We start from the raw sequence: 54,135 nt of genomic DNA on the forward strand, positions 1-54,135 counted from the left end.
CGATATGGCGGCCAAGGAATCGTCATGCCTGAAGAAATCAAGCTGATCCAACGTGTGGCCGTCGAGCGCGATCAAGACGGCTGGTGGAGTCACCCCGACGAGCCTGACTTTGACGAAGACTATGCCGCCTTCAACGCCTGGCTCGTGCAGCAGGGCTTGGAACTGAAGCAGTGGCACATGGACTCGGATATCAGCGATCACCACCCCTATGACGACGGCGAGTGCCACTGCCTAGGCTGGGAGCCTGAATGCCCCGGGCCTGAATGGTTCCTGCTCGGGATCTTCGATACAGAGGATGGCCCTTGCGTCAGCTGGGCGAGGCGGAAGGCCGAGGAAGCCTGGTCAGTGAATGGCGATGACGGATCGTGGGACTACCCGAACCTTACCGCTCTAATCCGCGACAACTTCGGCAGCGAGGCGGATGGCACAAGCTTCGGCCCAGGCCGGGGTAACGGCCTCAAAGTGGGTGACACCGTACACACTGGCACCGTCTGCAAGGCCGACCCTGCCGGGTTCCTCCCCGATGCTGATGACCTGCTCAACCACATGTTCGAGGCGGCCGCCGGAAGCGACGCGGGGGAATGGGTCGACAACTATCCTGACCTCGACGACGAGGCGACAGCAGCTCTCGGGCAGGCGCTGGAGCCGCTGCAGGCTTGGGCCCGAAAGTTCTGCCAGCCCAACTTCTTCACTATCGAGAAGATGGCCACCCACACCATCACGAAAGAAGACGTGCTCATCGCCGCCATCGCTGGGGCCAAGCCATGACCCGCCTCGCCATCTGCCTCCTGCTGCTGGCTACCCTGGGCGGCTGCATCGAGCAACCAGGCCACCTGGAAGTAAAGGAAGACAAGACGCGCGCCGTCACCTGCTGGCAGTCCGACAGCGGCATGGCCTGCCTGCCCAACTGGATGCTGGCTCCGCCTGAACCGGAGAAGTGCCTGATCAACGATCTCGGCAAGTCCGAGGCCTGCCGCAAGCTGTTCCGCGAGAACGCCGGCAACCAGCGCCAGCTCTCCCCGCACGAGCAAGAAGACAACGGACCTACACCCGCACGCGCCCAGGGGCGCTGGATTGATGAGAGGTATCAGCTGTGAGCGAATGGATCAAGTGCAGCGACAGGCTGCCCGCGACGGACGCAGACACCGACACGACCTTCATTGTCGCGGTCAAGCGAGCGCACAACGGCAAGACCTACGTCTTCGCTGCCGAGTGGCTGAACGAAAAGCTGCTCCACAGGGAAGACCCCGAACCGGACGATCCCGAGGACGGCACGCCATTTAGTGGCTGGCATTCGCTCGAAACCCACGCCGACTTCGAGCAGTACTGGGAGCCTCTTGTTTCGCCAGGCTCCGGTGATGAGGTCACCCATTGGCAGCCCCTGCCTGAGGCTCCTGGAGTTGAGCAATGACCGACCTGATCGAAGTGAGGGTATCCAGCCTGGCCGGGGCGGCGCTCGACTGGGCTGTGGCAAAGGCTGAATCGGTGCCGGTCTTCATCGATCACCAAGGATGGGTGCGAAAGTTGCCAGATGACACCAGCGCCTGGAGGCCAAGCTGGAACTGGAGCCAGGGAGGCCCGCTGCTGGACAAGTATCGTGGTGGCGCCCAGCACAATCCAGCGCTTACCGTTGACGTCTCCTACAGCGGTGGTCCGGCTTGTGCCGGGATCTGGTGCTACGGCCCCACCGCCCTGGTCGCGTTCTGCCGAGGATTCGTGCGCCACAAGCTGGGCGAGTTCGTCCAGGTGCCGACGGAGCTGATGCCATGAGCGAACACCTGCCAAACCTGAAAACCCTGGCCGAGGCGTGCATTGCAGCCGGCGAGTACATTCCCTGCCAAGCGTGGACCGAAGACCGAAGCTACAGCCCTGCAGAAGTGGCCTGGCTGGAGTTCGCCACTCAGGCGACACCGGCGGCGGTGCTGGCTCTCATCGCTGAAACTGCAGCGCTGCGCAAGGAGCTCAATCGTCTGCGAGAGGACCGCGACAGCCTGCTCGAAGCCGGAGGACACCTTCTATGATCGACCTCGCCTACATGGCCTGCCTGATCTATCGGGGGCCGCGATGAGAAAGCTAACCCGCACTGTCGATGACCCCGCTGCCAAGTGGGGATTCCGCGTAGTTCCGCCCACCTACGAGGAGGCCGAAAAGATCACCGGGTTCCGCCTGGATCGTCGCTACAACTACTCCATCAGCAGAGAAGGCGAAGTCGAGGTGATTGGGGTTTTCTCGATGGAGTGCTCAGGCTGCAGCTGCGACTGCTCAAGCTGCAGCTATGGCTACAACGCCCATCAGTCGGCCGGCTGCCGAGAATGCGGATACACCGGCCGCGTCCGGAGGCATTTCGGCTATCCACCGACCCCTCCCAAGCGCAAGCAGGCAGCCTAACCCCTCCCCCAACTACTCAAGCCCGCCGACTGCGGGCATGGAGAGACTCATGTTCAATTTCTTGGCCCGCCTGTTAAAGCGCAAGAAGAAGCCAGCGCAACGCGCCGCGCTCGCCCCGACCGGGTATGCCCGCGGCCACAGCCCCGCATCTGGCCGGCAAGATCCGATGCTCGACCCGCTCAACCCCATGAGCCCAGTCAGCCCTATGCATCCCATACATCTGGCGGACAGCTACGAACCGGCTCGCTCGAGCAGTTCGTGTACCAGCCGGGACTACAGCAGCTACGACAGCGGCAGCAGCTTTTCGTCGAGCGACAGCAGCAGTTCCAGCGACAGCGGATCCAGCTCCAGCAGCTGCGACTGACCACAAACCTGCCGCCACCGGCGGCGTGGAGACCATCCCATGGAACATGCAGGCGAGTTTCTCGACGAGGAAGAGGTGATCCGCATCACCGGCTACCAGATCCCGAGCAAACAAATCGCCTGGCTGGCCAACAACGGCTGGCAGTACACGCTCACCCGAGCCAGGCGGCCCATTGTCGGACGGGTATACGCCAGGCTCAAGATGGCCGGTGTGAAGCCAAACGCGACGAATGCAACAACTGAAACCTGGACATTGGACTTATCGCGCGTGGGGTAAAGGATGCGCAACAGGAAGGCATCGAACAAGGACCTGCCGCCCAGAATGCTGCGGCGGGTCCGCAAGCTGAAAAGCGGCAAGCTGTGGGTTGGCTACTACTACGACGGGAGGGATGCTGAAGGGAAGCGGCAGGAAGTACCGCTGGGGACTGACCTAGCTGAGGCCAAGTTGGAATGGGCCCGCCTGGAGCATAGGGCGAAGCCGAAAGTGATGGCGACGATGGGCGAGCTGTTTGACCGTTACGAGCGGGACATCATCCCGGGCAAGTCCCCACGCACGCAAAAGGACAACAAGTACGAGCTGGAGCGCCTGCGCAAGGCGTTCACTGACGCCCCCATTGAGGCGATCAGCCCGCCTGTCATCGCCCAGTACCGGGACGCCCGCAGCGCGAAGACCCGGGCAAACCGGGAGATCGCCCTTCTATCCCATGTCTTCACCATGGCTATGGAATGGGGATTTGCAGAGCGCAACCCATGCCTGGCAGTTCGCCGCAACAAGGAGAAGGTGCGCGACTTCTACGCGGCCGACGAAATCTGGGATGCGGTGTATGCCGAAGGCGACCAGGGCCTCAAAGATGCCATGGACCTGGCCTACCTGGCAGGGCAGCGCCCAGCAGACACCCTGAAGTTCAGCACCGTCGACTTGGACGAGGACTACCTGTGGGTCGATCAGAACAAGACCGACAAGAAGCTGCGCATCCGGCGGCACGTCAACGGTGAGCTCACCGGCCTTGGCCTGTTCATCGAGGCGCTTCTGGAGCGGCGAAAGCTGCAGGGTGTGCGCAACTCACGCCTCATCACCAACGACTCAGGCCTGCGCATGAGCTGGGAAATGCTGAGGAACCGCTTCAGCGAAGCGCGGGACAGGGCTGCGCGCAAGCTGATTGCCGATGGAAATACAGACCTGGCCATCAAAGTTCGGCAGTTCCAGTTCCGCGATATCCGACCGAAGGCGGCGTCGGAGATTGAGGACATCAGCCACGCCAGTCGGCTGCTTGGGCACTCCAAGGAGGAAATCACCAAGCGCGTTTATCGCCGCGTCGGCGAGGTGGTCAGCCCGACCAAGTAGAGGGGTGATGCGGAAACGACGCCTAAATATGCGGAAACGATCCGGATTTTCTGCGCCCAAAGAAAAACCCCGCAGACGTTAATCTGCGGGGCTTTCGAATGGTGGAGGCCGAGGTCGGAATCGAACCGGCGTAGACGGATTTGCAATCCGGAGCATAACCACTTTGCTACTCGGCCTCAAAGTTCGGAGTCAGCTTTCGCTATCTCCTTGAAACTGCTCGACTTTTTCAAGTGAGCTGCGTTTCGATGGACGCCATTATGTCGGCATTCCCCTCACCTTGCAACCCCCTTGAAGAAAAAAATCTTCAAGGGGTTCAAGGTGTTAGCGCAAGCGGCCAAGCTTGCTCCAGAGCCCTACCAAAGTGTTCTCCACGGCACCGCTGGCGGCCACGCCAATGCGCTCCTGCAGGGATTTACGCTCGGCATAGCGGACGTGGAACAGATTGGCGTCATTGGCGCGATCACTCAGGTACTCGTCACTGGTGCGCAGCTCGTCCACCAGCTTGCGGTTGAGTGCGGCAATGCCCAGCCACACTTCACCGGTGGCGACTTCGTCGATGTGCAGTTGCGGACGGTAGCGGGCGACGAAGTCCTTGAACAGCTGGTGGGTGATATCCAGGTCTTCCTGAAACTTCTCCCGGCCTTTCTCGGTGTTCTCGCCAAATACGGTCACGGTGCGCTTGTATTCGCCGGCCGTGAAGACTTCGAAGTCAACGTCGTGCTTTTTCAGCAGGCGGTTGACGTTGGGCAACTGCGCGACCACGCCGATCGAGCCAAGCACAGCGAACGGCGCACTGACGATCTTCTCGCCGATACAGGCCATCATGTAGCCGCCGCTGGCCGCGACCTTGTCGATGCACACGGTCAGCGGAATGCCGGCCTGGCGGATACGCGCCAACTGCGAGGCGGCCAGGCCGTAGCTGTGCACCAGCCCGCCACCGCTCTCGAGGCGCAGCACCACTTCGTCACGTGGGGTGGCGAGGGTGAGCAGCGCGGTGATTTCGTTGCGCAGGCCCTCGGTGGCGGAGGCTTTGATGTCGCCGTCGAAGTCCAGCACGAAGACCCGGCCCTTTTCCTCGGGCTTGGCCTTGCCTTTCTTCTTCTGTTTTTCCGTCTTGGCCTGCTGCTTGCGCAAGGCCTTGAGTTCGGCCTTGTCGAGCAGGCCAGCTTCCAGGCGCTCGCGCAGCTCCTTGTAGAAGGTGTTGAGGCGGGTGACCTGCAATTGCCCGCCGGGCTTGCGTCGACCCTTGCCACGCAGGTTGGCGATGCCGGAAAGGATGACCAGGATGGCGATCACCACAGTGGCGGTTTTGGCGAGAAAGCTTGCGTATTCGGCAAGAAACTCCACATTGACTCCTTAATAGACCTGCGCCTGCACGACGCGTAACTGATGCAAGCATACCGGTGCGCCTGGGCGGCTGCCAGCATGGGAAAATGCTGGCAACACAGTTCAAACAACCTTTTCAAACGCTTGTATGTTTTTTCATTGACAGCCTCTCTGGCGCATCCTAACCTCGCAGCAACCTCCATCCCGGCCGGACATTCCAGTGGGCAATATCTACCTGATCCGACATGGCCAAGCCTCCTTCGGCGCCGACGACTACGATGTCCTGTCGCCGCTGGGTGTGCGCCAGAGTCAGGCATTGGGGGAGCACCTGGCCCAACTGGACATGCGCCTGGACCGCTGCCTGGCCGGCGACCTGCGGCGCCAGCAGGACACCGCACGACTGACACTCGACGCAATGGCCGCTGCTGGCTACGCGATCCCGGCCATAGAGACCGACGCAGCCTTCAACGAGTTCGATGCCGACGGTGTGATCCGCGCCCTGCTTCCTGCCCTGCTGCCGCACGAGCCCGAGGCGCTGCACGTGCTGCGCAATGCTGCGCAGAATCGCAGCGAGTTCCAGCGCCTGTTCGCGCTGATGGTGCAGCGCTGGCATGACGGCGAGCACGAGGCTCACGATGGCCTGGAGACCTGGGCCGCGTTCACCGCGCGCGTTGGTGCCGGCCTGCAACGCGTGCTGGCGCAAGCGTCAAGCCGCGACAACATTGCCATCTTCACCTCCGGCGGCAGCATCGCCGCCCTGCTCCACCAGGTCACCGGAATCACCCCAGCCCAGGCGTTCGCGCTGAACTGGCAGATCATCAACACGTCGCTCAGCCAACTGAAGTTCCGTGGCCGCGACGTGGCATTGACCTCCTTCAACAGCCAGGCCCACGTGCAGCTGTTGCGGATGCCGGAGCTTCTCACCTATCGATGAGCCCGGCCTGTTGTGCCCCGTGCACGCGACTTTCACCCAACAAGGAATACACCATGAGCGACGTAGCTAAAGCAGTCGAAGCGATGAAAGCCAAGTTCAACCCTGCCGCCGCCGCCGGCCTGGACCTGGTGTTCGGCTTCAACATCACCGACGAAGACAAGCACTACGCCCTGCTCGTCAAGGACGGCACCTGCGAGATCCAGGAAGGCGAGAACCCTGACGCCAACTGCACCCTGGTTCTGGACAGCGAAACCCTCAAAGGCATCGTCAGTGGCGAGACCGATGGCATGCAGGCCTTCATGGGCGGCAAGCTGCGCGTCGAAGGCGACATGATGCTGTCGATGAAGCTGAGCGAGCTGTTCCCGTCCTGAGTGATGCGAACACGCGCATGAAGAAAACCGAGGCCTGACCGGCTTCGGTTTTTTTTTGCCCGCAGCCTGCATCCGCCATTCATCAGGGGCAGTGATCGACCGGCAACACCCGCGTCGATATGACGTCTGGCACGCTTGTCCCAACCCAGGTTGGCCATTAGATTAGCCAATGATCCTTGCGACCGAGAATAAGGAAAACGCATGACGCTCACCGACCAGTCCACCCAGGTCCGCCCCGGCGAAGAACTCGATGCAGCCATCATCGACCCTTACCTCAAGGCGCATATCCCGGGCCTCGCAGGCACTCCGAGCATCAGCCAGTTCCCCGGCGGCGCCTCCAACCTCACGTACCTGGTCGCCTATCCCGAACGCGAGTTCGTGCTGCGTCGCCCGCCCTTCGGGCACAAGGCCAAGTCGGCCCATGACATGGGCCGCGAGTTCCGCATCCTCAACCAGCTCAACGACGGTTTCCCGTTCTGCCCCAAGGCCTATGTGCACTGCACCGACGAATCGCTGATCGGCGGTGAGTTCTACGTGATGGAGCGGGTCGAGGGCATCATCCTGCGCTCGGACCTGCCGCCCGAACTGAACCTCGACGCCGGCCGCACCGAGGCGCTGTGCAAGAGCTTCATCGACCGTCTGGTGGAACTGCACCAGGTCGACTACAACGCCTGCGGCCTGGCTGACCTGGGCAAGCCCGAAGGCTACGTGCAGCGCCAGATCGAAGGTTGGTCGAGCCGCTACGAAAAAGCCCTGACCCCGGATGCGCCGCGCTGGGAACAGGTGATCGCCTGGCTGCGCGAGAAGATGCCCGCCGACCACCCGCGCCCGGGCATCGTGCACAACGACTACCGCTTCGACAACGTCATCCTCGATGCCAGCAACCCCATGCGCATCATCGGCGTACTGGACTGGGAGATGGCGACCATCGGTGACCCGCTGATGGACCTGGGCAACAGCCTGGCCTACTGGATCGAGGCCGACGACCCGGCACCGGTGCAACTGATGCGCCGCCAGCCGAGCAATGCCCCGGGCATGCTGACTCGCCGCCAGTTCGTCGACTACTACGCCGAGCGAGCCGGCATTCGCATCGACAACTTCGACTTCTACTACTGCTACGGCCTGTTCCGCCTGGCCGGGATCGTGCAGCAGATCTACTACCGCTTCTTCCACGGCCAGACGCAGGACAAGCGCTTCGCCCAGTTCATCCACATGAACCGGCTGCTGGAGCAGATGAGCCTGCAACTGATCGGCAAATCCACCCTGTAACCGGCGACAACAAGGAAATCCAGCATGTCCAAGACCCAATTGTTCGACCTTGACGGCAAGATCGCCTTCGTTTCCGGCGCCAGCCGCGGCATCGGCGAAGCCATCGCCCACCTGCTGGCCCAGCAAGGGGCCCATGTGATCGTCTCCAGCCGCAAGCTCGACGGCTGCCAGCAGGTCGCCGACGCCATCATCGCAGCCGGCGGCAAGGCTACGCCGGTGGCCTGCCATATCGGTGAGCTGGAGCAGATCCAGCAGGTGTTCGCCGGCATCCGCGAGCAGTTCGGACGCCTGGATATCCTGGTCAACAATGCCGCCACCAACCCGCAGTTCTGCAACGTGCTGGACACCGACGTCAGTGCCTTCCAGAAGACTGTCGACGTGAACATCCGCGGCTACTTCTTCATGTCGGTGGAAGCCGGCAAGCTGATGCGCGAGCACGGCGGTGGCAGCATCATCAACGTGGCGTCGATCAATGGCGTGACACCAGGCTTGTTCCAGGGCATCTACTCGGTGACCAAGGCTGCGGTGATCAACATGACCAAGGTCTTCGCCAAGGAGTGCGCGCAATTCGGCATCCGCTGCAATGCCCTGCTGCCGGGCCTGACCGACACCAAGTTCGCCTCGGCGCTGGTGAAGAACGACGCCATCCTCAACGCCGCCCTGCAGCAAATCCCGCTCAAGCGCGTGGCCGACCCGAGCGAGATGGCCGGCGCGGTGCTGTACCTGGCCAGCGACGCGTCGAGCTACACCACCGGCACGGCGCTCAATGTCGACGGCGGCTTCCTTTCCTGATCAGCCCTTGCGCGCCTGCAGCGTGTAGCTCAACGGCAGGCGCTCGGGCCGCTCGGCCAGGCGCCACTCGCCGTCTTCGCCCTTGAGCATCTGCCCAGGCAACGCCTCCCACGGGATGCTCCGGTGCTCGACCAGGGCGGTCAGTTGCATGCCCTGCTCAAGCAGCGCCGTGATGATTTCACCGAGGCCGCGGTTCCAGGAATGGGTCTCGGTCTGCGCCAGGCGATGCTCGCTTTCGACGTAGGTCTGGTCGCTGTGGAAGATGACCGGGGCCTCGTGCTCGAAGTACGGAAAGTCGACCTGCAGGCGATCGGCGTGGGTTTCGTCGAGCGTCCACAGCATCGGATGGCCCTCACGCAGGAACAGCCGCCCTCCCGGCTTGAGCAACGCCGCGACGTTTTGCGCCCAGCGCTGGATGTCCGGCAGCCAGCACAGGGCGCCGATCCCGGTGTAGATCAAGTCATAGCTCGCCTTGGGCAGCACCTCGCTGGCGCGGTAGACGTCCGCCTCGACATAGTCGATCTCCACGCCACAACGCTCGGCCAGCAACCGCGCCTGCGCCAGCGATGCCGGCGAAAAATCCAGCCCGCTGACCTGCGCGCCCAGGCGCGCGAGCGACAAGGTGTCGGTGCCGATATGGCATTGCAGGTGCAAGGTCTTGAGGCCTTGGATATTGCCCAGGCGCGGCAGGTCGAAGCGCACGACTTCCGAAAGATGCGTGGCAGACTGCACGAAGCATTCGACTTCATAGCCCGGCGAGGCGGCGTGCAACGGCGCCCGCTCGTCCCAGTTGGCGCGATTGAGTTCCAGTGACGGATTCATGGACACTTCCCTGTGCGGAAAACCGCCACGTTAACCGGCCAGGGTGCAGGCCGACAACCTGCCATTCAAGGAGAGAGCGACAGCATGAAGACCTACAAGGGCGGCTGCCTGTGCGGTGCGATCCGCTTCGAGGCAGATGGGCCGACGGGCAATCCCCACCACTGCTCGTGCCGCTGGTGTCAGCAGCATACCGGGGCACTGGTGGCGAGCTGGGTGGAATTCGATCGTGCGCGGGTGCGCTGGGTGGGTGCTGGTGGAGCACCCGACACCTGGCGCTCTTCGGATTATTCCAGTCGGGCGTTCTGCCGGTGCTGCGGCAGTTCGATCGGGGCAATTGACGATGCGCCAACGGTGGCGTTGCTGCTGGGGTGTTTCGATGAGATCGAGGACGAGCAGCTGGTGCCGACCGGGCATTCGTTCGAGGACCGCTGCCCGGAGTGGATGCGTCAAGGTTGATTAGGTTGGGACCGCTGTGCGGTCCCTCAGGTCACAGCGACAAACTCATGCTCACACTCAGGTTGCGCGGTTCGCCCGGCATGTTCCACGCCACGTTGTAGCCGCGTTCGTAGTACTTGCGGTCGAAGACGTTGTTCAGGTTCACCCCGAAACTCAACTGCTCGCTGGCCTTGTAGTGCGCCAGCAAGTCCAGCGTGCTGTACGCCGGCAAGCGCAGGTCGCCACCCGCCTGCCCGGAACGCTCGCCCACGTAGTTGGCCGAGGCGCCGACATCCGAGCCCCGCAGCCAGCCATTCTGGAACTCGTGCACCACCATCAGGCTGCCGCTGTGCCGGGGAATGCCCAACAGGTCGCTGCCCTTGGGCAGTGCTGCATCGCCCTTGGTGACCTCGGCATCGATGTAGGCATAGGCACCGATCACCCGCACGGCCTCGGTGAGCTGCCCGCTGAACTGCACGTCCAGCCCCTGGCTGCGCGCCTTGCCAGCAGCGATGCTTTCACCGAAGGCATCGGTGGTGACGACGTTTTCCTTGTCGATGCTGAACAACGCGACAGTCGCACCCAGCCGACTGTCGAACAGGTCGAGCTTCAGCCCTGTCTCATATCCCAGCCCTTTCTCAGGCTTGTACACCTGGCCCTGGGTGCCGATGGCGTTGGGTTTGAACGAGGTGGAGGCATTGGCGAACACCCCAACTTCGGGCGTCCATTGATACAACAGCCCCACACGCGGTGTTGCGACTTCCTTGACCTGGCTGTTGCTTACCCCGGTGGCGCGGTTCAGCGCGGTCTGCTCGACCCGCTCCAGGCGCACACCGAGCAGGCCACGCCAACGCTCGTCGAAGATGATCTGATCTTGCAGGTTGAGGGCCTGGCTTTCGGTGCGTTCGAAGAAGTCGTTGGGGTTGATCAGCGGCGGCTTGGGCTGCCCGTAGACCGGCTGGTAGATGTCCAGCCCGTAGCCGAGCGACGTGGCGCTCTGTGGGTATTTCTGGCTGTTGCGGTAGTTCTCGTACTCCAGGCCGATCAGGCTCTGGTGCTGCCAGCCGAGAAAATCGAACTGCCCGTGCAGTTCGGCCTGGGTGATGTTGTCGTTCCACTCGAAATTGCGTTCGCGGTAGAAACGGCTGATCGTCTGGCCGACTACCCGCGACGGCTCCGAACTGTTGCCGCGCAGATGGCCCTGGGTGTAGTGGTTGGCCAGGCGCAGTTTCCAGTTGTCGTTCAGGTGACGTTCCAGGGCCAGGTCAAGGGTCTGGTTGTCGTTGCGAATGTGGCCGTCGTTGGGCTCGCCGAGAAAGGTCGAGCGCTTCACTGAACCCAACTGATTGTTGACCGCAGGAATGCCCCGGTCGAACACCGATTCGGTGCGCGAGAACTCGGCATCCAGCAACAGGCGCGTGTCAGGGTCGAGTTGCCAGATAAGCGAGGGGCTGACGATCTGTCGGCGGCTGTCGACGTGATCACGGAAGCTGCCGTTGTCCTCCACTGCCAGGTTGATGCGCGACAGCAGGCGCCCCTCCTCGTCCAGCGGCGTGTTGACGTCCAGGCTGCCGCGGTAGCGATCCCAGGTCCCGGCGCTGGCCTTCAGGCGCGTGAACGCCTCTTCCTGCGGACGCTTGCTGACGATATTGACCAGGCCGCCCGGATCACCGCGCCCGTAGAGGCTGGCGGCCGGGCCCTTGAGCACTTCGATGCGCTCGATGGTCGAGGTGTCCGGTGCACTGTAGCTGCCGCGGTTGATGGCAAAGCCGTTCTTGTACAACTCACCGGTGGTGAAACCGCGCACGCTGTAGTTGAGGAAGGTCAAGCCACCGAAGTTGTTCTGCCGGGTGACGCCACCGGCAAAGTCCAGGGCTCGGTCGATGCGTGTGCTGTTGAGGTCTTCAAGCACCTGGCTGGGCACCACGGCGATGCTCTGCGGCGTGTCGCGCACATCGGTATCGGTGCGCGTCGCGGTGCTCGAGCGGGTGGCGCGGTAGCCCTGCACCGGGCCGTCCGCGCGCTCCTGCAGATGACTGTCGCTGACGGTCAGGGCCTCGAGTATTACAGGTTCGGCAGCACTGCCGGGCAGGCCGAACACAGACAGGGAAAAACCCAGACAGAGCCGGGCGGGGGAAAGTTTCATCAACGACGCTCCTAAATTTCATGTAATAACATATCAATTTATGAAAGATGCGAGGAGTACCCGGATGAGAAAAAACCGCATTTGCCCGTCAACCTGTAGTTTACGGCTCGGGTATACTCGCGCTTCCGGCCCGCTTCCAGGAACCGCCCCATGGTTGAAAACAGCTTTGCCTTCCGCTTCCAGGCATTGCTCGAACACCACAAGCTGACCCTGCAAGCCGAGGGGCGGTTGGGCTGATTCAGGGAGAGAGCTGCGATGCTACCGGGAACTGCGTCACTCGACAGCCAGCGTCAACAGCGGGTACAGCGCCGCGGCACGGTGGGGTTGTACTTCGTTGCCGCCTTGTCGGTACTCGCCGGCATGACCGATGCCATCGGTTTCATGGCCACCGGCGATTTCGTTTCGTTCATGAGCGGCAACACCACGCGCCTGGCGGCCTCGCTGGGCAGCGCCGATCTGGGGCCGGTGCTGCGCCTGGCGCTGGTGATCGCGGCGTTCGTGCTGGGCAACGCACTGGGGGTGGTCGTTGCCGCCAGAAGCGGTCGGCGCCACTGGCCGTTGCTGGGTGTGATCGCCCTGCTGCTGGCGGTCGCCGGCATGCTGCCAGAGCCCATGCAACTGCTCGCGCTACTGGCGGCGGTGACCGCGATGGGCATGATCAATGCGGTGGTCGAGGAAGTGAACGGCCTGCCGATCGGGCTGACCTACGTCACCGGCGCGCTGTCGCGTTTCGGTCGCGGCTTGGGCCGCACCCTGTTGGGTCAACAACGGCTCGGGTGGCGCGTGCAACTGGTGCCCTGGAGCGGCATGTTCATCGGGGCGGTGTTGGGGGTGTTGCTGGAACAGCGCTTCGAGCGTGCGGCACTGCTGGCCAGCGCGCTGACCGCCCTGCTGCTTGCCGTGGTCTCGTGGAAGATTCCACGGCGTTGGCAGTTGCGCTACATGCCACGCTGACTCACAGGCAGGTCGCCGCCGCAGCCTTGCGCTGCAGTGCAACCATGTCGTTCTTGCGGGCGTAGTAATCGACCCGGGTCCCGCCGGCCTGCGGGTAGACGTCAACGAAGGACTCCGCCTCGCGGGTGTACACCGTCAAGCCACCGCCCTTGCGCGTTTCCAGGTAACCACTGGCGTCAACGCCGAAGCGCGACTCTTCCTGCCAACTGAACTGGATGCACTGGGCCACCAGCTCCGGCGCTTTCTGCGAGTCGAGGCGCGCGCTCGGCTGGCCGTTGCGCGCGGCCTCCATGGTCGACGAAGCGCAGCCAATCAACATCAGGGCTGCAGCCATCGGCAGTAGTGCTCGCATGTTCCATCCTCGGGGCAAAAAAGAAGCGACTGTAGCACTGGCGGTGATCGCGCGTGAATGCTCGGGCAGCGAAGTGCATCATGCCAGGGTTCCGCTGGCCCTCCTGCCGTGCTGCGCCTGAGGCCCGGACGACCATCGCCCTTGCCGGCGTTGACCACAGCTAAGGTGGGGGGGCGCGGCTTACCCGCAATCACACCACGAACCGCTCGACCATCTCCTGCAACTGCTCCCCCAACCGCGCCAGCTCGGCGCTCGAGGCCGCTGTTTCTTCACTGGCCGCTGCCGTCTGTTCACACACCTGGCGCACACCCAGCACATTGCGGCTGATCTCCTCGGCCACCAGGCTCTGCTGTTCGGCGGCAGCAGCAATCTGCTGGTTCATCCCCTGAATGCTCGACACCGCCTGGGTGATGCTGCCCAGCGCCACCCCGGCCTGACGCGTAAGCTCGACACTGCGCTCGGTCAAGCCACGCCCGGCATCCATGATCGTAGCCGCCTGTTCGGCACCACTGCGCAGGTCCTCGACCAGCGCTTCGATTTCCTCGGTGGACTGCTGTGTACGCTGGGCGAGGCTGCGCACCTCGTCGGCCACCACGGCAAAACCACGCCCCGCCTCCCCTGCCCGTGCCGCCTCGATGGCGGCATTCAAGGCCAGCAGGTTGGTCTGTTGCGCGATGTCTTCCAGGTGATCGCTGCTGCCGATCAACTTGCCCAGGCTGGACCCGCTCTGCAGCGCGAGGACCACAGTGAGGGCCAGCACCAGGGCAAAGCCCAGCGCCAGTTTGAGCTTGATGCCCAGGTTGCCGAGCCAGTGGGTCATGGGGAGTCTCGAAGTCGATGATAGGGGTTGACGGTGCCGGCCCCTTGCAGGCAAACCCGCCCTCACAGGCGCGGGCTTGCTGCGATGGGGCCGCGAAGCGGTCGGCTGTGCTTCAGAACAACGGCAAGCTGTAGGTGATGTAGAGACGGTTCTCGTCCAGGTCACGCTGGTTGGCGTAGGTGCTGCGCAAGCTGGCGTTGCGCCAGGAGAACGACAGGCCCTTGAAGGTCTCGCCCTGCACGGCATAGGTCACCCAGAAATCGCGCTCCCATTCATGCTGGTCGCCCTGCGCCGACTTGATGTTGTCGCCGCGCTGGTAGGCCAGCAGCGTCGTCAGGCCCGGAATGCCGACGGCGGCGAAGTTGTAGGTGTGCTGCGCCACCCAGGTCCGCTCCCCGGCTTTCTGGAAACGCGCGCCGGTCTGGCGGTCGGTGATCAGGTAGGTGGCCGAGCCATCGCCCTGGTTGACGAAGGGGAAATCGCTGTCGCCTTCGAGCTGCTGGTAACCCAGGCTGAATCCATGACCGCCGAGGCTGTAGGTGAACAACCCGGCGAACGCCTGATTGTCGACTTTGCCGTTATTGCCGAAACCGGCACTGCGATAGCCCTCGGCGCGCCCGGCCACACTGCCGTTGCGCCCCGACGGGCCACTGTCGAAGTAGCGCAGGTCGGTCTTGAGGCTGCCCACCGGCAATACCAGTTGGTGCACCAGGCCGACAAAGTGCTGGCGGTAGAAGTCCTCAAGCTCGCCGTAGTAGTACTGCAAGGTCAGGTCGCGGCTCACGGCGTAGTCGACGCCGAAGAAGTTGAACGCATTGCTGCGCTTGCCCGACGGCCCGCCCGCCCCGGCGATCGCCATGCCTTCGTTGTTCGACGAGTTGCGGCTCTTGACCCGCTGGATCTGCCCGCCGGTGAAGGTGAAGTTGTCCAGGTCGCGCGAGGTGATCTGCAGGCCTTCGAAGGTTTCCGGCAACAGGCGACCGTCGTTGAGCGTCAGCACCGGCATCTTCGGACGCAACGTGCCGAGCCGCGCCTCGGTCTTGGCAACGCGCAGCTTGCCGGTCACGCCCAGGGTGCTGAACTCATCGACCGCACGACCATCGCTGTCGGTGGGAAACGCCAGGCCACCGCGATTGGTACTCTGCGGGTTGTAGTGGGTGCCCTTGCCCGAATCCAGACGGATGCCAAGCATGCCCAGGGCATCGACACCGACACCGACGGCGCCCTCGGTGTAGCCGGAAGTGAAGTCGAACAGAAAGCCCTGGCCCCACTCCTCCTGCTTGGACGGGTTGGCGCTGCCGCTGCGATTGTCCTGGTTAAAGTAGATGTTGCGCATTTCCAGGCGCGCGCGTGAATCCTCGATCAGGCCGGCGGCCTGGGTGGTCAGGGGGGCCAGCGCCAGGGCGATCAGCCCGGGAACGGAAGAAGACCGTTTGCAAGACATACTGTGTGTTCCTCGTTTCTTGTTGTTATGTGGAGCGCCGAACACCGGGCGCAGGCAAGCCGCGCCCGACGCCGCTTCTGTCAGGAAGCGGGCGCTGGTGTTCGATCAGGGACCAGGAGTGCGCGGGAGGCGCTTCAGCCGGCCAGCTGGCATGGGGGCGCAGCACCAGTTCGATGTTGTTGCCGCTGTGGTCCTTGAAGCGGATCAGCTCGTTGACGTGGCGCACCTCGGCGTCTTCACGCGAGCCATGCACCACCTTGAAGGCATTGCGCTCGAGCAGCACGGCAGCGTGCTCCAGCTCATCGCTGCTGGTGACCTCGAAGGCGGTGGTGGTTTCACGCGGGTCGCCCTCGTGGTAGCACAGTGTGTGGTCGCGGCTGTCGGAGCGAAAATACACCGCACCGTTGGCCTCGCGGGCCACCTGCAAACCGAGAATCTGCGTCGCGTAGCGGCGTGCGTCGTCCAGGTTGGCGGTCCCCAGGCGCACGTAGCGGATATCGTGCAGGTTGATCATGGGTGGAGTCCCTTGGTTTTATTTTTGTCTGGACTCATCCTCGCAACCGGCGCTTAATCGCAGAAGCTAATTCTCTTTATTCGCACTATTTGATTTGATTATAGAGATGCGCACCGACCTCAATCTGCTACGCGTCCTGCTGGCCGTCTACGAAACCGGCAACGTCACCGCTGCGGCGAAACAGCTGGGCATCAGCCAGCCCGCCGCCAGCGCCGCCCTCGCCCGTCTGCGCCATTCGCTGCAGGATCCGCTGTTCATCCGCTCCGGTGCCGGCATGGAGGCCACGCCACGAGCCCAGGGCATCATCGAGCGCACCCGCGAAGTCATCGAAATCATCGACCGTGACATCCTCAGCAGCCCGACCTTCGACCCCGCCATCGCCGAAGACGAGTTCGTGTTCTGCCTGAGCGAGATCGGCGAGGTGGTGTTCCTGCCGCCGTTGTTCCAGAAGCTGCGCCAGCTCGCGCCACGCGTTCGCCTGCGCACGCTCAGCCTGGCGCCCGATGCGCTCACCGACAGCCTGCATGACGGCAAGGTCGATGCCGTGCTCGGTTACTTCCCCGACCTCACGGCCCCCAACATCTACCAGCAACGGCTGTTCTCCCACGACCTCACCTGCATGCTGCGCCGCGGTCACCCACTGGCCCGCGAGCGCCTGGCGCTCGAGGATTTCGCCCGCATGGAGCACCTGCAGGTGCGCGTCGGCTGCCGCCGCCAGGAGATGTTCGAGGCGCACCTGAACGAAGCGGGGATCAAGCGCAACATCGTGCTCGAGACCTCGCACTACATGAGCGTGCCCTCGATCATCGAGCAGTCCGACCTGGTGGTGGTACTGCCGCGCACCGTGGCCAACCTGTACCTGGATACCGTGAACGTGCAGATCGTCGAGCCGCCGGTAGAGATCCCCTGCTACGACCTCAAGCAGTTCTGGCACGCACGCTTCCAGCAGGCGCCACGCAGTGTGTGGTTGCGCCGGGTGATCAGCGAGTTGTTTGCGCAGGGCTAGAAGCAACGGACGCCCGAGCACGCTGGCAAGGGCGCGCCCCGGGGGCTACCATGTGCAGCCTCTGGCGCGACCTTTTGCCGCGCCCTCGCCTGCAGCCTGAAAGCCGTCCCATGCCCTTCGAACTCACCGTAGAACCGCTTATCCTGCTGATCCTCGCCGCAGTGGCCTTCGTCGCCGGTTTCATCGATGCCATTGCCGGTGGTGGTGGCCTGCTCACCACCCCCGCCCTACTCACCGCCGGCATGCCGCCGCACCTGGTGCTGGGCACCAACAAGCTCAGCTCGACCTTCGGCTCGGCCACCGCCGGGTTCACCTACTACCGGCGCAAGTTGTTCCACCCGGCCCAGTGGCGCCTGGCAATCGTCGGCACCCTGAGCGGCGCGCTGATCGGCGCGGTGATCGCCCACTACATGCCCGCCGAATGGCTGAACAAGATGCTGCCGGTGATCGTCTTCGCCTGTGGCCTGTACCTGCTGTTCGGCGGCACCCCCAAGGCGCCGCTGGATGCCGATGCACCGATCAGGAAAAAATGGCAGTTCCCCCAGGGTTTCAGCCTAGGCTTCTACGACGGAGTGGCAGGCCCCGGCACGGGTGCGTTCTGGACGGTAAGCACCCTGCTGCTCTACCCCATCGACCTGGTACGTGCCAGTGGTGTGGCGCGCAGCATGAACTTCGTCAGCAACATCGCGGCGCTGACGGTGTTCGTGATTTCCGGGCAAGTGGACTATATCGTCGGCCTGGTCATGGGCGTGTCGGTGATGATCGGCGCGTTCTTCGGCGCCCGCACCGCGATCAGCGGCGGCAGCAAGTTCATTCGCCCGGTGTTCATCACCGTGGTGCTGGCGCTGACCGTGCGCCTGGCCTGGCAGCATTGGTTCGGCCAGGCCTGAGGGCTGAGTCAGGTCGGCAGCACCGGCTCCGCCAACCCCAGCCGCCGCGCCACGTACAGGTCGATCAGGTAACGGGCGATGGAGCGTCCGGCGGGCAATGGCGGCAGGTCGTGTACGCTGAACCACTGGGCATCCTCGATCTCGTCAGGCTGCATGACGATCTCGCCACCCGCGTACTCGGCGTGGAAGCCCAGCATCATCGAATGCGGGAACGGCCAGCACTGGCTGCCCACGTACTGGATGTTCTTGACCTGCACCGCCACTTCCTCGCGCACTTCGCGCACCAGGCAATCCTCAGCCGACTCGCCCGGTTCGGCAAAGCCGGCCAGGGTGCTGTACACCCCGGTGACGAAGCGCGGTGAACGCGCCAGCAGGATTTCGTCGCCACGGGTCACCAGCACGATCATGCTGGGCGAGATGCGCGGGTAGCTGCGCAGGTCGCAGGCCTGGCAGTACATCGCCCGCTCCCAGCGGATCTGCGTCATCGGCTGGCCGCAACTGCCGCAGAAACGATGCTCGCGCGCCCAGGTGCCGATCTGTGCGGCATAACCCAGCAGCTTGTAGGTGTCGAAGTCGCCTTCGAGCATGAACTGGCGCAGGCCGCGCCAGCTCATGCCCGGCAGTTCGCTGGCAGTGCGCAGCTCCAGGAGGAACACCGGCTCGCCGTCGAAATGACCGATTCCGTGCTCGCAGAGCACGTCCAGCTCCTGGCGCTTGAGCCAGTCACGCGGGAACAACGCACCGTTGTCATCCACCAGGAACCCCGCAGGGCTGCGGGCGACGGCCAGGCCGCCAGCGGTCTGCGGGTCGAGTACTGCGGTAGTCCAGCGTGCTGACATGTTCGGCTCTCTTCAGGCGCGTGCGCCGTCAGGAGGTCAGTCGGCGAACGTCGGTTTCTGTTTGTTCATATGGGCCGCCACCGCGACCCGCAGGTCTTCTGACTGCAGCATGGCAGCGTTCCAGGTGGCGATGTACTGCAGGCCATCGTCGATACGATGGTCGCGCATGTAGCTGATCATTTCCTTGGTGCCGGCCACGGCGATGGGCGATTTTCCTGCAATTTCCCGGGCGATGGCAAAGACTCCGTCGAGCAATGCCGCCTGGTCGTCATACACCCGGTTGACCAGGCCGATGCGCAACGCCTCGTTGGCATCGATCATACGCCCGGTGTAGGCCAGCTCACGCATCATGCCGTCGCCGATGATACGTGGCAAACGTTGCAGGGTGCCGACATCGGCGGCCATGCCCATGTCGATTTCCTTGATCGAGAACTGCGCATCGGCGCTGCAATAGCGCATGTCGCAGGCCGACACCAGGTCGATGGCGCCGCCGATGCAATAGCCCTGGATCGCCGCCAGCACCGGTTTGCGGCACTTGTCGACGGCCGTGAACGAGCTTTGCAGACGCAGGATGGTACGGCGCAGCAGGCGCGCATTGCGGCCGGCGTCCTTGCCCATCTGTCCGGCCAGCGAGGCCAGCATCATCAGGTCGATCCCCGAGGAAAAATGCTTGCCCGCGCCACTGACAACCACCGCACGCACCGCCTCGGTGTCGTCGACCCACTGGAAGATCTCTACGATTTCCTCCCAGAAGGCAGCGTTCATCGCGTTGATTTTTTCCGGGCGATTGATCTGCACATGGGCGATGTTGTCGGTCAGTTCGACCTTGAACGCGGTGTACTCGGTCACGGGCGGCACTCCTGTGGGGAAAGGGTTCACGCGCCGGACTATAACGCACCTGCAAGGCGATGCTTGTGCCAAAGGCGGGACTGATTGCCAGTGGTAAAGAACAGGCTGTCGATTCGCGCCCTGCCCGTTCGACCAATGTTCAGGCACCGCAGTGACCTATTCTTCCACTGCCCCGAACACCCCTCGCGAGGACATACCCATGCGCACACTCATCGTTGCCGCGTTCGTCAGCCTGGACGGCGTCATGCAAGCCCCCGGCGGCCCGCAGGAAGACACCAGCCAAGGCTTCGGTTTCGGCGGCTGGCTCGTACCCTACGCCGACGAAACCTTTGGCCATGTCATGCAAGCGCTGTTCAGCCAGCCTTTCGAGTTGCTGCTGGGGCGGCGGACCTACGACATCTTTGCCGACTACTGGCCCAAGGTCGGTGCGGATTCGGACAACACGCCCATGGCCGAGCTGTTCAACAAGGTGCCCAAGCACGTCGCCACCCATCACCCCGACACCCTCGACTGGCAAAACAGCCGCGCCTTGGGCGCTGACGTGATCCAGGCCGTGCGCGCGCTCAAGCAGCAGGACGGCCCGGCACTGCTCACCCAAGGCAGCGCCGAACTGGTGCAGCAACTGTTGGCAGCCGGATTGGTGGACGAGCTGCGCCTGTTGATCAACCCGGTGATGCTCGGGCACGGCAAACGGCTGTTCGCAGACAACGCGCAACCGGCGGCCTTGAGCCTGGTCGAGTCCTTGAGCTCGCCACGCGGGGTACTGCTCGCCCATTACCGACGCAGTGGCGAGGTGCAGACCGGCAGCTTTGCCTGACACACTGCCTACCGCGAGTTGTGCCCACAGGCGTGTCGCGCCTTAGAATGGGCCAACACTCTCTGGAAGCATTTCACATGGACCTGCTGTTTCTGGGCACCAGCGCCGGGGCGCCTACCAAGGCGCGCAATGTCAGCGCCACGGCCGTCATCGACACCAGCGGCAGCGGCTGGTATCTGGTCGATTGCGGCGAGGCCACCCAGCACCAGCTCCTGCACACGCCGTTGTCGGTCCGCGACCTTCGCGCGATCTTCATCACCCACGTGCATGGCGACCACTGCTTCGGTCTGCCCGGTCTGCTGGCCAGCGCCGGTATGTCCGGGCGCAGCAAGCCACTCGAGCTGATCCTGCCAACTGTCCTGCACGACTGGGTGCGCCAGAGCCTTTCGGTCAGCGACACCTACCTGCCCTTCGAGCTGTGCCTGCACGCTGCCGAAACCTTCGGCAACTGGAGCAACGCCAGCCTGCAGGTCAATGCGGTCGAGCTGTCCCACCGAGTCCCGAGCCGTGGTTATGTGTTCACCGAGATCAATCCCGAGCCGCGCCTGGACATCCCGCGCCTGGAGGCCGACGGCATCCCGCGCGGCCCGCTGTGGGGCGAGCTGGCAAAGGGCATTGCCGTGGTTCACGAGGGCCGCAGGCTCTATCCACGGCACTACCTGCGCCCCTCCCGACCGGCGCGACGGGTCATCGTCTGTGGCGACAACGATCGCCCCGAGCTGTTGGCAGAAGTTGCCAAGGGCGCGGATGTACTGGTGCACGAAGCGACCTTCACCCAGCCACTGATCGAGCGCACCGGCATCAGCTTCGGACACAGCAGTGCCGAGGCGGTGGCGAAATTCGCCCAATCGGCTGGGGTCAAGAACCTGGTGTTGACTCACTTCAGCGCCCGTTACCAGGGCGATCCACGGCGCAGCCCGTGCATCGATGATCTCCACGCCGAAGCCCAGGCCCACTACGACGGCAGCTTGATCCTGGCGCGCGATCTTCAGCGCTATCACCTGGACCGGAACGGGGACTTGCTGCACGAACCAAATACTTGAGCGCGAAATTGCACTGAACCAACCGACCTGCGGCGTGATCCTTCCCTAGGCGCAGCCAGCGTAAACGCGCTGGCTTTCATCGCCAACGACAAGGAGCCGCCATGACCACGACCGTCCACGACCCCTACCGGTGCACGCCCGGGCCGCTGCATGCGACCCTGCTGGCCGGCACCGTGCCGCTGTTTCTCGGGGCATTGATCAGTGACATCGCCTACTACCAGACCTTCCAGATCCAGTGGAGCAACTTCGCCGCCTGGCTGATCGCCGGAGGGCTGCTGTTCTGCGGCCTGGCCGTGCTGTTCGCACTGGCCAACCTGGTGCGCGCCGAGCGCAAGGCCGGTCGCCCGGTGCTGTACGTGCTGCTGTTGGTGGTGACCTGGCTGCTGGGGCTGGTCAACGCCTTCGAACATGCCAAGGACGCCTGGGCGGTCATGCCCTCGGGGCTGGTGCTGTCGGTGATCGTCAGCGTGCTGGCCTGCATCGCCACCTGGGTCGGCCTGACCAACCTGCGCTCGGGAGGTGCCGCATGAAGACGCCTCTTGCCCTGTCGATCCTGAGCATGAGCCTGCTGCTGGCCGCCTGCGGTGGTGACGGCGATGCCACCCAGGCCCGCGGCCCCGACCCGAAACTTCCGGCCCCCGAACGTGGCCTGCTGCCGAGCATGAAGATCGCCGAACCGGCACTGTGGGGCGAGCAGAAACCCAAGGTGCCGGACGGCTACAGCATCACGGCCATCGCCACCGACCTGAAGATCCCGCGCCAGACCCTGATCCTGCCCAACGGCGACATCATCGTGGCAGAAGGCCGTGGCGGCAATGCCGCCAAGCTCAAGCCCAAGGATGTGATCGCCAGCCAGATCAAGGCCAAGGGCAACACCCAGGTCAAAAGCGGCAACCGCCTCACGCTGCTGCGCGATGCCGATGGCGACGGCCGCTACGAAGTGCAGACAGTGTTCGCCGACAACCTCAACGCCCCTTACGGCCTGGCGTTTGCCGATGGCAAGCTGTACGTGGCCAACCAGGATGCCCTGGTGCGCTTCGATTACCAGGACGGCCAGACCAAGGCCGATGGCCCGCCGACCACGCTCACCGAGCTGCCCTCGGCGATCAACCACCATTGGACCAAGGCGCTGACCATCAGCCCGGACGGTCGCTACCTGTATGTGGGCATCGGCTCGAACAGCAACATCACCGAGCGCGGCATGGAAGTGGAGATCGACCGCGCGATGGTCTGGCAGATCGACGCCCAGACCGGCGCGCACAAGCCCTACGCCACCGGCCTGCGCAACCCGACGGCGCTGACCATCCAGCCTGATTCGGGGCAACTGTGGGCGGTGGTCAACGAACGTGACGAGTTGGGGCCGGACCTGGTGCCCGACTACCTGACCTCGGTGCGCGAAGGCGCCTTCTACGGATGGCCCTGGAGCTACTGGGGGCAGAACGTCGATACCCGCGCGCAACCGCAGAATCCGGAGAAAGTCGCCGCCGCGATCAAGCCGGACTACAGCCTCGGTTCACATGTCGCCGCCCTGGGAGTCGATTTTTCCCTGCCGGCGATGGGCGAGAAATTTGCCGATGGCGTGTTCGTGGGCGAGCACGGCAGCTGGAACCGGCCCAATCCTGTCGGCTACAAGGTGATCTTCGTGCCGTTCAGCAATGGCAAGCCAGCGGGTGAGCCAATCGACTTCGCCACCGGTTTTCGGGGTGAGGATGGCAAGACCCGCGGCCGCCCGGTGGGGGTGACAGTGGATCCGAAAGGCGCGCTGATCATCGCCGACGACCTGGCCAATACCGTGTGGCGGGTGACGCGTAATCAGTGATGCGCTAAATCAAGGCCAGCCCGCCCCCACAGGGGATGGCTGGCCTTGAGGTTTTGAACCGCACCCGCCATGGCCCGAAACCGCCAAGCCTACCCCGCCCAGCACCACCACCGATGCCTCCAGCAAAGGCAGCGACATCGCCACCCCAACAGCCAGACCCCGTCCCTGATCACGATCTGACGGAACGTTCGCAAAGCAACACTCCAGCCTGTGAAAGCGATATTTTTTTCTGTAACGAAAATGTAATATTCGCTTTCGCAGATAAAACAATAACGTTGGAGTACCCCGATGTTTGCCTTCTTCCGCCCCGCCGTGCACCGGGCGCCGCTGCCCGCTGAACAGGTCGACAGTACCTATCGCCGCCTGCGCTGGCAGATCTTCGCCGGCATCTTCTTCGGTTATGCAGGCTACTACCTGCTGCGCAAGAACTTCTCCCTGGCCATGCCCTACCTGATCGACGAGGAAGGCTACACCCGCGGTCAGCTCGGCCTGGCCATCTCGGCCATCGCCATTGCCTACGGCCTGTCCAAGTTCCTCATGGGCCTGGTGTCCGACCGCTCCAACCCCCGTTACTTCCTGCCTTTCGGCCTGCTGGTGTCGGCAGCGGTGATGTTCGTGTTCGGATTCGCACACTGGGCCACCTCCAGCGTCACCATCATGTTCATCCTGCTGTTCATCAACGGCTGGGCCCAGGGCATGGGCTGGCCGCCGAGCGGGCGGACCATGGTGCACTGGTGGTCGCAGAAAGAGCGCGGCGGCGTGGTGTCGGTGTGGAACGTGGCACATAACGTGGGTGGCGGCCTGATTGGCCCGCTGTTCATCCTGGGGCTGGGCTGGACCAACGACTGGCATGCCGCCTTCTATGTACCGGCCGCCGTGGCCGTGCTGGTGGCCGTATTCGCCTTCATTACCATGCGCGACACCCCGCAATCGGTGGGCCTGCCGCCGATCGAGGAATACAAGAACGACTACCCCGAAGGCTACGACGCCAGCCACGAACAGGAATTCAGCGCCAAGCAGATCTTCGTCAAGTACGTGCTGCGCAACAAGATGCTCTGGTACATCGCCCTGGCCAACGTCTTCGTCTACCTGCTGCGCTACGGCGTGCTCGACTGGGCGCCGACCTACCTCAAGGAAGCCAAGCACTTCACCGTCGACAAGACCTCCTGGGCCTACTTCTTCTACGAGTGGGCAGGCATCCCCGGCACCCTGCTGTGCGGCTGGATGTCGGACAAGATCTTCCGTGGCAACCGCGGCCTGACCGGCATCGTGTTCATGGCCCTGGTCACCGTCGCCACCCTGGTGTACTGGCTCAACCCACCGGGCAACCCCACTGTCGACATGATCGCGCTGTTCTCCATCGGCTTCCTGATCTACGGCCCGGTGATGCTGATCGGCCTGCAGGCGCTGGAACTGGCGCCGAAGAAAGCCGCCGGCACCGCTGCCGGGTTCACCGGTTTGTTCGGCTACCTGGGCGGCTCGGTCGCAGCCAGTGCCGCGATGGGCTTCACCGTCGACCACTTCGGCTGGGACGGCGGCTTCGTGCTGCTGGTCGGTGCCTGCCTGCTGTCGATCGCCTTCCTGCTGCCGACACTGCGCCACACCCAGGTTGCCAGCAGCCGGCGCGAAGCGGTGGCGTGATCAACTGATATAACGCCTGCGGCAAACAACAAGGCCGGTGACATTTTTTGTCACCGGCCTTGTTGTTTCAGCGCCAGGAAAGTTGCCCCCTGCCCTTCCAGGCGCACTGAAATCAATGCGCGAAAAGATGGCTCTTCGCCACAGATCATTAAATACCAGGCATAAAAAAGCCGCCTGAGATCAGGCGGCAAACAACCAAAGGGCGATAAAGTGGAGCCCACCCAGGAGGTGCTCTAGCACGGGGGATGTCCTGAGTGCACGAATACTTTATCGGGGCCGACTTTAACCCCTTGGCCACTCGATACTGCAATCAAAAACCGTGATTTCGATTATCAACGAAACGAAATGGCATGCGCGGCGCGGCATTTGTTACTAGTAGCCCGGCATCAATACCGGCTGCACCCTTACAACAATTACATTCCTTTATTCAGACACCTGCCTCAACAATTCCAACCAAGGGGTATGACATGTCGCCATTGCGACTCTCCATGCTGAGCGCGGCGCTACTGTGCGCGCCGTTGCAAGCCGCATTCGCCGAAGCCGTTTCGAGCCAGTCCGAAGCCAAGGGATTCTGCGAAGGCAGCGAGCTGAACGCACGCCTGCGCAACTACTACTTCAACCGTGATGGCAAGTCGCAAGGCCCGGATCGCAGCGACTGGACCCAAGGCTTCATCCTCAACTACAGCTCCGGCTTCACCCAGGGCACCGTGGGCTTTGGCGTCGAAGCGTTCGGCCACCTGGCAGTCAAGCTCGACGGCGGCAAGGGCACCTCCGGCACCGGCAACCTGCCCGTCAGGGACAACGGCGCCCCCGAAGACGACTATGGCCGCGCCGGGGGCGCATTGAAGCTGCGTATCTCCAAGACCGAACTGCGCTGGGGCGACCTGCAACCCACCGCGCCGGTGTTCGCTGCCGGCGGTACACGGCTGCTGCCGCAAACGGCCACTGGCTTCAACCTGCTCAGCAGCGAGATCAAGGGGCTGGACCTGGAGGCGGGCCACTTCACTGGTGGCAACGGCCCGGTCACCACCAATGGCGACCATGGCCTGTGGGCCTCCTACGCCAACATCCAGGCCGACAGCATCGACTACATAGGCGGCAAATACGCGGTCAACGACGCCCTGTCGGTGTCGCTGTATGGCTCCAAGCTGCAGGACATCTGGCGCCAGTACTACGGCAACGCCAACTACATCCTGGCGCTGGCCGACGACCAGTCGCTGAACTTCGACTTCAACCTCTACCGCACCAACGACGATGGCCGCGCCGACGCCGGCTCGATCAACAACACCACTTGGTCGTTCTCCACCGCGTACAACTTCCTCTCGGCGCACACCATCACCCTGGCCTACCAGAAAGTGCACGGCGACACCCCGTTCGACTACGTCGCCTTCGGCATCAACGGCCCGGGAGACACCGGTGACGGAATCTTCCTGGCCAACTCCATCCAGTACTCGGACTTCAACGGCCCGGAGGAAAAGTCATGGCAGGTGCGCTACGACCTGGACATGAACACCTTCGGCGTGCCGGGGTTGAGCTTCATGGCCCGCTACGTCAACGGCCATGGCATCGACGGCAGCAAGATGGCCTCTGACAGCAAGTACCTGGGCTATGGCTATGGCGAGGATGGCAAGCATCATGAGACCAACCTCGAAGCCAAGTACGTGGTGCAGTCCGGCCCGGCCAAGGACCTGTCGGTGCGCCTGCGCGAGGCGATCCACCGGGGCAATGCCGACCAGGCCGAAGGGGATGTCAACGAGTTCCGGGTGATCGTCGACTACCCGCTGTCGATTCTCTGATCGCGACGTCAGTGCCGGCCCTATCGCGGGACAAGCCCGCTCCCACAGGAACTCCGCTGATCTTGAAACCAGCGGAGTTCCTGTGGGAGCGGGCTTGTCCCGCGATAGGGCCAGCAAGGCCAACGAATAACCCGCGCGCCCATGACGAAAACACCCGCCGCCGCCGTTTTATTCCATGATTTCATTCAATTCATCCCCTTGAAATACATAGAAAAAATTGACGTTCATCGCACCCCGTGAATCGGTAGCCTGCGCTCATCCCGGGGTTACCCCTTCCGTACACACGATGACCAAACCGTGAACAGACCCGCGCTCCCCCCCCTCCTGGCTGGCCTGCTCCACCTCTCGCCTCTGCTCGCCGCCCCGGCAGAGATCGGAGTGATAAGCGCAGCGGAAAAGCCCGTGCAACTGTTGCGTGCCACGAGCGTCTACCAAGCCAACGCCGGCACCCGCCTGCAGAGTGCCGACTACCTCGAAGCCGGCAGCACAGGCGTGCTCATCGACCAACTGGCCGGCACACGCATTGCCCTTGGCCCGCACACCCGTCTGTATCTGGAACACACGGGCAACACCACCCATCTCAACCTGCTGCAAGGCTGGCTCAAGCTGCAACCGTTGACTGGCGTACCCCAAGGCAGTGCACCGCGACGTGAAGCCCGCCAACGCCAGGTCCGCCCGCAGCTCGAATCTTTGCTGTCGCAGCAGATCGGCCCGCTGGCGCGCCTGCTGGTCAAGCGCAGTCTGGCCAGCGCCGACGACTTCGCCAGCCTGCGCAGCGCCCTGCTGCCGCACATTCCCTCCGAGCGTGGCCGCGAACAGTTCGTCGCCGCCACCGAAGCGCTGCTGGCCACGACCGAAACCCCGCCGCAAGACGACAGCCTGCCCCACCAGACAGATACGACAGACACCCAGCCCCCGAGCTGGACCCCGCTTTCGTGCAGGCCAGCGAAACGCGCCTGACCTACCTGATCGGCCCGATTGCCCGCATCGTCATGCGCCGCGCCCTGCCCCACGCCAGCACCCGCCAGGCGCTGTTGCAGGCCCTGGCCGAACACATCCCCGACCCCGCCCAACGCAGCGCCTTTCTCGAGGAGCAGCCATGAGCGCGCCACAAAACCACATGGCCACCGCGCCCTGCCTGCTGCGCGGCGGCATCGCCTTCGGTCACAGCGACACCGGCCCGGTGCGCCAGCACAACGAAGACCACTTCCTGATCGACCCACGCCTGGAACTGCTGGCCGTGGCCGACGGCATGGGCGGCCACCAGGCCGGCGCCCTGGCCAGCGCCCTGGCCCTGGAGTCGCTGCGCGACTGCCTGATGCGTCAGGTGGCGCAGGTCGCCCACACCTCCAGCGACCCCGACGCCACCTGCCAGGTGCCCTCGATGCAGGCCCTGGGCGCGCTGCACGAGGCGCTCGAAGCGGTCAACACCCGCTTGTACGCGCACAACCACACCCGTCAGCTCAGCGAGGGGCGCGGCATGGGCACCACCCTCACCGGCATCTGGCGCCCCCAGGCCGGCGGGCCGTTGTTGGCATTTCATGTGGGTGACAGTCGCCTGTATCGCTATCGCCACGGTGAGCTGGAGCAGTTGAGTCGCGACCAGACCTGGTACCAGCAGGCGCTGGATGCCGGGCATTTCGATCGGCTGCCGGCGCGCAACGTGCTGTTGCAGGCGATCGGACCAGCGCCGCGGGTGGAGCCGCAGGTGTGGGTGCAGGTGGTTCAGGCGGAGGACTTGCTGATGCTGTGCAGTGATGGGGTTCATGGGTGTGTGCCGCATCATGAGATGGCGCGGGTGTTGGAGGGCGCCGGGCGGGAGAGTCTGGAGGCGAGCAGTCAGAGGTTGATTCGGTTGGCGACGGAGTATGGGGGGCGGGATAACGCTACGGTGGTGTTGGTGAAGTTTGAGTGAGAGATGGTAGGGGCTGGCCTCACAGGATTGCTGGCATTTTCGAAAATGGTGTGTTACCTGGGGCCGAGTTGGGCCCCCAAGGCTGTTCATTAGCGAACGACCGTATCCGAGCCATAGCGGTCGTTCGGAAAGGGCAGCAATTGGCCTGAAGCAGACGGTACGCGATACAAGCGATGTGCCGTCTCCGAAGTACTACCTCTCCAGGCCGAGTCACTAGGTCATCAAGCCCTAGCCGCAGGTTTGAGTCGGAAGCTGACGCCCATACGGTTGAACGCATTCATCGCGGCAATGGCCGCTGTCAGGTCAACAAGATCCTTTTCTGCAAACATCGCCGATGCGGCTGCATAAGCTTCGTCGGATACCTGTGTCTCGCTTACCCTGGTGACTTCTTCCGCCCAAGCCAGTGCTGAGCGCTCCTGATCCGAGAACAAATATTGCGCTTCATGCCATACCGGCACTAACAGCACCTTGTCCACTGACATACCTGCTTTGATCAGATCGCGTGAGTGAAGATCAATGCAATGAGCGCAGCCGTTGATTTGAGACACCCTGAGAAACACGAGGTGGATCAGCGAGGCTGGCAAATTTGTCGCGGTGGTCACGAAATGATGCAGGCCGCCGAGGGCCTTAGCTGCACCAGGCGAAGCTTCAAACCAATTGAGACGATTCATGATTTTTTCCTTTGTATGAGCGATGAAGAGCGTGGCCGCTTGTTCGCATACGGCCCAGTTGAGATGCAAACCTAAGCGCTTGGAGTAGATGTCGGCCTTGAAGCGGACTTTAGACTTGACCTACTCGACAGCTATGCCTACCAAAGAACGCCTGCACATCACCGTACCCTGTTGCCCTTCCAGTACTCAGTGACTCCCCCCCCTTGGCGGTACCCTCAACGGTGAAATAATGCACCTGAGTGAGACCAATGGTGGCGAGGACGGCCGACAGGTAGGGGCGCAGAAAGTCCGGTTGACGGGCCTGTGGACCGCTGATGTGGCCCCCGCTAGCGATTGCGACGTAGACCGGACGATCCGTCAGCTTTCCGACTTTACCTTTGGCGGTGCCAACAAAGGTTTTACCCACGCGTACCACCTGGTCGATCCACATCTTGAGTGGGGCGGGCACGCTGTAGTTGTGCATCGGCGTGGCAATCAGCAGTACGTCGCATGCTTGCAGTTGGTCGATCAATTCGTTGGAACGGCTCAACGTACTGTCCCGCCCGCTTACCGCGACTATGCGCTGATTGGCTAATGCCTGGGCGTAAGGCGCATCGACGGGTGCCAAGGCGTTGAGATCTAGATCGGTCAACTGGATACCCCTTCTGCCGGCCACGGTGGCCAAGCCAAACAGGATCTGCTGGGACAGCTTCAGACTTTCCGAATGGTTTGCGTTGGGGCTGGCGACCAGGCGAAGAACGCGCAAAGGAGCAAGTAGCGGTCGGGACGATGTCATGATGTTTGCCTCCTTGGATGTGTGCGGGTTATGGCGTATCGAACTGTTTTTGAAAGCGCATTGCCCCAGTCAACAGGCCTTCACGGAAGTAGAAACGTTGCGCTCGGGCGTTGGCCAAACCTGTGTCGAGCACCAGGCGCGCACAGCCGCTGGCGCGGGCCAGTCGCTCCAAGGCTTGCAACAAGCGCGCCCCCCACTGGCCACCCCGATGAGCCTCGGCGGTGACAAGGTCATCGACATACAGGAATGCGCCGTAGACCAGGTTTTCCTGTAGGCGGTAACCAGCCAATGCCACAAGGACGCCTGAGTCATACGCGCCAATGAGGTGATAGCCTTCAACACGCATACGCTCGATGCGGCTGGTGAAGTCGGCTTCGCTGGTCAGATGAGGGCGCAATTGCTGCATTACCGGGAATGCGCCGCACAGGTCATGGATGTTGTCCAGGGGACGCAGGGCCGTGTCGGCCAGGTCGAGCACGCTGGGTATGAAGTTGGTCAACGTAGATGTCATGGGATTGGCCTCATGCGTAAGTGATGGCGCTATATTGGACTACCATTGACCCACTTGATTGAGCCAAGAAATGGGATACGAACTAGTCCATGATGACTTCGCCAAAACCGCCTTTCGCCCCCTTGGAAGAGCAGTCCGCGCTGCCTCTGTATCGCCAACTCTACGACCGCGTGCTGGCCGCGATTGCCGCCGGCACGTTGTCCGCCGGTGACCGCTTGCCGTCGGCGCGCGCCATGGCCAAGGAGCTGGGTGTGGCCCGTGGGACCGTCGAACTGGCCTATTCACTGCTAGCCAGCGAGGGCTACATCCTTGCGCTCGGGCAGAAAGGCACCGTGATCAATCCTGAACTGCAGAAGCCCGCGTTGGCGGCCAGCACAGCACCCGTCAGCAGCCGGGTGATCGAAGACTCCCCTGATTCGCTCTGGCGTCCACCGCAGCTGTTGCCATTCCAGATGGGGGTGCCGGCGCTGGATGCTTTTCCGCGCAAGATATGGGCGCGTCTGGGTGCCCGGTATCTACGCGGGATGCGTGTGGGAGATCTGGACTATCCGGCACCCCACGGCCTGCCAGCGTTGCGCAGCGCCATCGCCTCGTATCTTCAGGTATCCCGAGGCATCGATTGCGGTGCCCACCAGGTGTTTATCACCAGCGGTTGGCGCAATAGCCTGACGTTGATCGCGCACACCTTGTTGCAGCCAGGAGCGCGAGCCTGGGTGGAAGACCCAGGCTATCCCCCCACGCGCCAGGTGCTTCGCCAATTCGGACTGGAGCTGGAAGCGGTGCCGGTTGATGCTGATGGCATGAATGTAGAGCATGCCATCGCGGGTGGCCGGGCTACGCAGGTCGCCATGGTGACACCGGGGCATCAGAGCCCGCTGTCGATGGCACTGTCGTTGCCACGCCGACAACTGCTATTGGATTGGGCTGCCCGCACCGGGGGGTGGATTGTCGAGGACGACTACGACGGCGAGTATCGCTACGTCAGCCGTCCACTCCCAGCGCTGGCCAGCTTGGATCGCCATGGGCGCGTGCTGTATGCCGGGACCTTCAGTAAGGTGCTGTTTCCCAGCCTTCGCCTGGCTTATCTGGTGGTGCCGCAGGCGCAGGTGGCAGCGTTCGAGCGCGTCGGCCGGGCCTTGTTCGCTGCCGGGTCACCGTCAATTACCCAGGCCATGGTGGCGGAGTTCGTTGCCGAAGGACACTTTGCCCGGCATATCCAACGCATGCGCCGCATCTACAACGAGCGACGAGCATTGACCATCGAAGCACTGGAGCGAAGTTTGCCGCAGGGTATGCAGGTGGAGCGCTCGCCGGGCGGCATGCACCTGGTACTGCGTTTGCCGAACGACGTAAACGACACCGCCCTGGCCGAGCAGTTGCTGGGCAGGGGCATGTCGGTACAGGCGTTGTCGCGCTGGGCTGCCTCGTCGCAGCGTCAGTCGGGTCTGCTCCTGAGCTTTACCAACTGCGCCACAGCTGCTCCTGGCGAGCAGCTTGGCGCAGTGATCAGCACGTTACTCAGTTGAGGTTGGCCTTGCTCAGGCCGAACAGTTCATCGGATGAGCCCGGGATGGCCTGGAAAGCTACGTTGAGGCGGTTCCAGCCGTTGATGGCGACGATCAGGAACGACAGATCCGACAGATCGTGCTCGGAAAACTGCTCGCGCACACGCGCATAGAGGCTGTCGGAGATACCATGAGGCGATAACTGGGTCAGGGCTTCGGTCCACTCCAGCGCCGCTCGCTCTACGGGCGTAAACAGCTGCGACTCACGCCAGACGGCGACGTGGTGAAGACGCAGCTCGCGCTCGCCATGGATCTTCGCCTCTTTCACATGCATATCCACGCAGAACGCACAGCCGTTGAGCTGCGAAGCCCGCAACATGATCAGGTGGGCAAGATCGACCATCAACGGCTTCTTGCTCAGTTGCAGGGTCAACTCCACCAGTTTGTTGGACGCTTGGGGAGACAGCTTGAAGTAATCAAGGCGGTTGTTCATGGGCAGGTACTCGCAGTAGGTTAGTGTCCGTTGGAGCCCACTCTAGCCATGCTTGGACTAGCCACACAGAGCCAAGATGGTGATTTCGAACTAGACCATGCCTGTGGCGAAGTGCGCCATGATGATCCCGTCGAGCAGTAGAGGCGGAGAGGCGCTACAGGCCTCTTGCTGCTCTTTCGCGGACGGCAGCTTTGGGTCGGAAGCTGTCATCCAACGACGGAGCCATAAATCCGAACGGACAACTCTGAACCACCCAACCTCCACCTCAATCGCTTTTATGCATCCCCCTACGCGCATCATCCATCAACGCCTTGGCCATCTCGCTGAGGTAATGCGCCGCCCAAACCAGCACCGGTTCGTCGTCCATCACCCCGATGAACGACGCCCGCCGCGCGCTAGCCAGTAGTTCCGAAGCCTGTTGCAGCGCATGGTCGGCACAGTTGCCGGGTTCAACGCGGAACAGGTGTTTGCCTTTGGCTTCGCTTTCCAGGCAGGTGGTGGTGCCGACGGTCCAGCCGAGCTTGCCGAGGTGGTCTGGTGAGTCCTTGTCCATGGGGAAGTCCTTCGAGGTGCTGTGAATGGGGTGGGTGTGCGAGGGCACCGGTGATGGTGTGGGCAATTGGCTGTGCTGAACCATTGCTGGCCTCTTCGCGGGTAAACCCGCTCCTACAGGTACTCCGCTGATTTTGAGTACAGCGGGGTACCTGTAGGAGCGGGTTTACCCGCGAAGCAGGCGATGCGGTATATGGCACGGGCGTTGCCCGTGATCGCGGGGCAAGCCCGCTCCCACAGAGGCCCTGCAAGCCTTTTGGAAATGAGTACGGACTAATGCAGGGATAGCGGCCGCGCTCGACTCTTGAGCTGCACCTGCGCCAACGCGCACTCCAACAGCGAGCGCACGGCGTCGAGCTCGTGCATCACGCTAAGCAGCATGATCGTGGCGGGGGATTTGGGGAGGGAGGTGATCGACTGGTTGGCTACCGCCAGGCCACACATGGTGTATTCCATGGCTTCGACCAGGGTGTCTTCGAGGTAATCGGGGGCTTCGGTGGTGTGCGGTGGGTCGGGGACGATCTTGAGCATATGCACCTCGTAATGCGGAAGTCCGACCGTCCACTCTTCACTTGCAGGTGAAGGGTGGCGGCTACGTGCAGGCCTGCAAGACCGGGGCATTACGAGGCAAAAACCCGGTTGACCCAAAGGTCACCCGCACGCAGCCACCATTGAACCGGACCTACGGCGAAACGCCGAAGACGTCAGGAGGTGGGCGCCATCGTAATACCGCACAGGCTTGCAGACCTGGCCGCTGATTTAGCAGCGGCCCGGCGAGACTAGCCGTGACTGCGATGGCGCAAAAGCGGGCCAAGGATGCTTAGGAAAGGGCCTACATCAAATAGCGAAAATCTGATTCGTTCGTGTAGGAAGCCATCTAATTTTGGGGTGAGTTGCTTGCTGGAGGTTATGTAGTACACATCAGTGCGCCGTCAGCAGCTAGAAAGCAATAGGGGCTTCCCTCCCCTGCCAGTCTCCGCTTCGCAGGTCGGCTAGGCCATCATCGTTGCACTTGCGCACACGCACATCCTGCGGTCGCGCAAACCCTCACTGATCAAGATCGCTGGATATTTCTTTAGCCAGCTCGATGAAGACACGCACCGCCGCACTCAGAAAAGCGTCTTTGCGCCGCATCAGAACGGCCCGTCGCTGCAAGCGCTCCGGCTCCAGCTTGATGGCCACCAGATCGTCATGGGCCAACGCAATTCTGGCAGGCAACAAGGTCGAGAGATTCGTCCGGCGAACGATCTCGATCACTGCGCCGAGGGCATTGGCCTCCATCTGCACCTTGGGACGAATCTCATGTTTGCGGCAGTAGCGGTCGATTTGCTCGCGAGTGGCAAACTCTGTGCTGAGCAAGACCAAAGACTCTGCACTCAGGCCGTGCGAGGTAATGGAGCGTTCCTCGGCCAGGCGGTGTCTGCGGTTCATGACCAAAGCAAGCGTTTCGTTCAGCAAGGGGATGGCTTCGATATCCGGCGCATGTATTTCATCAAATGCGATCCCTACGTCCAACTCTCCCGCCAACAGCAACTCCTCGATACGCTCCTGGGAGATCTCTTTCAGGTTGACGGTGATCTTGGGGTATCTGGAGTGAAATGCCTCGATCAGCGGCCCCACCAGATAGGTCGTGAACGTCGGCGTTACGGCAACACGCAATGAGCCACGGCTGAGGTCGCTGACATCATGTATAGCCCTTTTGGCTTCCTGCAGTTCCTGATACGCACGGCGCGCATAGAGAAGGTAGACATCCCCCGCGTCAGTCAAACGCGTCGTGCGGCCTGATCGGTCGAACAACTGGGCTCCCAGGCTCTCTTCCAACTGCCTTACTTGCTGAGAAAGCGCCGGCTGAGAGACATGCAGCGCTGCTGCGGCCTTCGTGAAGCTGAGATGTTCTGCAACGGCCAGGAAATACTGGATGTGGCGAGCGAGCATGCCTAAACCCATAAGATAATCTGATCCAGCTCATAATAAATGAGACTTTTACCTTATGTCATGCGCTGCTTAATCTCCGTCTCACACCCAGCGACATCGAGACAGCAACCATGAAAGCGATCATCGACGGATTTCTGAAGTTTCAAAAAAACGCCTTTCCGGAGCGGGTCAAACTGTTCAAGGACCTTGCCAATCAGCAAGCGCCAAAGGCTCTCTTCATCTCCTGCTCTGATAGCCGACTGGTGCCTGAACTGGTCACCCAACGCGAGCCAGGCGATCTGTTTGTAATCCGCAACGCCGGCAATATCGTGCCCTCGTATGGGCCAGAGCCGGGTGGGGTTTCGGCGTCGGTCGAATACGCGGTCGCCGGACTCAAGGTTGCAGACATCGTGATCTGCGGCCACTCCGACTGCGGCGCGATGACCGCCATCGCCACCTGCAAATGCCTGGATCACATGCCCGCCGTAGCCAGTTGGTTGCGGTACGCCGACTCAGCCAAGGTAGTCAATGAGGCCCGTCAGCATGCGGACGGCCCAAGCAAGGTTGCTTCCATGGTGCGCGAAAACGTGGTCGCGCAGTTGGCCAACATCCAGACCCACCCCTCCGTGCGCCTGGCGCTCGAAGAAGGCCGCGTGACCCTGCACGGTTGGATCTATGACATCGAGACCGGACGTATCGACGCTTTTGATGGCAGCACCGGCACCTTCGTGTCTCTCGCGCAAAACCCAGAAGTCCACGCCGTTTCCCAGCCGGCCAGGCACGTCGCCTGAAGCCTGTATCTGCACCTTTTCTTACCCAGGAGACTCACCATGATCCAGACTCAAGCCACCCGCACCGCTCGCCAGGAACTGACCGAAGTCATCATCCAGGCCAAGGCTCGCAAGGACCTGTCCTTTGCGCAAATCGTTGACGGTACGGGCCTGTCCGAGGCCTTTGTCACCGCAGCCTTGCTTGGCCAGCATCCGCTGCCTGAAAGCGCCGCGAAGGTCGTAGGCGAAAAGCTCGATCTCGATGCTGATCAAGTCGCACTGCTGCAATCGATGCCGATCCGCGGCAGCTTCTTCGACGGGGTGCCGAGCGACCCTACCATCTACCGCTTCTACGAAATGATGTCGGTGTATGGAACCACCCTCAAAGCGCTGGTCCACGAGAAGTTCGGCGACGGCATCATTAGTGCCATCAACTTCAAGCTGGACATCAAGAAGGTCGAAGATCCAGACGGTGGTCACCGTGCTGTGATCACCCTGGACGGCAAGTATCTGCCTACCAAGCCTTTCTGATGTAGCTCAGCCCGGCGCCATACCGCGCCGGGCCATCTCCAACATTCATGACGACTGAGCGCCGATCGGATGCTCAGGCCTTCTTACGCCCTCAGTACAGGTGATCACCATGAAACTCTTACTCGTTTTGTTCCTAGGCGGCCTTGGTTCTGTTGCCATGGCCGATGACCAAGGTACTCGAACTGCACCAATGACGGTTGAACCCTATCGCTACTCTCAGAAACTGGATATCGCGCACGTTGTGGCTGTTACCCCGGTGCCCAATGTCTGCGAAGTTGTGCCGATGCAGCTGACTTACGACGACTCCAATGGCGAGCGGCATATCATGGAGTACAGAATCGTGGGGAATGGCTGTGCCAACAACTGATGCGCCGTCCATACTCCAGCTCGACAGGCAGTTCCTGGGCATCAGGGCAGATGGGATCGAGGCTTGGCATCCTGTATAGACGCAAGCCCACTGCGAAAATCGCTGGGGGCTTTTTGCTTCCGACAGAGGGTGATCTGCCGACTCGTCTGCGGGACGGGAATCTGGACGGCAGACTACCCTCCTGAAACTTCAGAGCCTGTACTCAATGGTGTAGGACTCATCGTCTCTCGGTTCTATCGTAATAGGAATGCCGAAGAGCTTTCCTCGACAATCACTGACGCTACACCGATACACATTTCCCTGCTGGAGCTGGTTCCAGAGCCCTTCGTCATGTATCGCAATCTGCAACACACGGTTGTTCGGATCCTCTCTGACCTGAGCAACGTGATGGTCGAGGTCGCACCCGAATTCAGCAGTAGTAAACTCGGGATCGTAGCCGATCAGCACACCGTGCCTTTTCAGATCTTCCCGAATACGCTCAATCACGTTCTCTGCTTCTTGTTTTAGCATGATCGTTGTCTCGCGGCGTTGTACTCATCAAAACTCTAGCTGACCCTGATGGTTTTGGTTGGGTATCGTGCAATCAACGACTCACCCTCATTCCTGAAATTCCCCACCGCCTTAGGAGGGGAAGCTGGCGGTAGCGGGTGACTGCTTTCGACCCATTTCGGACACTGAAAAATCGCGTTTCGTAAGTGCGACGCCCACTCCGTGGGAGCGGGTTTACCCGCGAAGCAGGCGATGCGGTGCATGCACGGCATCGAGCGCAGCATGATCGTGGCGGGGGATTTGCGCCTGATTGAGTGACTGGGTTGCGTCCAGGAGATTTCTTCTCTCGGCCACAAACACGCTTGACCTCAAGTTGACTCGAGGTTGCAGACTGCCCGCTCATTTCTCTGGAGCAATCCCATGTCCGCAGATTCCCGCCCCGCATTCGCGCTGTCCAATCCACCCGGGCTGTACGACCCGAGCAGCAACGGGTACTCCCACGTCGCCGCAGTAGCACCTGGAGCCAGGCTGTTGTTCATTGCCGGGCAAGGTGGCGAGGATGTCGACGGGCGACTGCCCGCCGAGTTTGCCACGCAGGCCAGGCAGGCACTCGCCAATTTGGACACGGCACTGCGGTCGCAGGGCGCGAGCTTGCAACAGGTGTTCAAGCTGACCTTGTTGATCGTCGATCATGATGAGCATCGCTTGCGTGAATGGGTCAGCGAAGCAAATCGGGTCTGGGAAAGCGGGCATCCGGTCTGCACCCTGATCCCCGTTCCACGGCTGGCGCTGGATGGCATGCTGGTGGAGATTGATGCGGTGGCCGCTTGCTGCTGATGCAACCCGCTGCGCCTCGATGCGGCGCATGGCACGGGCGTTGCCCGTGATCGCGGGGCGAGCCCGCTCCCACAGGTACGGCGCGGAACCCAGAGTCAGCGCCGTACTTGTGGGAGCGGCGGTGTCGGTATCAAGCTCAAGCCGCGCCGCCCAACATGCCAACGAACCACCCCGCCCCCGGCAAGCCCCGGCTCACCAACAGCGTCGGCGCCACCTGCGGCCCGCCTTCGGCCCAGAACAAGGCATGCCCGGCCAACGACCGCTGCCCCGCCAGCCCGTCCAGTTGCATCAACCACTGTTCGACCGCCTGCGCCATCCCGTCCTGCTCCGGCAACGTCAGCCACATCGCGCCCATCGCTGGCTGCCCCCACGCAGGCTCGATGCTTGCGGGCTCGGGCCGGGATGGAGCGGGCAACTGGCTGAGGTCGCGGTCGAAGCGCTCCAGCACGAATCCCGCCTCCAGGGTCGACAATGCCAGGCGCTCCACTTCGGCGTACCACGCGCCGTCGCGCCGCAGGCGCTCCAGCACTGGTATGTCCGGCCCGCCATAGGCCAGGGTCAGGGGAAAATAGCGCCCCACCCGGTCGACACTGGGCATCATCACGCCGGCCCAGGCGACCTCGCCGCACACCCCGGCAGCCAAGGCGAAATGCCAGATCGGGCTGCAGCGGTAGGCCTGCTCCCACTCCGCGCCCAGGCGCTCGCGGCTGGCGCGCAGGCCAGCCTGCAGCATGGGCCGTCCATCTGCGGCTGTTGGGCGTCGATCACCAGCACGCCGGCCTCGATCTCCTGATGACCTGGCTGAGTCCACAACTGCGTCGCATCGTTGACCGGGTCGCCCGGCAGTGCCGGGGTGAGGATCAAGTGCCAGCGCAGCGGCCCCTCGGACAGGCGCGAGCCCAGGCCATAGGACAGCATGTCGGAGGCATTCTGCGCGCTCTGCTCATCGCTCAGCGGTGCATAGGGCGTTTCTGGCTGCAGGCGCCAGCGCACTAGGCGCTCATGCCCGGCGCCGTCATTGAAGCGAAAGGCGTTGACGCTGAAGTATGCCGCGTTGTCGAAACCCGTCGATGGCCGGTGCGCGGCCCTCCAGTCTTCAAAGGCTTGGCTCTCGCGGTAGCTGCCGGCGCGCAACAACCCGGTGCGCGCCAGTGCGGCCCCCTGGCCATTGCTGTCGAAACGGCCGCTGACGCACAGGCCCTTGGCGTGATTGCGGTGAAAGCCCGGCTGCGGGCCGGACACCGCTTCGAACGCATCGACGACGCGGGCAACGCCGGCCGCAGAGGACAGTGATGGAGGGGCTGCCCAGCTATTGCGCTCGACGAACAGCGCACAGGCAAGGCCGGTGAACAGGGTCGGGAAGAAGGCAACGAGGAAGTGGTGGCGGTACTGTGCGGGCATTCAGGCGATCCAAGAATCCGGTCGCCCACCCCCAGGGGCCTTATTGGCGGATACCGGCGAACCACAACAGCGATGGCAGGCTGGCATTGGCCGTATACAACTGGCCTGAACTGCGGTCCGCGACCACGCGGGCCACGGCATCGAGGTCGACGCCGTCCGGGGCGCCGATCAGCGCGTAGCCTAGCTGAGACTGACGCCAGACCACAACATCCATGCCCGCGACGTTCAACTGGACCATGGACTGGTCGGGCTTGGGCTCCTTCATCACGCACAGGGCTGGTGGCGGTGGAGCGCTTCAGCTACAAGGAAGCCGCCGACATCCTGGAGGTGCCTATCGGCACGGTCATGAGTCGGCTGTTCCGCGCCAGGCAAACGATTGGCACACTGCTCAACGACAGCCCCAAGCCCTCGGCGCCTGGCCGCGACCTGCTGCGCACCTGAACCTTCGCGTGCGTTGCCTGGCACCTGCATACGCCCTAAAGGGAAACTGCTGCGCAACTTCCGGCTTGATGTTTTTTCATACAGTGCGCCGAACGAATTATTTCTACAAGTGAAGAGAACTCATCTTGTTATTTATCGCCCTTGTTTCATGAAACAGCACTTATTGACGATATAGCCCCCATAGCACTTGTCTTGCGTCGTTTATTCCATAGATTTTCCTGTTTTTTTAATTACCAATTTTAGTTGGACACTCGCGCGCCGCCCTTCTTATTCTCGCTCCCGCCGGAACAACTTTCAGGTTCCCGCCAAGGCTCTTTCCCGTCATTGAATTGAAGAGGCAAACATGAAACGACACCTCTGGCTCGCCCTGCTGGGCACCCTGTCCATCGGCGCCCACGCCGCGACCCTTGATGTACCGGTCAATCTGGTCAGCGCCGATGGCAAAGCACAACCCATCGGTCAGGTCAGCATCAGCGAGTCGGCCTACGGGCTGGTCTTCACCCCCAAACTGAACAACCTGCCCGCAGGCGTGCATGGCTTCCACGTGCACGAGAACGGCAGCTGTGCGCCCGGCATGAAAGATGGCAAGGCCGTGGCGGCACTGGCTGCTGGCGGTCACTTCGACCCGGCCAAGACCGGCAAGCACCTGGGCCCCTATGGCGATGGCCATCTGGGCGACCTGCCGGCACTCTATGTGAGCGCCGACGGCACCTCCACCTATCCGGTCCTGGCGCCGCGCCTGAAGACGATTTCCGAAATCAAGGGCCACGCCTTGATGATCCATGCCGGTGGCGACAACCACGCCGACATACCCATGCCCCTGGGCGGTGGCGGCGACCGCGTGGCCTGCGGCGTGATCTGAACCAGGCAGGCCGGGCGTCAGTAATCGCCGCGCTTGTGCAACGCCCAGCGCCCGGCCAGCACGGTCACGTCGGCAAGGAGCATGTCCAATGCCTGACACCGGCTGAGCCGATGCCAGGCACCGCTCGCAGTCAGGCCGCCAATCGCCCTTGGGCAATGGCCTCCGACGCTGCCAGCATCGCCCGCAGCAACACTGCACAACCCGCCGCCAGATCCTCGGGCGTAGCGTTCTCGATCTCGTTGTGGCTGATGCCGTTCTCGCACGGCACGAAAATCATGCCTGCCGGGCCCAGCTCGGCCAGGAAGATCGCATCGTGCCCTGCCCCGCTGACGATATCCATGTGCGCCAAGCCAAGGCTCTTGGCCGACTCACGCACGGCATCGACACAGTTACGGTCGAAGTACAGCGCCGGGAAGTCCGCCGTTGGCGTCAGCTCGAAACTCAGCCCGTGTTTGGCACATGTGCTGTCGATCACCTCACGCACCTCGGCGATCATCGAATCGAGCCGATCCCCTTCAAGGTGACGGAAGTCCAGGGTCATGCGTACCTCACCCGGAATCACATTGCGCGACCCCGGATACGCCTGCAGGCAACCGACCGTGCCGCAGGCATGGGGCTGATGCGCCAGTGCCGTGCGGTTGACTGCCGCGACCACTGCCGCCGCGCCGACCAGGGCATCCTTGCGCAGGTGCATCGGCGTCGGCCCGGCGTGCGCCTCGACGCCGCGCAGGCTCAGGTCGAACCACTTCTGGCCGAGGGCGCCGAGCACCACGCCGATGGTCTTGCCTTGATCCTCCAGAATCGGCCCCTGCTCGATATGCGCCTCGAAATACGCCCCGACCGGATGCCCCAGCACGGCCCTCGGGCCGGCATAGCCGATGGCCTGCAGCGCCTCACCGACACTGGTCCCTTGGGCATCGCGCTTGGCCAGCGTCTCTTCGAGGGTGAACTTGCCGGCGAACACCCCTGATCCCATCATGCACGGTGGGAAACGCGAACCTTCTTCGTTGGTCCACACCACCACCTCCAGCGGCGCTTCGGTTTCCACGCCGAGGTCATTCAGGGTGCGGATCACCTCCAGGCCGGCCATCACCCCGAAGCAGCCATCGAACTTGCCGCCAGTAGGCTGCGTGTCGATGTGGCTGCCGGTCATCACCGGTGGCAGCTTGGGGTTGCGTCCGGGACGCCGGGCGAACATGTTGCCGATCGCATCGACGCTGACGCTACAACCTGCGGCCTCGCACCACTGCCGGAACAGGTCGCGGGCCTGGCGGTCCAGGTCGGTCAGTGCCAATCGGCAGACCCCGCCCTTGGGCGTGGCGCCCAGGCGCGCGAGGTCCATCAGCGATTGCCATAGGCGCGCGCTGTCGACATGGTGGTCGGTGGAGTGCAGCACTTCCTTGATCGGTTTCATCGGGACTCTCCTCAGGCGATTTCTTGTTCTGGTGATTCGGCTGTAGCGGCCAGCCAGATTCAGGGTGATGGTTTGGCCAGGCGCGCCGTTCCACGCACCGCGACGCGGCCCAGGACGTAGTACAGCCCCGCCCCCAGCAGCGAACCGGTAAACCAGCCATAGTCGTAGAACCAGCTGAAGCGGCTGTTGCCGATCGACATTACGGTCAGCGCCACCGGCACCGCGAACGCCAGGAACCCGACCCAGTTCCAGGCCGGGTACACGTCATCGCGGTACAACCCGGCAAGGTCCAGTTGCTGGCGGCGGATCAGGAAGTAGTCCACCACCATGATCCCGGCAATCGGCCCGAGCAGGCTCGAATAGCCCAGTAGCCAGTTGGAATAGACACTCTCGAGGCTCAGGTCGGAAACGATCCAGCCAAGCTTTTTCAGCAGTTCGTGGCCCATCAGCGCCAAACCGATGAAACCGGTCAGCCACACCGCACGGCTGCGCCCGATCAGGCGCGGGGCGATGTTCTGGAAGTCATTGGTCGGTGAGACGATGTTCGCCGCCGTGTTGGTCGACAGCGTGGCGATGATGATCAGCGCCATGGCCAGCGCCACCCAGCCCGGGCTCTGGATACGTCCGATCAGGTTCACCGGGTCCGACACCGTTTCCCCCACCAGCGATGCCGAGGCGGCGGTCATGACCACACCCAGGGCTGCGAACAGGAACATGGTCAGTGGCAGGCCAAAGATCTGCCCGAGAATCTGGTCCTTCTGGCTTCTGGCGTAGCGGCTGAAGTCGGGAATGTTCAGCGACAGCGTGGCCCAGAACCCGACCATCGCCGTCAGCCCCGCGCAGAAATAGCCGATCACGCTGGCGCCTTCCGGGCGCTTGGGCGGCTGGGCCAGCAGTTCGCTCATCGACATGTGCGGCAGCGCCCAGAACAGCAGGCCGACGCCCACCGCCACCAGCAGCGGTGCCGACAGGGTTTCCAGCCACTTGATCGACTCCGAGCCGCGCAGCACCACCCACAGGTTGAGCAGCCAGAACAGCATGAAACCGATCACCTCGCCGGTTCCGCCCAGGCTCTTCCAGCCATCGAACAGCGAACCCAAAAACAGGTGGATGGCAAGACCGCCGAACATCGTCTGGATACCGAACCAGCCGCACGCCACCACCGCGCGGATCAGGCACGGCACATTGGAGCCGAGGATGCCGAACGAAGCGCGTAGCAGTACCGGAAAGGGAATGCCGTACTTGGTGCCGGGAAAAGCGTTGAGGGTCAGCGGAATCAGCACGATGAGGTTGGCCAGCAAGATCGCCAGCAGCGCCTCGCCGACGCTCAGGCCGAAGTAGGCGGTCAGTACCCCGCCGAGGGTGTAGGTGGGGACGCAGATGGACATGCCGACCCACAAGGCGGTGATGTGCCATTTGTTCCAGGTACGCTGGTGCACCTTGGTCGGAGCGATGTCGTGGTTGTAGCGAGGGCTGTCGAGGACGTCAGTGCCTTCGGACAGCTCGTACAGCCCGTGCTGCTCGATCACTTGCGATCTGCTCTGTTGCATGGGGCCTTCTCCAGATTGTTCTAGTTATTCGCTCATCGGCTGAATCGATGGCCGGAGTTACACATCTCACCTGTACTGCACCTCCGGTCCGGCCTGGCGGTTGTGGCCGCACTCAAATTGCATGCCGGATTGGCCCGGGCCAACCCTGCCGGCTACCGCCGACTGGAGGTAATTCACTGATTTGCAAGGCATTGAGTAGCGCCAGGGAAAGGTACGGTCATGCCCTGCCCTGACGTTTTGCTGGTGGAGGCCCGCCCTGGCCTGCGCACCGGGTTTCAATCTGGTGCAGCCTGGTTTTTGCGCGGCGTGGTTCGCGCCGGCAAGCCAGGTTTCAAACGGCTGATTTCGCATGGAAAATCTTGACCAAATCTGCTTCTTGTCAAGTGCGTCAAAATGGTGAGCAGCCTGTCCATTTTGGTGATTTATTCAAAAAAACCTTAAATTTCAATTAGTTATTTAATATGTAAACTCATAAAATTTTTTCTTGATCAATCCTTGATCAGCATCTAGATTCCAATCTTGTCAGCACTGACAGGATTGCAACGCAACCACCAACCGCTGGCAAAAAACAATTTCAAGAACCGGCAAAACGACCGGTCAGCCTGCGAGGAAGACGGTATGTCCCTGTTGATCCGTGGCGCCACCGTGGTTACCCACGAAGAAAGCTATCCCGCCGATGTCCTGTGTGCCGATGGCCTGATCCGCGCCATTGGCAAAGACCTCGAAGTGCCCAGCGGTTGCCAGGTCCTGGACGGCAGCGGCCAATACTTGATGCCCGGCGGCATCGACCCGCACACTCACATGCAGTTGCCATTCATGGGCACCGTGGCCAGCGAGGACTTCTTCAGCGGCACCGCCGCAGGCCTGGCCGGCGGCACCACCTCGATCATCGACTTCGTCATCCCCAACCCGCAGCAGTCGTTGCTGGAGGCCTTCCACACCTGGCGCGGCTGGGCGCAGAAGTCGGCCAGCGACTATGGCTTTCACGTCGCAATCACCTGGTGGAGCGAGCAGGTCGCCGAGGAAATGGGCGAACTTGTCGCCCACCACGGCGTGAACAGTTTCAAGCACTTCATGGCCTACAAGAACGCGATCATGGCCGCCGACGACACCTTGGTCGCCAGCTTCGAGCGCTGCCTGCAACTGGGCGCGGTACCGACCGTGCATGCGGAGAACGGCGAGCTGGTGTTCCACCTGCAGAAGAAACTGCTGGCCCAGGGCATCACCGGCCCCGAGGCCCATCCGCTGTCGCGTCCGGCGCAGGTCGAGGGCGAGGCGGCCAGCCGCGCCATCCGTATTGCCGAAACGCTGGGCACACCGCTGTACCTGGTGCACATCTCGAGCAAAGAAGCGCTGGATGAGATCACCTACGCTCGGGCCAAGGGCCAGCCGGTGTATGGCGAGGTGCTGCCCGGGCACCTGCTGATCGACGACAGCGTCTATCGCAACCCCGACTGGTCCACCGCTGCCGGCTATGTGATGAGCCCGCCATTCCGTCCGCGCGAACACCAGGAAGCCCTGTGGCGCGGCTTGCAATCGGGCAACCTGCACACCACCGCCACCGACCACTGCTGCTTCTGCGCCGAGCAGAAAGCCATGGGCCGCGATGATTTCAGCCGCATCCCCAACGGCACCGCCGGCATCGAGGACCGCATGGCGGTGTTGTGGGACGCTGGCGTGAACAGCGGGCGCCTGTCGATGCATGAGTTCGTGGCACTGACCTCGACCAATACGGCCAAGATCTTCAACCTGTACCCACGCAAAGGCGCCATCCGCGTGGGTGCCGACGCCGACCTGGTGCTCTGGGATCCGCAGGGCACACGCACGATTTCTGCCAGCACCCATCACCAGAAGGTCGACTTCAACATCTTCGAAGGTCGCACGGTGCGCGGCATTCCCAGCCACACCATCAGCCAGGGGCGAGTGCTCTGGGCCGATGGCGACCTGCGCGCCGAGCCGGGCGCGGGGCGCTATGTGGAAAGGCCCGCCTACCCCTCGGTGTACGAGGTCCTCGGGCGACGGGCCGAGCAGCAGCGGCCGATACCGGTCAGCCGCTGAGCAGCCCATAACAGCCGGGGGCCGCAGCGCCTCCGGCAATAACAATCCAGAGACACCTGTTGACTGCCATCCCAGAACGGACGGGCGAGTAACCGCCGCCTGTACCCATAAAAAAGAGAGAGGCTACAACCGTGATCGACACCCTGAACCACTTGCCGCGCCCGAGGGCCAGCGCCGAGCAGCTCGCCGACGCCTTCACCGACCTCGCCCCACCCCTCACCGCACGCCAGGCCGCCGTGGAAAGCGCGCGCTGCCTGTACTGCTACGACGCCCCCTGTGTGAATGCATGCCCGAGCGAAATCGACATCCCTTCGTTCATCCACCGCATCAGTGATGAAAACCTGCAGGGCGCCGCCGAGCGGATCCTGTCGGCGAACATCCTCGGTGGCAGCTGCGCCCGCGTGTGCCCGACCGAAATCCTCTGCCAGCAGGCGTGCGTGCGCAACAACGCCCAGGAGTGCGCGCCGGTGCTGATCGGCCAGTTGCAACGCTACGCCCTGGACAACGCCGGTTTCAGCGAGCACCCGTTCAAACGCTCGCCCAGCACCGGCAAACGCATCGCCGTGGTCGGGGCCGGCCCCGCCGGGCTGTCCTGTGCGCACCGCCTGGCCTTGCATGGTCATGACGTGGTGGTCTTCGAGGCACAGCAAAAGGCTGGCGGCCTCAACGAGTACGGCATCGCGCGCTACAAGCTGGTGGACGACTATGCCCAGCGTGAGGTGGATTTCCTGCTCGGCATCGGTGGCATCGAGATCCGCCATGGCCAACGCCTGGGCGACAACCTCACCCTGGGCGAATTGCGTGACCAGTACGACGCGGTGTTCCTGGGCCTTGGCCTGAATGCCGTGCGCCAGCTCGGCCTGCCTGACGAGGAGGCCCCTGGGGTGCTGGCCGCCACCGACTATATCCGTGAACTGCGCCAGGCCGACGACCTCCGCCAACTGCCGCTGGCCGACCGCTGCCTGGTGATCGGCGCGGGCAACACCGCCATCGACATTGCAGTGCAGATGAGCCGCCTGGGTGCGCGCGACGTCAACCTGGTGTATCGCCGCGGTGCCGCCGACATGGGCGCCACCGGCCACGAGCAGGACATCGCCAAGGCCAACCAGGTGCGCCTGCACACCTGGGCACGGCCCGATGCTGTGCTGCTGGACGACCAGGGCCGCGTGAAAGGGATGCGTTTCGTACGCACCGAACAGGTCGAAGGCAAACTGGCCGATACCGGCGAAACCTTCGAGCTGCCCGCCGACGCGATCTTCAAGGCCATCGGCCAATGCTTCGATGACGCAGCGCTCAAGGACCCGGTAGCGGCGCAACTGGCGCGCGATGGCGAACGTATCCGCGTCGACGAGCAGATGCGCACCAGCCTGCCCGGCATCTATGCCGGTGGCGACTGCACCGCCCTGGGCCAGGACCTCACCGTCCAGGCCGTGCAACATGGCAAGCTGGCCGCCGAAGCCATCCATGCCCAACTCATGCTCAATGTGGAGGCAGCGTAAATGGCCGATCTGTCCATCGAATTCGCCGGTATCAAGGCACCCAACCCTTTCTGGCTGGCGTCCGCGCCACCGACCGACAAAGCCTACAACGTAGTCCGCGCCTTCGAGGCGGGCTGGGGTGGCGTGGTCTGGAAGACCCTTGGCGAGGACCCGGCGGCGGTCAACGTGTCGTCGCGCTACTCCGCGCACTTCGGCGCCAACCGCCAGGTGCAGGGCATCAACAACATCGAGCTGATCACCGACCGCTCGCTGGAGATCAACCTGCGTGAAATCACCCAGGTGAAGAAGGACTGGCCCGACCGGGCGCTGGTGGTGTCGCTGATGGTGCCGTGCGTGGAGGAATCGTGGAAGTTCATCCTGCCGCTGGTCGAAGCCACTGGCGCCGATGGCATCGAGCTGAACTTCGGCTGCCCCCACGGCATGCCCGAGCGCGGCATGGGCGCGGCGGTCGGTCAGGTGCCGGAATACGTGGAAATGGTCACCCGTTGGTGCAAAACGCACTGCTCGCTGCCGGTGATCGTCAAGCTCACGCCCAACATCACCGACATCCGCCAATCGGCCCGCGCCGCACATCGAGGCGGCGCCGATGCCGTGTCGCTGATCAACACCATCAACTCGATCACCAGTGTCGACCTGGACCGCATGGTCGCCCACCCCATCGTCGGAGACCAGAGCACCCACGGCGGTTACTGCGGCTCGGCGGTCAAACCGATCGCGCTGAACATGGTCGCCGAGATTGCGCGCGATCCTGAAACCCGGGGCCTGCCGATCTGCGGCATCGGTGGTATCGGCAACTGGCGCGATGCCGCGGAATTCATCGCACTGGGCAGCGGCGCGGTGCAGGTGTGCACGGCGGCGATGTTGCACGGTTTTCGCATCGTCGAAGACATGAAAGATGGCCTGGCGCGCTGGATGGACCAGCACGGACACCGCAGCCTGGAAGCCTTCCGCGGCCAGGCCGTGGCGCACACCACCGACTGGAAGTACCTGGACATCAACTACAAGTCGGTGGCGCATATCGACCAGGATGCCTGCATCGGCTGCGGACGCTGCCACATCGCCTGCGAAGACACCTCGCACCAGGCCATCGCCAACACCCTGCAGGCCGATGGAACGCATGTCTACAGCGTGATCGAGGCCGAATGCGTGGGTTGCAACCTGTGCCAGATCACCTGCCCGGTTGAAAACTGCATCGACATGGTGGCCCAGGAGACCGGCAAGCCGTACCTGAACTGGACCCAGGATCCGCGCAACCCCTATCGTGAAGCGAGCTGACCTGGGCTGGCCTTCAGATTTTGAACCCTGCAAGATCCCTCGCCGGGGTTGTCAGGCACCCCGGCAGGCTCAAGGCTCCAGCCCGATGCCCCGCAGAATCACGCTGGTCACCGTCTGCACCGCCCGCTCGAACGCCATGTCCGACAGCGGCTCGCCGTCATTGAGCAAAGCCACCTGGTAACCGAAATCGGCGTAATGCTGGGTCGAAGCCCAGATCATGTAGAGCAGCGCCGACGGCTCGACCGGCAGGATGCGCCCCTCCTCCACCCAGCGACGGATCTTGGCTTCCTTCAACTGCGCCCAGGGCACCAGCGAATCGTCCAGGCTGTCGCCCAGCAGCGGCGCGCCGTGGAGGATTTCCTCGGCCCAGACTTTCGAGCCCAGCGGCCGCGAGCGCGAGTGTCCCATCTTGGCGCGGATATAGCTGGTCAGCACGACGCGTGGGTCTTCGAAGCGCTCGAAACACAGGGCATCCTGCTTCCAGACGTCCAGCAAGTCCTGCAGTACCGCACGATAGAGCTCATCCTTGGTACTGAAGTAGTAATGCAGGTTGGAACGCGGCAACTGCGCGCGCTCGGCGATGTCGCCCATGGAAGTGACGCCGTAGCCTTGCTCGGCGAACACCTGCTCGGCGGCCTGGAGAATTTTCTCGATATTGCGACGGCGAATTTCGATCTTGTGGTTGGCCATAGGGCGTCCGAAACGGCAGGAACCGCTCAAGGCTAACACGCACGAGCCATCGCTGCGCTCTGCAGATCGACAACTGTGCTTCGTCTGACAGTTGCAGCGTCACACACCCGCACCCGATCTGGAACCCCCTGCCCATGCGTCCGAACCTCCCCCTCTCGCTGCTGGCCCTGCTGGCCGGCACCGCCTCCCACGCCGCCGAGCGCATCGAGCTCGAACAGGTGCTGATCCAGGACCGCCAGCAGTCCGAGCAGGAAGCCGCTGCCGAACGACTGCGTGAGATACCCGGCGCCAGCAACCTGGTGGACATGGACAGCGTCGGCCAGGGGCGTGTGGCCAGCAACCAGGATGTACTGGCCTACCAGCCGGGGGTATTCGCCCAGTCGGCGGGCAACGACGGGATCAAGCTGTCGATCCGGGGCTCGGGTATCAACCGCGCGCCAGGCGCCCATGGCTCGGGGGTCTACACGATGTTCGACGGCTTGCCGCTGACCGGCCCCGGCGGGACGCCCTACGAGCTGTTCGAACCCTTGTGGCTGAGCCGTGCCGAGGTGCTGCGCGGTGCCAACGGCTTCGACCAGGGCGCCTTGGCCCTCGGCGGCGCGATCAACTACGTGACCCACACCGGCCACGACGCCGCGCCCCTGCAACTGCGCTATGAGGCCGGCAGCCACGGCTACCAGCGCCGGCACATCAGCTCTGGCCAGGTGCTGGGCAATCTCGACTACTACGTGGCGCTGACCGACGCCGAGTACGACGGCTACCAGCGACACAGCAGCGGCAGTGCCAAGGGCATCGCCGCCAACGTCGGCTATCGCTTCAACCCGAATCTGGAAACACGCTTCTACCTGCGCTACCGGGAAACCGAGAACGACCTGGCCGGGCGCCTGACCAAGGACCAGATCAAGCACCACCCGCGCGCCGCCAACCCGGCCTATCTCGCCCGCGATGACAGCCGTCCGCAGCCTGGCAGCACCTGGGTGGGCAACAAGACCACCTTCTTCCTAGATGATGACTCACGTCTGGAGGCCGGGCTGGTCTACCACGACTACCCAATGGACCTGCGCGAAGGCCCGATGCGCCTGAAAGTGGCTTACACCGATGTCAGCGGCACGCTCAACTACCTGCGTCGCGATACCCTGTTCGGCCACGAGAGCAAGACCACCGTTGGCTGGCGCACTACCAAGCACCTGCCCAACAGCGGCGCCTCGCAGTTCGTGCGCAATGGCGATGTGTTCGGCCCACGCAGCCGCGACTTCAGCTACCAGGGCTCGGACACCGTGCTGCACCTGGGCAACGACCTGGAGCTGGTGCCGAACCTGTGGCTGACCACCGGCCTTGCCATGATCTACACCCGCCGCGAAAGTGCCGTCACCTTCCCTGCCAACGGCGGTAAGGTCAGCCAGCACGACTGGGACTATGCACCGCGCCTGGGCCTGCGTTACGACATCGACCCGCAGACCCAGGTCTACGGCAACCTCAGCCGCTCCGTCGAGCCACCGCATCCTTGGTCGTTGATCTGGAGTTCGACAGTCGCAACGCAACCAATCGAGATGCAGAACCAGACAGCCACCACGCTGGAGCTGGGAGCCCGTGGCGAGTCGGTGCTGGGGCGCTGGGACCTGGCCTGGTATTACTCGCAGGTGCGCCATGAACTGCTGGCGGTCGAAATCGTGCCGGGCCAGCCGTTCAAGGAGTACAACGCCAGCCCCACTGTGCACCAGGGCGTCGAGGCAGGCCTGGACAGCACGCTGTGGCAACAGCCGGGCGTCGGCAAGCTGTCGCTGCGCCAGGCCTACACCTTCAGCGACTTCCATTACCGCGACGATGACCGCTTCGGCGACAACCGCCTGCCCGGTATCCCGATGCATTACTACCAGGCCGAGTTGCGCTACGACTGGCCCAGCGGTTTCTACGCCGGTGTGAATACACAGATGGCCTCGAAGGTGCAGGTTGACTACGCCAACAGCTATCACGCTGACGACTACGCCTTGCTTGGCGCGCGCCTGGGCTGGGACTCACCGAAGCAGGACTGGCAGACCTGGATCGATCTGCGCAATCTGACGGGCGAACGCTATGCGGCCACGGTAACCCCAGGCTATGACGACCAGGGTAGCGACATGGCGCGCTCGACCCCTGGGGAGGGCTTTGCAGCCTACATCGGTGTTTCTTACACGCTGAAATAATACAAAAGCATCTGGCGGCCAAGCATATTGCCTTCGACCATGCGGAAAAAACATCGAAGGCAGTATGAAAGCATGACCAAAAAGCAGTTATCGCCATTCAAATAGAAAGCGCCTACAGACACTGCGCGAAGGTACTGCTTCATTCCTTCCCTCAGACCGCTGTCAAAAGCTCGCCTCCTTTCTCCTGAGCCCTCTGTGTGGGCGGATTGATCTGCGAAAGCATGCAGTCAACTGCCATAACAGTGACCGCACATTTCATTAACACGGCTCCCCGCGCACCCTCCCTTTCCGTAGACCGTCTTGTTGACGAACACTGCGTCGGCGGCCTTAGAACGCCGCCAACAACCCTCAGAGTTCAAGAAGGAGTTTCACCATGGGATACATTTATCGTGGCATGAGCAACAAACTGAACGAGCTGGAAGCAGAGGTCGTGGTTGATCAGGCGGCTGGCGAACTGACTACCGAGCACGCAGACGCAATGCAACTGGCCGAGCACGAGCACGTCGAGCTCGAACGCGAATAATCCAGCCTGCAAGGCGGCCCTCAAGCCGCCTTGCTCCCAGGAGTCAGCATGCATATGACGTACGTGGCTGAACGTGAACTCCCCCTGGCAACGGCAAGGCAACGCATTGATGAACAACTCGCACAACTGGCGCTGAACGTTGAAGAGCACTGGGAAGGCACATGGGTCGGCTCTGCCCGCATAGGCCTCAGCTCACAGACCGGGGCTACCAGCCAAGGCTGCGGAAAAGGCCTGGAGCAAGAAGCTCGGGTCGGCGCACGCTTCGAGGCACTGGAGCACTTTCTCGATGAACACCTTACCCGTAATGCTCACCTCAACGAGGCCAGCGACTTGGCCCGAATGCCTACCCTGCAAGATGACATGCTGCAACCCTGGCTTGCGGCACAGCCCCACGAGAAACTGGCGTGCCAGGCTTACCACGACCTGGACGGCCAATGGCTGTTCGACTATCCATTGTGCCTCACGCGGCCGGATTACGCCGATCACCCGGCTGCCGGCGAAACCTTCGACCTTCGTGGGCTCCGACGCTACAGCAGCAATGATGGGTCAGCCATCGGCGCAACCCTCCAGGAAGCCATACTGCATGCGTTGAACCAGAGCATCGAACGCGATGCGCTGTCGCTGTTCTTCCTGCGTCATTACTACTACAGACAACCTTCCCCCTTGCGCTGGGTAAGCAAACCCGGCACGCACACCGAGCTCGGACGCATCTGGCAGCATGCCGAGGACTGCCTGGAAGCGCCAATTGGTGTTCTGGACATCAGCAGCGAGTTTGCCAGCAGCACCTATCTGGCACTGCGCATGTCGCAAGCATCACGCCTGCATGGCGCGCTGTTCGGCGCAGGCGCCTCGCTCGACCCCTGGCATGCCGTGCGCCGCGCGGTCACCGAACTGGTTCAGGTACAGCTCAACAGTCGCCCCCCCGGTGCGCTGGATGAGCTGAAACTGGCCGAACGCCTGCTGCGGCCTTTTCCTCGCCTGCAATCGTGCCTGCAGTTCGACCTCGACGTACTGCTGGAAAAAGCAGGACACACGGTGGCGCTGCCTGACCCAGGCCCTCGATGCAGTGTGCGTCAACAGCTGCGATATCTGTACGCAGACCTTCAACGCCATGGCAGGCAAGCCGGTATCTGCCAGCTGTTCCAAGGCCACGAAGGCATCAGCCTGGTGAACGTCGTGGTGCCTGGACTCGAACGTTTCCACCTCGTCTGCAGCGGGAATGTCGTCTGCCCCGGGCCCAGGGGCCTCGCCCACCGAAGTCAGCAACCTTGAGGGGTCGCCATGCAACCAGAACACGCCCGACACGAACGCTGGCTGGCCCGGCACCTGCCCTCGCGCGCCCATACTCCAGGCGGGGTCGCTACGCTGGAAGAACCTGTTGGCCATGGTCTGAACAACCTGTTCATACTCCGCCTGCAAAACCTCGAATACCTGGGGCGCAAGCTGCTGGATGAACAGGGGCAGTTGGGAAGCCGACTGACACCGGCCATGTTGCTGGGGCCGCTGCTCAGAACCCGACAGTGTGGCAACCGCCTGCAGATGCACTATCGGACGCTGTCCACCGACGAAAAACACCAGGTGTTCGCCCAGGCCCGGCGCAGCAAAGACACCAGCATCCACTTCCCCTTTCCGGTCGTGGACGAACAGGGCCAAGAGCTAGTAGCACCTGCATCATTCTGGAATCACACCCCGCAGCTAGCCCGGCGCCTGGACGCACAGGAACGGCATTTTCGCGAGCACTGCCTGGCGACACTGCAAAAGCGCCTTGCTCCCGGCGCCGTGATACACGACCCCGCCTGCTCGACCGGAACCTTCATCGCAACGCTCGCACAAGGGCTGCCCGACGCGCAGTGCCTGGGCAGCGACGTATCCCCTGCCATGATCGCCCATGCCCGCACGCATCAGCGACTGCCCAACCTGAAGTTCGACATTGC

The 54,135-nt window shown here is 62.8% G+C and carries 60 protein-coding genes, 1 tRNA gene and 2 pseudogenes (1 of these 63 only partly in view); 39 read left to right on the forward strand and 24 right to left on the reverse strand.

Annotated elements, in window-relative coordinates; all coding sequences use genetic code 11:
* The first annotated feature begins 24 nt into the window (after positions 1-24).
* The 8 genes from AC2CGW_RS21590 (at position 25) to AC2CGW_RS21625 (ending at position 4,096) form a co-directional block, all read left to right on the forward strand.
* Positions 25-768, forward strand: coding sequence for a hypothetical protein (locus tag AC2CGW_RS21590; protein WP_484574572.1), 744 nt, complete (start codon positions 25-27; stop codon positions 766-768).
* Entirely contained in the window at positions 765-1,097 is a 333-nt protein-coding gene (locus tag AC2CGW_RS21595) for a hypothetical protein (RefSeq protein WP_186722266.1), read from the forward strand. Before AC2CGW_RS21590 ends, AC2CGW_RS21595 begins: the two co-directional genes overlap by 4 nt.
* Entirely contained in the window at positions 1,094-1,411 is a 318-nt protein-coding gene (locus AC2CGW_RS21600; protein WP_186722268.1) for a DUF551 domain-containing protein, read from the forward strand. The genes AC2CGW_RS21595 and AC2CGW_RS21600 overlap by 4 nt, the downstream gene beginning before the upstream one ends.
* The gene (locus tag AC2CGW_RS21605) at positions 1,408-1,770 is read left to right on the forward strand and encodes a phage protein NinX family protein (protein WP_186722271.1); all 363 of its coding nucleotides are present in this window, start codon (positions 1,408-1,410) and stop codon (positions 1,768-1,770) included. Before AC2CGW_RS21600 ends, AC2CGW_RS21605 begins: the two co-directional genes overlap by 4 nt.
* Complete coding sequence (locus AC2CGW_RS21610) at positions 1,767-2,021, forward strand: hypothetical protein (protein ID WP_186722273.1); 255 nt, start codon at positions 1,767-1,769, stop codon at positions 2,019-2,021. Before AC2CGW_RS21605 ends, AC2CGW_RS21610 begins: the two co-directional genes overlap by 4 nt.
* Before the next feature lie 416 nt (positions 2,022-2,437).
* Positions 2,438-2,752, forward strand: a complete 315-nt coding sequence (locus tag AC2CGW_RS21615; protein WP_186722275.1) for a hypothetical protein — start codon at positions 2,438-2,440, stop codon at positions 2,750-2,752.
* 39 nt (positions 2,753-2,791) lie between these two features.
* Positions 2,792-3,028 (forward strand): DUF4224 domain-containing protein, encoded by a 237-nt coding sequence (locus AC2CGW_RS21620; protein ID WP_484574573.1) that lies wholly within the window; start codon positions 2,792-2,794, stop codon positions 3,026-3,028.
* Between the two features lie 3 nt (positions 3,029-3,031).
* The gene (locus AC2CGW_RS21625; protein ID WP_186722277.1) at positions 3,032-4,096 is read left to right on the forward strand and encodes a site-specific integrase; all 1,065 of its coding nucleotides are present in this window, start codon (positions 3,032-3,034) and stop codon (positions 4,094-4,096) included.
* Between the two features lie 102 nt (positions 4,097-4,198).
* On the opposite strand, the gene AC2CGW_RS21630 is transcribed toward AC2CGW_RS21625, so the two are convergent.
* Together AC2CGW_RS21630 and sohB are read right to left on the reverse strand one after the other, a co-directional pair.
* Positions 4,199-4,272, reverse strand: a tRNA-Cys gene (locus AC2CGW_RS21630).
* A 145-nt stretch (positions 4,273-4,417) separates the two neighbouring features.
* Positions 4,418-5,443 carry a protease SohB gene (gene sohB / locus AC2CGW_RS21635; RefSeq protein ID WP_484574574.1) on the reverse strand — a complete coding sequence of 342 codons (1,026 nt, stop codon included), beginning with the start codon at positions 5,441-5,443 and terminating at the stop codon, positions 4,418-4,420.
* Positions 5,444-5,642: 199 nt separating this feature from the next.
* On the opposite strand from sohB, the gene AC2CGW_RS21640 reads away from it, so the two are divergent.
* From AC2CGW_RS21640 to AC2CGW_RS21655, 4 genes are all read left to right on the forward strand, one after another.
* Complete coding sequence (locus tag AC2CGW_RS21640; protein WP_186668893.1) at positions 5,643-6,356, forward strand: histidine phosphatase family protein; 714 nt, start codon at positions 5,643-5,645, stop codon at positions 6,354-6,356.
* Positions 6,357-6,409: 53 nt separating this feature from the next.
* Positions 6,410-6,727: an SCP2 sterol-binding domain-containing protein gene (locus AC2CGW_RS21645; protein WP_027920549.1), complete on the forward strand. Its 318-nt coding sequence runs from the start codon at positions 6,410-6,412 to the stop codon at positions 6,725-6,727.
* Positions 6,728-6,928: 201 nt separating this feature from the next.
* Entirely contained in the window at positions 6,929-7,996 is a 1,068-nt protein-coding gene (locus tag AC2CGW_RS21650) for a phosphotransferase family protein (protein ID WP_484574575.1), read from the forward strand.
* A gap of 24 nt (positions 7,997-8,020) precedes the next feature.
* Complete coding sequence (locus tag AC2CGW_RS21655) at positions 8,021-8,788, forward strand: SDR family oxidoreductase (RefSeq protein ID WP_186668889.1); 768 nt, start codon at positions 8,021-8,023, stop codon at positions 8,786-8,788.
* Here the strand turns inward: AC2CGW_RS21655 and AC2CGW_RS21660 are convergent, their stop codons facing one another.
* Entirely contained in the window at positions 8,789-9,610 is an 822-nt protein-coding gene (locus AC2CGW_RS21660; RefSeq protein ID WP_411382869.1) for a class I SAM-dependent methyltransferase, read from the reverse strand.
* Between the two features lie 84 nt (positions 9,611-9,694).
* Here AC2CGW_RS21660 and AC2CGW_RS21665 point away from each other — a divergent pair, with 84 nt between their 5' ends.
* A complete protein-coding gene (locus AC2CGW_RS21665; RefSeq protein ID WP_186711423.1) occupies positions 9,695-10,066 on the forward strand; it encodes a GFA family protein in 372 nt (123 codons plus the stop codon).
* A gap of 31 nt (positions 10,067-10,097) precedes the next feature.
* Here AC2CGW_RS21665 and AC2CGW_RS21670 read toward each other — a convergent pair whose 3' ends face one another.
* On the reverse strand, positions 10,098-12,191 hold the full coding sequence (locus AC2CGW_RS21670; protein WP_484574576.1) for a TonB-dependent siderophore receptor: 2,094 nt from the start codon (positions 12,189-12,191) through the stop codon (positions 10,098-10,100).
* Positions 12,192-12,446: 255 nt separating this feature from the next.
* On the opposite strand from AC2CGW_RS21670, the gene AC2CGW_RS21675 reads away from it, so the two are divergent.
* Complete coding sequence (locus tag AC2CGW_RS21675) at positions 12,447-13,145, forward strand: YoaK family protein (protein WP_186722285.1); 699 nt, start codon at positions 12,447-12,449, stop codon at positions 13,143-13,145.
* A 1-nt stretch (position 13,146) separates the two neighbouring features.
* Here AC2CGW_RS21675 and AC2CGW_RS21680 read toward each other — a convergent pair whose 3' ends face one another.
* The 4 genes and pseudogenes from AC2CGW_RS21680 to AC2CGW_RS21695 all read right to left on the reverse strand — a co-directional run bounded on the left by AC2CGW_RS21680 (position 13,147) and on the right by AC2CGW_RS21695 (position 16,275).
* The gene (locus AC2CGW_RS21680; protein WP_186668884.1) at positions 13,147-13,497 is read right to left on the reverse strand and encodes a hypothetical protein; all 351 of its coding nucleotides are present in this window, start codon (positions 13,495-13,497) and stop codon (positions 13,147-13,149) included.
* Positions 13,498-13,687: 190 nt separating this feature from the next.
* Positions 13,688-14,173 (reverse strand): annotated as a pseudogene (locus AC2CGW_RS21685) (methyl-accepting chemotaxis protein); the annotation flags it as partial.
* Between the two features lie 256 nt (positions 14,174-14,429).
* Positions 14,430-15,761 carry an OprD family porin gene (locus AC2CGW_RS21690; protein WP_484574577.1) on the reverse strand — a complete coding sequence of 444 codons (1,332 nt, stop codon included), beginning with the start codon at positions 15,759-15,761 and terminating at the stop codon, positions 14,430-14,432.
* A 25-nt stretch (positions 15,762-15,786) separates the two neighbouring features.
* Positions 15,787-16,275, reverse strand: coding sequence for a VOC family protein (locus tag AC2CGW_RS21695; RefSeq protein WP_484574578.1), 489 nt, complete (start codon positions 16,273-16,275; stop codon positions 15,787-15,789).
* A 106-nt stretch (positions 16,276-16,381) separates the two neighbouring features.
* Here AC2CGW_RS21695 and AC2CGW_RS21700 point away from each other — a divergent pair, with 106 nt between their 5' ends.
* Positions 16,382-17,281 carry a LysR family transcriptional regulator gene (locus AC2CGW_RS21700; protein WP_186711427.1) on the forward strand — a complete coding sequence of 300 codons (900 nt, stop codon included), beginning with the start codon at positions 16,382-16,384 and terminating at the stop codon, positions 17,279-17,281.
* 110 nt (positions 17,282-17,391) lie between these two features.
* Entirely contained in the window at positions 17,392-18,171 is a 780-nt protein-coding gene (locus AC2CGW_RS21705; RefSeq protein WP_484574579.1) for a TSUP family transporter, read from the forward strand.
* An 8-nt stretch (positions 18,172-18,179) separates the two neighbouring features.
* Here the strand turns inward: AC2CGW_RS21705 and nudC are convergent, their stop codons facing one another.
* The gene (nudC, locus tag AC2CGW_RS21710; protein WP_186668880.1) at positions 18,180-19,010 is read right to left on the reverse strand and encodes an NAD(+) diphosphatase; all 831 of its coding nucleotides are present in this window, start codon (positions 19,008-19,010) and stop codon (positions 18,180-18,182) included.
* Positions 19,011-19,046: 36 nt separating this feature from the next.
* Complete coding sequence (locus AC2CGW_RS21715) at positions 19,047-19,859, reverse strand: crotonase/enoyl-CoA hydratase family protein (RefSeq protein ID WP_186668879.1); 813 nt, start codon at positions 19,857-19,859, stop codon at positions 19,047-19,049.
* Between the two features lie 199 nt (positions 19,860-20,058).
* On the opposite strand from AC2CGW_RS21715, the gene AC2CGW_RS21720 reads away from it, so the two are divergent.
* From AC2CGW_RS21720 to AC2CGW_RS21760, 9 genes are all read left to right on the forward strand, one after another.
* Complete coding sequence (locus AC2CGW_RS21720; RefSeq protein WP_186711429.1) at positions 20,059-20,676, forward strand: dihydrofolate reductase family protein; 618 nt, start codon at positions 20,059-20,061, stop codon at positions 20,674-20,676.
* 77 nt (positions 20,677-20,753) lie between these two features.
* The gene (locus AC2CGW_RS21725) at positions 20,754-21,719 is read left to right on the forward strand and encodes an MBL fold metallo-hydrolase (RefSeq protein ID WP_186711430.1); all 966 of its coding nucleotides are present in this window, start codon (positions 20,754-20,756) and stop codon (positions 21,717-21,719) included.
* Between the two features lie 101 nt (positions 21,720-21,820).
* Positions 21,821-22,249 (forward strand): DUF2231 domain-containing protein, encoded by a 429-nt coding sequence (locus tag AC2CGW_RS21730; RefSeq protein ID WP_065861821.1) that lies wholly within the window; start codon positions 21,821-21,823, stop codon positions 22,247-22,249.
* The gene (locus AC2CGW_RS21735; RefSeq protein ID WP_186722293.1) at positions 22,246-23,538 is read left to right on the forward strand and encodes a PQQ-dependent sugar dehydrogenase; all 1,293 of its coding nucleotides are present in this window, start codon (positions 22,246-22,248) and stop codon (positions 23,536-23,538) included. Before AC2CGW_RS21730 ends, AC2CGW_RS21735 begins: the two co-directional genes overlap by 4 nt.
* Before the next feature lie 288 nt (positions 23,539-23,826).
* Entirely contained in the window at positions 23,827-25,179 is a 1,353-nt protein-coding gene (gene glpT / locus AC2CGW_RS21740) for a glycerol-3-phosphate transporter (RefSeq protein ID WP_288375227.1), read from the forward strand.
* Positions 25,180-25,646: 467 nt separating this feature from the next.
* Positions 25,647-26,975 carry an OprD family porin gene (locus tag AC2CGW_RS21745; RefSeq protein ID WP_484574580.1) on the forward strand — a complete coding sequence of 443 codons (1,329 nt, stop codon included), beginning with the start codon at positions 25,647-25,649 and terminating at the stop codon, positions 26,973-26,975.
* A gap of 402 nt (positions 26,976-27,377) precedes the next feature.
* A complete protein-coding gene (locus tag AC2CGW_RS21750) occupies positions 27,378-27,935 on the forward strand; it encodes a DUF8082 domain-containing protein (RefSeq protein WP_484574581.1) in 558 nt (185 codons plus the stop codon).
* Complete coding sequence (locus AC2CGW_RS21755; protein WP_186668868.1) at positions 27,911-28,078, forward strand: DUF8082 domain-containing protein; 168 nt, start codon at positions 27,911-27,913, stop codon at positions 28,076-28,078. Before AC2CGW_RS21750 ends, AC2CGW_RS21755 begins: the two co-directional genes overlap by 25 nt.
* Positions 28,075-28,890, forward strand: coding sequence for a PP2C family protein-serine/threonine phosphatase (locus AC2CGW_RS21760; RefSeq protein ID WP_484574582.1), 816 nt, complete (start codon positions 28,075-28,077; stop codon positions 28,888-28,890). The genes AC2CGW_RS21755 and AC2CGW_RS21760 overlap by 4 nt, the downstream gene beginning before the upstream one ends.
* Before the next feature lie 221 nt (positions 28,891-29,111).
* Here AC2CGW_RS21760 and AC2CGW_RS21765 read toward each other — a convergent pair whose 3' ends face one another.
* The 3 genes from AC2CGW_RS21765 to AC2CGW_RS21775 form a co-directional block, all read right to left on the reverse strand.
* Positions 29,112-29,561, reverse strand: a complete 450-nt coding sequence (locus tag AC2CGW_RS21765) for a carboxymuconolactone decarboxylase family protein (RefSeq protein ID WP_012314951.1) — start codon at positions 29,559-29,561, stop codon at positions 29,112-29,114.
* Positions 29,562-29,670: 109 nt separating this feature from the next.
* Complete coding sequence (locus AC2CGW_RS21770) at positions 29,671-30,336, reverse strand: FMN-dependent NADH-azoreductase (RefSeq protein WP_186668866.1); 666 nt, start codon at positions 30,334-30,336, stop codon at positions 29,671-29,673.
* A 28-nt stretch (positions 30,337-30,364) separates the two neighbouring features.
* Positions 30,365-30,847, reverse strand: coding sequence for a GNAT family N-acetyltransferase (locus tag AC2CGW_RS21775; protein WP_186668865.1), 483 nt, complete (start codon positions 30,845-30,847; stop codon positions 30,365-30,367).
* An 89-nt stretch (positions 30,848-30,936) separates the two neighbouring features.
* On the opposite strand from AC2CGW_RS21775, the gene pdxR reads away from it, so the two are divergent.
* Positions 30,937-32,373, forward strand: coding sequence for a MocR-like pyridoxine biosynthesis transcription factor PdxR (pdxR, locus tag AC2CGW_RS21780; RefSeq protein ID WP_186668864.1), 1,437 nt, complete (start codon positions 30,937-30,939; stop codon positions 32,371-32,373).
* Here the strand turns inward: pdxR and AC2CGW_RS21785 are convergent.
* The 4 genes from AC2CGW_RS21785 to cynR all read right to left on the reverse strand — a co-directional run bounded on the left by AC2CGW_RS21785 (position 32,366) and on the right by cynR (position 35,332).
* Positions 32,366-32,845 carry a carboxymuconolactone decarboxylase family protein gene (locus AC2CGW_RS21785; protein ID WP_153773441.1) on the reverse strand — a complete coding sequence of 160 codons (480 nt, stop codon included), beginning with the start codon at positions 32,843-32,845 and terminating at the stop codon, positions 32,366-32,368. The two genes, pdxR and AC2CGW_RS21785, sit on opposite strands and share 8 nt — an antisense overlap.
* A 265-nt stretch (positions 32,846-33,110) precedes the next feature.
* On the reverse strand, positions 33,111-33,398 hold the full coding sequence (locus AC2CGW_RS21790; RefSeq protein ID WP_186668863.1) for a DUF3077 domain-containing protein: 288 nt from the start codon (positions 33,396-33,398) through the stop codon (positions 33,111-33,113).
* A gap of 272 nt (positions 33,399-33,670) precedes the next feature.
* Positions 33,671-33,928 (reverse strand): hypothetical protein, encoded by a 258-nt coding sequence (locus tag AC2CGW_RS21795; RefSeq protein WP_426351936.1) that lies wholly within the window; start codon positions 33,926-33,928, stop codon positions 33,671-33,673.
* Positions 33,929-34,444: 516 nt separating this feature from the next.
* On the reverse strand, positions 34,445-35,332 hold the full coding sequence (cynR, locus tag AC2CGW_RS21800) for a transcriptional regulator CynR (protein WP_484574583.1): 888 nt from the start codon (positions 35,330-35,332) through the stop codon (positions 34,445-34,447).
* Between the two features lie 110 nt (positions 35,333-35,442).
* On the opposite strand from cynR, the gene AC2CGW_RS21805 reads away from it, so the two are divergent.
* From AC2CGW_RS21805 to AC2CGW_RS21815, 3 genes are all read left to right on the forward strand, one after another.
* Positions 35,443-36,102 carry a carbonic anhydrase gene (locus tag AC2CGW_RS21805; protein WP_186668860.1) on the forward strand — a complete coding sequence of 220 codons (660 nt, stop codon included), beginning with the start codon at positions 35,443-35,445 and terminating at the stop codon, positions 36,100-36,102.
* Positions 36,103-36,141: 39 nt separating this feature from the next.
* Positions 36,142-36,612 carry a cyanase gene (cynS, locus tag AC2CGW_RS21810; protein ID WP_054895305.1) on the forward strand — a complete coding sequence of 157 codons (471 nt, stop codon included), beginning with the start codon at positions 36,142-36,144 and terminating at the stop codon, positions 36,610-36,612.
* 109 nt (positions 36,613-36,721) lie between these two features.
* Positions 36,722-36,979 (forward strand): DUF2790 domain-containing protein, encoded by a 258-nt coding sequence (locus tag AC2CGW_RS21815; RefSeq protein ID WP_411382890.1) that lies wholly within the window; start codon positions 36,722-36,724, stop codon positions 36,977-36,979.
* A 189-nt stretch (positions 36,980-37,168) separates the two neighbouring features.
* Here the strand turns inward: AC2CGW_RS21815 and AC2CGW_RS21820 are convergent, their stop codons facing one another.
* Positions 37,169-37,489: a hypothetical protein gene (locus AC2CGW_RS21820; protein WP_484574584.1), complete on the reverse strand. Its 321-nt coding sequence runs from the start codon at positions 37,487-37,489 to the stop codon at positions 37,169-37,171.
* Between the two features lie 399 nt (positions 37,490-37,888).
* On the opposite strand from AC2CGW_RS21820, the gene AC2CGW_RS21825 reads away from it, so the two are divergent.
* Complete coding sequence (locus tag AC2CGW_RS21825) at positions 37,889-38,305, forward strand: RidA family protein (RefSeq protein ID WP_186668854.1); 417 nt, start codon at positions 37,889-37,891, stop codon at positions 38,303-38,305.
* Between the two features lie 136 nt (positions 38,306-38,441).
* Here AC2CGW_RS21825 and tagF read toward each other — a convergent pair whose 3' ends face one another.
* The 3 genes from tagF to AC2CGW_RS21840 are packed head-to-tail and all read right to left on the reverse strand — an operon-like array spanning position 38,442 to position 39,971.
* Positions 38,442-39,023 (reverse strand): type VI secretion system-associated protein TagF, encoded by a 582-nt coding sequence (tagF, locus tag AC2CGW_RS21830; protein ID WP_484574596.1) that lies wholly within the window; start codon positions 39,021-39,023, stop codon positions 38,442-38,444.
* The gene (locus AC2CGW_RS21835) at positions 38,906-39,706 is read right to left on the reverse strand and encodes a catalase family protein (protein ID WP_484574585.1); all 801 of its coding nucleotides are present in this window, start codon (positions 39,704-39,706) and stop codon (positions 38,906-38,908) included. Before AC2CGW_RS21835 ends, tagF begins: the two co-directional genes overlap by 118 nt.
* Before the next feature lie 40 nt (positions 39,707-39,746).
* Complete coding sequence (locus AC2CGW_RS21840; protein ID WP_484574586.1) at positions 39,747-39,971, reverse strand: hypothetical protein; 225 nt, start codon at positions 39,969-39,971, stop codon at positions 39,747-39,749.
* 14 nt (positions 39,972-39,985) lie between these two features.
* On the opposite strand from AC2CGW_RS21840, the pseudogene AC2CGW_RS21845 reads away from it, so the two are divergent.
* Positions 39,986-40,147 (forward strand): annotated as a pseudogene (locus AC2CGW_RS21845) (sigma factor-like helix-turn-helix DNA-binding protein); the annotation flags it as partial.
* Between the two features lie 343 nt (positions 40,148-40,490).
* Positions 40,491-41,009 carry a superoxide dismutase [Cu-Zn] SodC gene (sodC, locus tag AC2CGW_RS21850; RefSeq protein ID WP_484574587.1) on the forward strand — a complete coding sequence of 173 codons (519 nt, stop codon included), beginning with the start codon at positions 40,491-40,493 and terminating at the stop codon, positions 41,007-41,009.
* 130 nt (positions 41,010-41,139) lie between these two features.
* Here the strand turns inward: sodC and AC2CGW_RS21855 are convergent, their stop codons facing one another.
* Positions 41,140-42,423 carry a Zn-dependent hydrolase gene (locus AC2CGW_RS21855; RefSeq protein ID WP_288375246.1) on the reverse strand — a complete coding sequence of 428 codons (1,284 nt, stop codon included), beginning with the start codon at positions 42,421-42,423 and terminating at the stop codon, positions 41,140-41,142.
* 59 nt (positions 42,424-42,482) lie between these two features.
* Complete coding sequence (locus AC2CGW_RS21860; protein ID WP_186668847.1) at positions 42,483-43,973, reverse strand: NCS1 family nucleobase:cation symporter-1; 1,491 nt, start codon at positions 43,971-43,973, stop codon at positions 42,483-42,485.
* 618 nt (positions 43,974-44,591) lie between these two features.
* Here AC2CGW_RS21860 and hydA point away from each other — a divergent pair.
* The 3 genes from hydA to preA all read left to right on the forward strand — a co-directional run bounded on the left by hydA (position 44,592) and on the right by preA (position 48,805).
* The gene (gene hydA / locus AC2CGW_RS21865) at positions 44,592-46,031 is read left to right on the forward strand and encodes a dihydropyrimidinase (RefSeq protein WP_186668846.1); all 1,440 of its coding nucleotides are present in this window, start codon (positions 44,592-44,594) and stop codon (positions 46,029-46,031) included.
* A 131-nt stretch (positions 46,032-46,162) separates the two neighbouring features.
* Entirely contained in the window at positions 46,163-47,530 is a 1,368-nt protein-coding gene (locus AC2CGW_RS21870) for an NAD(P)-dependent oxidoreductase (RefSeq protein WP_484574588.1), read from the forward strand.
* Entirely contained in the window at positions 47,531-48,805 is a 1,275-nt protein-coding gene (gene preA / locus AC2CGW_RS21875) for an NAD-dependent dihydropyrimidine dehydrogenase subunit PreA (protein ID WP_186668843.1), read from the forward strand.
* A 69-nt stretch (positions 48,806-48,874) separates the two neighbouring features.
* On the opposite strand, the gene AC2CGW_RS21880 is transcribed toward preA, so the two are convergent.
* Positions 48,875-49,495, reverse strand: a complete 621-nt coding sequence (locus AC2CGW_RS21880) for a TetR/AcrR family transcriptional regulator (RefSeq protein ID WP_186668841.1) — start codon at positions 49,493-49,495, stop codon at positions 48,875-48,877.
* A gap of 134 nt (positions 49,496-49,629) precedes the next feature.
* Here AC2CGW_RS21880 and AC2CGW_RS21885 point away from each other — a divergent pair, with 134 nt between their 5' ends.
* The 4 genes from AC2CGW_RS21885 to AC2CGW_RS21900 all read left to right on the forward strand — a co-directional run.
* Positions 49,630-51,678 (forward strand): TonB-dependent receptor family protein, encoded by a 2,049-nt coding sequence (locus tag AC2CGW_RS21885; protein ID WP_186722416.1) that lies wholly within the window; start codon positions 49,630-49,632, stop codon positions 51,676-51,678.
* A 373-nt stretch (positions 51,679-52,051) separates the two neighbouring features.
* A complete protein-coding gene (locus tag AC2CGW_RS21890) occupies positions 52,052-52,201 on the forward strand; it encodes a hypothetical protein (RefSeq protein WP_186668837.1) in 150 nt (49 codons plus the stop codon).
* Between the two features lie 48 nt (positions 52,202-52,249).
* Entirely contained in the window at positions 52,250-53,473 is a 1,224-nt protein-coding gene (locus AC2CGW_RS21895) for a YcaO-like family protein (protein ID WP_186722415.1), read from the forward strand.
* Between the two features lie 9 nt (positions 53,474-53,482).
* Positions 53,483-54,135 carry the 5' portion of a class I SAM-dependent methyltransferase gene (locus AC2CGW_RS21900; protein WP_484574589.1) on the forward strand. The gene runs 277 nt beyond the window's last position, so only the first 653 of its 930 coding nucleotides appear in the window; it begins with the start codon at positions 53,483-53,485; its stop codon lies off the right edge, out of view.

It is taken from the genome of Pseudomonas sp. SYWMCR5, from assembly GCF_057197165.1.

What these genes read in the sequence shown, in the direction of transcription:
- AC2CGW_RS21590 (WP_484574572.1), top strand. Translation starts at nt 25, where the DNA reads ATGCCTGAAGAAATCAAGCTGATCCAACGTGTGGCCGTCGAGCGCGAT.
- AC2CGW_RS21595 (WP_186722266.1), top strand. Translation starts at nt 765, where the DNA reads ATGACCCGCCTCGCCATCTGCCTCCTGCTGCTGGCTACCCTGGGCGGC.
- AC2CGW_RS21605 (WP_186722271.1), top strand. Translation starts at nt 1,408, where the DNA reads ATGACCGACCTGATCGAAGTGAGGGTATCCAGCCTGGCCGGGGCGGCG.
- AC2CGW_RS21610 (WP_186722273.1), top strand. Translation starts at nt 1,767, where the DNA reads ATGAGCGAACACCTGCCAAACCTGAAAACCCTGGCCGAGGCGTGCATT.
- AC2CGW_RS21615 (WP_186722275.1), top strand. Translation starts at nt 2,438, where the DNA reads ATGTTCAATTTCTTGGCCCGCCTGTTAAAGCGCAAGAAGAAGCCAGCG.
- AC2CGW_RS21620 (WP_484574573.1), top strand. Translation starts at nt 2,792, where the DNA reads ATGGAACATGCAGGCGAGTTTCTCGACGAGGAAGAGGTGATCCGCATC.
- AC2CGW_RS21625 (WP_186722277.1), top strand. Translation starts at nt 3,032, where the DNA reads ATGCGCAACAGGAAGGCATCGAACAAGGACCTGCCGCCCAGAATGCTG.
- AC2CGW_RS21645 (WP_027920549.1), top strand. Translation starts at nt 6,410, where the DNA reads ATGAGCGACGTAGCTAAAGCAGTCGAAGCGATGAAAGCCAAGTTCAAC.
- AC2CGW_RS21650 (WP_484574575.1), top strand. Translation starts at nt 6,929, where the DNA reads ATGACGCTCACCGACCAGTCCACCCAGGTCCGCCCCGGCGAAGAACTC.
- AC2CGW_RS21655 (WP_186668889.1), top strand. Translation starts at nt 8,021, where the DNA reads ATGTCCAAGACCCAATTGTTCGACCTTGACGGCAAGATCGCCTTCGTT.
- AC2CGW_RS21660 (WP_411382869.1), bottom strand. Translation starts at nt 9,610, where the DNA reads ATGAATCCGTCACTGGAACTCAATCGCGCCAACTGGGACGAGCGGGCG.
- AC2CGW_RS21665 (WP_186711423.1), top strand. Translation starts at nt 9,695, where the DNA reads ATGAAGACCTACAAGGGCGGCTGCCTGTGCGGTGCGATCCGCTTCGAG.
- AC2CGW_RS21670 (WP_484574576.1), bottom strand. Translation starts at nt 12,191, where the DNA reads ATGAAACTTTCCCCCGCCCGGCTCTGTCTGGGTTTTTCCCTGTCTGTG.
- AC2CGW_RS21675 (WP_186722285.1), top strand. Translation starts at nt 12,447, where the DNA reads ATGCTACCGGGAACTGCGTCACTCGACAGCCAGCGTCAACAGCGGGTA.
- AC2CGW_RS21680 (WP_186668884.1), bottom strand. Translation starts at nt 13,497, where the DNA reads ATGCGAGCACTACTGCCGATGGCTGCAGCCCTGATGTTGATTGGCTGC.
- AC2CGW_RS21690 (WP_484574577.1), bottom strand. Translation starts at nt 15,761, where the DNA reads ATGTCTTGCAAACGGTCTTCTTCCGTTCCCGGGCTGATCGCCCTGGCG.
- AC2CGW_RS21695 (WP_484574578.1), bottom strand. Translation starts at nt 16,275, where the DNA reads ATGATCAACCTGCACGATATCCGCTACGTGCGCCTGGGGACCGCCAAC.
- AC2CGW_RS21700 (WP_186711427.1), top strand. Translation starts at nt 16,382, where the DNA reads ATGCGCACCGACCTCAATCTGCTACGCGTCCTGCTGGCCGTCTACGAA.
- AC2CGW_RS21705 (WP_484574579.1), top strand. Translation starts at nt 17,392, where the DNA reads ATGCCCTTCGAACTCACCGTAGAACCGCTTATCCTGCTGATCCTCGCC.
- nudC (WP_186668880.1), bottom strand. Translation starts at nt 19,010, where the DNA reads ATGTCAGCACGCTGGACTACCGCAGTACTCGACCCGCAGACCGCTGGC.
- AC2CGW_RS21720 (WP_186711429.1), top strand. Translation starts at nt 20,059, where the DNA reads ATGCGCACACTCATCGTTGCCGCGTTCGTCAGCCTGGACGGCGTCATG.
- AC2CGW_RS21725 (WP_186711430.1), top strand. Translation starts at nt 20,754, where the DNA reads ATGGACCTGCTGTTTCTGGGCACCAGCGCCGGGGCGCCTACCAAGGCG.
- AC2CGW_RS21730 (WP_065861821.1), top strand. Translation starts at nt 21,821, where the DNA reads ATGACCACGACCGTCCACGACCCCTACCGGTGCACGCCCGGGCCGCTG.
- AC2CGW_RS21735 (WP_186722293.1), top strand. Translation starts at nt 22,246, where the DNA reads ATGAAGACGCCTCTTGCCCTGTCGATCCTGAGCATGAGCCTGCTGCTG.
- glpT (WP_288375227.1), top strand. Translation starts at nt 23,827, where the DNA reads ATGTTTGCCTTCTTCCGCCCCGCCGTGCACCGGGCGCCGCTGCCCGCT.
- AC2CGW_RS21745 (WP_484574580.1), top strand. Translation starts at nt 25,647, where the DNA reads ATGTCGCCATTGCGACTCTCCATGCTGAGCGCGGCGCTACTGTGCGCG.
- AC2CGW_RS21760 (WP_484574582.1), top strand. Translation starts at nt 28,075, where the DNA reads ATGAGCGCGCCACAAAACCACATGGCCACCGCGCCCTGCCTGCTGCGC.
- AC2CGW_RS21765 (WP_012314951.1), bottom strand. Translation starts at nt 29,561, where the DNA reads ATGAATCGTCTCAATTGGTTTGAAGCTTCGCCTGGTGCAGCTAAGGCC.
- AC2CGW_RS21770 (WP_186668866.1), bottom strand. Translation starts at nt 30,336, where the DNA reads ATGACATCGTCCCGACCGCTACTTGCTCCTTTGCGCGTTCTTCGCCTG.
- AC2CGW_RS21775 (WP_186668865.1), bottom strand. Translation starts at nt 30,847, where the DNA reads ATGACATCTACGTTGACCAACTTCATACCCAGCGTGCTCGACCTGGCC.
- pdxR (WP_186668864.1), top strand. Translation starts at nt 30,937, where the DNA reads ATGATGACTTCGCCAAAACCGCCTTTCGCCCCCTTGGAAGAGCAGTCC.
- AC2CGW_RS21785 (WP_153773441.1), bottom strand. Translation starts at nt 32,845, where the DNA reads ATGAACAACCGCCTTGATTACTTCAAGCTGTCTCCCCAAGCGTCCAAC.
- AC2CGW_RS21790 (WP_186668863.1), bottom strand. Translation starts at nt 33,398, where the DNA reads ATGGACAAGGACTCACCAGACCACCTCGGCAAGCTCGGCTGGACCGTC.
- AC2CGW_RS21795 (WP_426351936.1), bottom strand. Translation starts at nt 33,928, where the DNA reads ATGCTCAAGATCGTCCCCGACCCACCGCACACCACCGAAGCCCCCGAT.
- cynR (WP_484574583.1), bottom strand. Translation starts at nt 35,332, where the DNA reads ATGCTCGCTCGCCACATCCAGTATTTCCTGGCCGTTGCAGAACATCTC.
- AC2CGW_RS21805 (WP_186668860.1), top strand. Translation starts at nt 35,443, where the DNA reads ATGAAAGCGATCATCGACGGATTTCTGAAGTTTCAAAAAAACGCCTTT.
- cynS (WP_054895305.1), top strand. Translation starts at nt 36,142, where the DNA reads ATGATCCAGACTCAAGCCACCCGCACCGCTCGCCAGGAACTGACCGAA.
- AC2CGW_RS21815 (WP_411382890.1), top strand. Translation starts at nt 36,722, where the DNA reads ATGAAACTCTTACTCGTTTTGTTCCTAGGCGGCCTTGGTTCTGTTGCC.
- AC2CGW_RS21820 (WP_484574584.1), bottom strand. Translation starts at nt 37,489, where the DNA reads ATGCTAAAACAAGAAGCAGAGAACGTGATTGAGCGTATTCGGGAAGAT.
- AC2CGW_RS21825 (WP_186668854.1), top strand. Translation starts at nt 37,889, where the DNA reads ATGTCCGCAGATTCCCGCCCCGCATTCGCGCTGTCCAATCCACCCGGG.
- AC2CGW_RS21835 (WP_484574585.1), bottom strand. Translation starts at nt 39,706, where the DNA reads ATGCCCGCACAGTACCGCCACCACTTCCTCGTTGCCTTCTTCCCGACC.
- AC2CGW_RS21840 (WP_484574586.1), bottom strand. Translation starts at nt 39,971, where the DNA reads ATGAAGGAGCCCAAGCCCGACCAGTCCATGGTCCAGTTGAACGTCGCG.
- sodC (WP_484574587.1), top strand. Translation starts at nt 40,491, where the DNA reads ATGAAACGACACCTCTGGCTCGCCCTGCTGGGCACCCTGTCCATCGGC.
- AC2CGW_RS21855 (WP_288375246.1), bottom strand. Translation starts at nt 42,423, where the DNA reads ATGAAACCGATCAAGGAAGTGCTGCACTCCACCGACCACCATGTCGAC.
- AC2CGW_RS21860 (WP_186668847.1), bottom strand. Translation starts at nt 43,973, where the DNA reads ATGCAACAGAGCAGATCGCAAGTGATCGAGCAGCACGGGCTGTACGAG.
- hydA (WP_186668846.1), top strand. Translation starts at nt 44,592, where the DNA reads ATGTCCCTGTTGATCCGTGGCGCCACCGTGGTTACCCACGAAGAAAGC.
- preA (WP_186668843.1), top strand. Translation starts at nt 47,531, where the DNA reads ATGGCCGATCTGTCCATCGAATTCGCCGGTATCAAGGCACCCAACCCT.
- AC2CGW_RS21880 (WP_186668841.1), bottom strand. Translation starts at nt 49,495, where the DNA reads ATGGCCAACCACAAGATCGAAATTCGCCGTCGCAATATCGAGAAAATT.
- AC2CGW_RS21885 (WP_186722416.1), top strand. Translation starts at nt 49,630, where the DNA reads ATGCGTCCGAACCTCCCCCTCTCGCTGCTGGCCCTGCTGGCCGGCACC.
- AC2CGW_RS21890 (WP_186668837.1), top strand. Translation starts at nt 52,052, where the DNA reads ATGGGATACATTTATCGTGGCATGAGCAACAAACTGAACGAGCTGGAA.
- AC2CGW_RS21895 (WP_186722415.1), top strand. Translation starts at nt 52,250, where the DNA reads ATGCATATGACGTACGTGGCTGAACGTGAACTCCCCCTGGCAACGGCA.